Here is a 57671-nt window from a genome sequence, read left to right as displayed (position 1 = left end):
ACTCGTCGGTGATGCCGAGCGGGTAGCCGAAGTACCACGCGAGCCGGGTCACTTCGTACGGGATGGTGGACAGCACGCAGACCAGCACGGCCTTGCGTCCCCACCGCGCGGCGGCCTCCGCCGTGGTCCACGCCGCCGCCCGTCCGCCGCGGCCGCAGTGCACGCACAGCCCACGGGTACGCCGCTGGTAGGCGAGGGTCGCCGCGGTCCACAGCAGGCCGCCGACGAACAGGATGATCAGGTTGTTCCGGTGCCAGAAGAGGATCGAGCCGATGCCGCCGTCCTGGCCCGGCACTCCGGTGAAGGCGAACACCAGCCAGAGGGGGGCGAAGATGGCCAGGGCCAGCATCGTGTAGTCCCCGAGGACCAGGGTGAACGCGATGGCCTGGGTCCAGCCGATCACCAGCAGCAGGCGGCGGGCGCCCCTGGTGGTCCCCCGCTGCCGTGCCATGAGCACACCGGCGACCACACCGATCAGGCCGACCGCGGCGATCACCGGAGCGACCACGGCGGCCGGGCTCGGCTCGAGGAGGGACCCGGACGAGTGGTCCTCGGCGACGTGCGCGAACGGGTAACCGGCCCCGCCCAGGGCCCAGTACAGCCCGGCCGCGCCGTAGAGCAGCGACCACACGGCCGCCGCGTACCCGGCCCAGTCCGGCCAGCCCGACCACCAGCGGCGCCTGGCCACGACGTCGGGCGACACCTGCCGCTTGCTCTCGACCTTCACCGAATGCGCCATCGCGCTGGTCCTCCTTCGCCCCGCCCCGAGGCGGTGGTTGTTGCCGTGAGTACAGGATTCCGGCGCACAGGTGTCGGGCACATCTACCGATCGGGAGAGATCGGTGGGCCGGAACCGTTTCGCCGGCCGCCCGTCCAGCGGCGTCCGGCGGCGTCCGACATGACGGCAGGGGCGGGGGGGGGGGCCCCCCCCCCCCCCCCCCCCCCCCCCCCCCGGGGGGGGGCCCGCCCCCCCCCCCCGCGGGGGGGGGCCCCCCCCCCCCCCCCCCCCCCCCCCCCCCCCCCCCTGCCGTCGGGTGTCAGCCCTCCAGTTCGCGCAGCTTCTCCCGGACCGCCCGGGCGACCTCGGCCACATGGCCGGTGCCGAGCAGCTGCCGGTGCTTGCAGCCGATCTCCCTGACCTCGACGCCGGCCGGCGCGGTCCTTCGTCCGCACCGTCCACCGGTACCGGCCGCCGTCCTTCAGCAGGCCTGCAGGAACCTGCCAACGGGGGGAGTCGATCCAGCCGGACGAGGTCACCTGGCCGGTACGCGGGCTGTCGCCGGTGCCGATCACGAACTCGTAGGCGGACGCGGCCGACTGTCCCGTGGCGGCCAGTTCGGGCCGGGGGTCGGCCAGGGTGGCGCCGTCGACGGGGCCGGCCGGAGCGGTCGCGGGCCCGCCGTCCAGGGCCGGCCCGGACGCCTCGCCGAATGCCCCGTCAGGCCAGGCCGGCTGGTCCGGGGCCCCCTCCGCGGCGGACAGCCACCCCACCCTGGTCGCATCACCGTGCGATCCGGATCCGGACGCCGCGGGGGCCTCGGCGCCGAGCAGCGCGAAGGACAGCGCCGCCGTCGCCGCGGTCGCCACCAGCGCTTTGAGTTTTCCGGCGTGAGCCATGCCAGGTCACCAACTCCGTACCATGGGATACGCGCCGCGCCCGCGGCGCTCAAGGTCCAACTGCCCCGATGCTGGCAGCGGTTGAACCACGGCCGAAGCCCACAGAGAATCTTTGAATAAGGCACCGGTGGCCGATCGGCGCGATCGGCCACTACGGTACCTACCGTGACGACCCGCATACTCCTCGCCGACGATCAGGAATCCGTACGCATGGGATTTCGCCTGATTCTGGACTCCCAGCCGGACATGGAGGTCATCGGCGAGGCCGCCGACGGCCTGCAGGCCCTTGAACTGGCGACCGAACTGAAGCCGGACGTGGTACTGGCCGATATCCGCATGCCGCGCATGGACGGCTTGGAGCTCACCCGGCGGCTCGCCGGGCCGCAGGCCGAGAATCCGGTGCGGGTTGTCGTCGTGACGACGTTCGGACTCGACGAATACGTCCACACCGCGCTGCGCAACGGAGCCTGCGGGTTTCTGCTCAAGCGCTCCGGCCCCACGCTGCTCGTCGAGGCGGTACGTGCCGCGATGGAGGGCGACACCCTGATCAGCCCCTCACTGACCGTCAGCCTGCTGCAACACCTCCAGGAAGCCAAGCCCGCGCCCACGCAGCCCGTCGACGTGCTGACGGAGCGGGAGCGGGAGATCGCCCTGCTGGTCGCCAAGGGCCTGACCAACGCGGAGATCGGGGCCGAGCTGTTCATCTCGGCCGGCACCGCCAAGACCCACATCGCCAACGTCCAGCGCAAGCTGGACGCCCGCAACCGGGTCGGCATCGCCGCCTGGGTGTGGGACAGCGGCCTGGCGCACTGAGCGGTACCCGCGGAGCGGCCCGGCGCCGGGCCGGTGCACACGGCCCGGCGCCGGTCGACTCACACCGTACAGACGCCCTTCATACTGTCGATGAGGGCCAGCACGGCCCAGGCGGACGGCAGGATCATGCGCCCCTCCCGGGTGAGTCTCGCCCCCGTCGAATCACGGGTGAAGAGCTGGGTGCCCAGCGTCTGCTCCAGGCACTTGATCTGGTAGCTGATGGCAGGCTGCGAATATCCCAGTGCTTTCGCGGCCTGATCCATCCGGCCGATTTCAGCAACAGACACAAAGGCACGGAACTCACGCTCGTGCATCTATCCCCCTGTCGATCGACGGATCACAAGCGTCTCCACCGGCTCCCCGCGTACTACCGCCAGATCCCAGTGAATTCGACTCCATATCAGCTCACTTGAAGTAACGGGGCAATGGCTGATGCAGGAAGCTGCAACTCTCCTGCCCGCCTGCCCGCCTGCCCGCCGCACGGCCAGGCCGTCAGCACGTCGAACCGGGCTCCCCGGCGGGCCCGCCCCGATCGGGCGCGGGCCCGACCCACTTCGAACTCTTGGAAACACGCCTGCGCCCAACGGCGTGCACCCCTAACGTCCGAGAAAAGCGCAACTGCCGGAGCCGAAGGCACGGAGGACGGACATGACAGGCACCCGGGCACTCTCCAAGTACTGGATGCTCACCAATGACTTCACCCAGAACCCCTTCCCGGTCCTTGAGTACGTACGGCGCGAGAGCCCGGTGCGCGAACTCTCCATGCCCGGTGGCGGACGGGCCTGGGTGGTGACCCGCTACGAGGACGCCAAGGCCGCGCTCGCCGACCCCCGGCTGAGCCGCGACATCCATGTCCACTACCGGCTGATGTCCGAACGGACCGGCCGCACCCTGACGCCGCCGCCCGAGGAGGCGAACCACCTCGCCAATCTGGAGCCGCCGCGCCACACCCCGCTGCGCCGGGCGATCAGCTTCGCCTTCACCCCGCGCCGGGCGGAGGCCCTGCGCCCGCGCGTCGAGGAGATCGCCGACGACCTGCTCACCCGCCTGGCCGGGCAGCCCCGCCCCGATCTGATCGCCGGGTACGCCGACCCGCTGCCCGTCATCACCATCGCCGAGCTGATGGGCGTACCGGCCGACGCCTGGCCGGACTTCCTGCGCTGGTCGACCGCGCTACGCACCCACTCCCCCACCGAGAGCTCCGGGGTTCTGGACAGCAGCATCCAGGAACTGTCCGGCTACATGGCCGAGTTGATCGCACGCAAGGAGCGGGAGCCGGGCGAGGATCTGCTCTCCGCACTGATCCACGCCGACGAGGAGCGCCGGCTGACCAGCACCGAGATCCTCTCCACCGGCTTCGCGCTGATGACGGGCGGCAACGACACCACCGCCAGCCTGGTCGGCGGGGTGATCGCAGCGCTGCTCACTCATCCGGCGGAGCGGGCCGCGCTGCTGGCGGAGCCCGGCCGCTGGAGCAAGTCGATGGACGAGCTGATCCGTTACGTCAGCCCCATCAGCAATGCCCTGCAGCGGGTCACCACCGAACCGGTCGAGCTGGGCGGGGTGAGCATCCCGGCGGGTGAGGTCGTCATCATCAGCGTGCTGTCGACCAATCGCGACCCGCACCAATTCCCGGACGACCCCGACCGGTTGGACCTGGACCGGCACAAGCCGGCCCACCTCAGCTTCGGCTTCGGCATCCACTACTGCTCGGGCGCCCATCTGGCGAAGGTCATCACCGAGATCGGCGCCCGACGGCTCTTCGACCGGTTCCCCGATGTCACCCTGGCCGTGGACCCGTCACAGCTGCGCTACCAGCTCAGCCCGGTGGTCCGGCCGCTGGAGGCACTGCCCGTCCGGCTCTGAGCCCACCCGGTCAGGTGGGCCGGCGCATCGCCGTGTACAGCGCCCTCAGCATGAGGATCGCACTCACCACCAGCACGTGGTAGCCGAGCAGCGGGAACAGCTCCAGCTGCCCGGTCACCCGTGGCCCCTTGCCGGTGCCGAACACCACCAGCATCACGCCCATCAGCCCGGTGCAGGCGGCCAGCAGGGTGACCGTGACCTGGTGGATCAGCCCGGAGACGAAGCGCCGCTCCCGCTCGTCGGCGAGGACCCGCACCCGCACCCCGAGTCGTCCCTCCTCCAGGGAGGCGCTGATGCGCTCGGCCCTCCGGGGCAGCCGACGCAGCATCGGCAGGACGGCGAGGAACTCCTGCACGGCGCTCTGCGCCAGGGAGGCGTAGCCGGACGGCCCGCCCCTGCCCGTGGGCCGCCCGCTCCCGGAGCGCGCGGCACCGAAGGTGAACCGGTCGGTGAGCCTGCCGACGGCGAACGCCCGGGCCTCGTCGAGCAGATTGAAGTCGGGCTCCAGCTGGGTGAGCGTGCCCTCGATGGTGGCCAGGGCCCGGAAGCACGCGGCGACTTCGGGCGGCACGGCGAGCCCGAAGCGGGTGAGCATGCGAAACAGCGCGGTGAACATGTGGGTGTCCGCCTGCGCGCCCGCTCCCAGGTGGCGGGCCATGAAGCGCCCCAGCTCCTTCTCCAGCAGCAGGGCGTCGGGTATCAGGTCGTCGTCGGTGGTGGCCCTGGTGCCCAGCAGGCTGAGCAGGGCGTCGTGCAGCCCGGCCGGGTCGCCGCGGTCGACGGCCACCAGCAGTTCGTGGATGGAGAGCCGAACGGACGGGTCGATGCGGCCCACCGAGCCGAAGTCGATCATGCCGATCCGCCCGTCGTCGAGCAGCAGCAGGTTGCCCGGGTGAGGGTCGGCATGGAAGACGCCGACCTCCAGGATCTGATGGAGGACGGCGGTCAGGATGGTCCTGGCCAGTGCGCGGCGGTCCAGGCCCGCCGAGTCGGCGACGGGACCGGCCCGGTCGAACGTGACGCCCTCCAGCCACTCCTGCACCAGGACCCGGGCCGAGGTGTACTCGTAGTACACCTGCGGGATCCGCACCGGCGCGTCGGGTTCGAGTCCCCCGCTGGCGCCCGCGACCGCCCCCGAGTTCCGGGCCTCGATCCGGAAGTCCAGCTCCTCGCGCAACGATTCGGCGAATCCGTCGCCCAGTTCGCGCAGGCCCAGGGCCTGCGCGGAGCGCGCCCTGGTCTGCAGGCCACGGGAGATGGCGAGAATGATGTCGAGGTCGCGCTCGACCGCCTCACGGATCCCCGGACGCTGGACCTTGACGATGACGGTGGGACCGCCGATCAGCCGAGCCCGGTGCACCTGGGCGATGGAGGCGGCGGCGAGCGGCTTGTGCTCGATCCACTCGAAGACCTCCGCGAGCGGCTTGCCCAGCTCCTCCTGGAGGACGACCTCGATCTCCGGCCAGGACTCGGGTGGCACGTCGCTCTGCAGCCGGCTCAGCTCGTCGATGAAGTGCGGCGCCAGCAGATCGCGACGGGTGGACAGGACCTGGCCGAACTTGATGAGCGCCCCGCCGCACTCCTCCAGGGCCAGCCGTAGTGACCTGGCGGACTGCTCCCCGAATTCACCGGGCTGCAGCGCCCGGTCCCAGCCGGCGCGGCCGCGCAGCATCCGGCTCAGGCCGTGCCGCATGAAGATCCGGCTGATCTGCGAGTAGCGGCGTGCCCGGCCCAGCCGCCGGCCCATGCCGCGCAGCGCCTGCAGGGGCCGCGCCCAACTCCCGTACGGGACGAAGACCTCGGCGAACACCAGACAGGCCATCGCGGCGAACAGGGACAGCGCGATCTGAAGGGTGCTGAGCGCACCGAGGTTGTCCTTGTTGTGCACCGCCCGCCCGAAGGCCGTCAGTGTGCTCAGTCCCACCAGCCCGGCAGCCAGGGCGCGAAGCGGACCGACGCTGACGCCGAGCAGCCGACGCGAGGCCACCGACACCCCGAAGACGACGATCCCGAGGGTGACCGCGACCGCCAGCACGATGAAGAGTGCGAGGGACATGTCGTCGATCCCACCGGCAGCCAGAACGGCCATGAGGTGCTCCCTTGCTAGGTCGCCCGCCACCCTAGGCCGCGGCCCCCGACCCGGCTCAGATCCCTGGCAGCTTCATGCAACCCCGCACCTCCGGCGCGCCACCATCCTGCCAGCGGCCCCGGTCCCTGACGGAACGGCAGGAAGGCCGTTCCCGCCGTCCGGCGGAAACGGCCTTCCCTTCCGGGAGACAGACGAGGACACCCTGGTACGGCTGCTCACCCGGCTGTGGCTGCGTGCGATCGGCGTCGACCTCGACACTGTCGAGCAGGCCGGGCGCGGTCGGCGCGGCGGTCGGCGCCCTCCGGACTCCGTTGACAGGGACGCCGACTCGATGCCTGACTGTAGTAGCGTGCGCGCGATGGTTACATTCGGGAGTCGAATTGTTACGCTGCGAAGCTGTCTGCAAGCGTTACGGCGCAGGCCGGTGGATCCTCAGCGATGTGGACATGAAGGTCTCCGCCGGCGACGTGGTCGCGGTGGTCGGCGCCAACGGTTCCGGGAAGTCAACTCTGCTGAAGATCCTGGCCGGGCTGTCGCAGCCCACGTCCGGTACGGTCTCGGCCCGACCGCCGGCCATCGGGTACGTACCGGACCGTTTCACGGCGCACGAACGCGTCTCGGCGATCTCCTACCTCACCCACATGGGACGCATCCGAGGCATGTCGACCTCCGCCGCCCGCGCCCGGGGAGGCGACCTGCTGGAGCGGCTGGCCCTCGTCGGCGGTCCGACCGCGTCGCTGCACACGCTCTCCAAGGGCAACGCGCAGAAGGTCGCACTGGCCCAGGCCCTGCTCGTCCGGCCCGACCTGCTCGTCCTCGACGAGCCCTGGTCGGGCCTGGACGCCTCGGCCCACGGCGTCCTGGGCGAGTTCATCGACGAGGCGGCCGCCCACGGCGGCGCGGTGGTCTTCACCGACCATCGCGAGGCGATCACCGGGACGCACGCCAACGGCGCCTACGCCATCACGGACGGCAGGGTCACCTGGCGGGGCGCCACACAGCCCGGGGGCCCCGCCCCGATGGTGGAGCTGGTCCTGACCCCGCCGGCCACCGGCACCGTTCCGGCCGAGCTGGACTGGTGCGCGCTCCCGGGCGTGGTGGACGCCGCCCGCCGGGGCCGGGACATCGCCCTGCGGGTGGCCCGGGAGCACTCGGACACCGTACTGATGACGGCACTGCAGCACCTCTGGTCGGTGGACGCGGTGACCAGGGCCGCGCACGACCACGGTTCCCGGACCGACGACGACGCCAGGAGTGTCGCCCGATGATCTCCCTGGTCCGCTACATGTGCACGGTTCTGCTGCTCTCCCAGCGCTACCTCGCGCCGCTGCTCCTGTTCGTCGGCCTGGCCGCCGTGCTGACCAGCAGCGACACCGGTCCGCTCGCCGCCACCTACTCCGCGGTGGCCGCCTCCATGCTGCTGTGCTCCACCTGGCTCACCATGGCGCTGATCGGCCTGGAGGACCCGCCGCACCGCTCGATCGTGGTCGTCAGCGCGGGCGGCCACCTGAGGGTCCTGCTCGGATCGGTCGCGACCGCCGCCGCCTGGTGCCTGCTGCTGACGGTGGCCGGCCTGGGGCTGCCACTGCTGTTCGGGACGCACACCGTCGGCCCCGCCGACCTGGCCCTCGGTACGGAGGCCCAGCTCGTCAGCGCCTTCTCCGGCATGGCCGTCGGGCTGGTCTGCTCCCGGCTGGTGTTCCGGCGGCAGGGCTACGCGCTCGTCGTCGCCCTGGTGCTCCTGCTGGCCGTCATGCTCGGCAAGGGCGTGTCCCCGGTCAACGTCATGCTGACCGACCTCCAGCACACGTCGAACTCAGCGGACGTCCTGGGTTCCACGAGCGTCCTGGTCGCCGCCGCCGCGCTGCTGCTCGCGGTGGGAACGGCCGTCACGCACGCGATCACCGCCAGGAAGAGCTGAGCCGACCGCTGAGGGGACGTCCCGCACCGGGCACGGTTCGGAGCGGAGCAGCACGGCCGTGCGGATCATTCGGATTCGCTGCGCGGGGAGGGCCGGACAACCGGCCCTTCCCGCTCGGCGCCTTCGCCGTGCCCGTGCGGTCAGCGCAGCCGGTCGTCGACCAGCCGGGCGAGGCGGCGGACGCCCTCGTCGACCTGCTCGGGAGTCAGCAGGCTGACCGAGAGGCGGAGCTGATGGGCTGCCTCGGGTGCGTCGTGGAAGTGGTGCATCGGGGTCCAGAGCACCCCGTAGTCCCGGGCCGAGAGCTCCAGCAGCTCGTCATCCGCCCGGAACGGCACGGTCACCACCAGGAAGAAGCCGCCACTCGGGGTGTTCCAGTGCACCCCGGAGCCCGCCGGGAAGGCCTCGGCCAGGCCGGCCAGCAGGCGGGCGAGATTGTCCCGGTAGAGGGCGATCTCGCGCTCGTTGGCCTTGAGCAGGCTCCCGTCGTGCTCCAGCAGCTTGCCGGCGATCACCGCCTGGGCGATCGGCGGGGTGTTCACCGTCAGCATGCTCTTGATCTTGGCGAGCTCGTCCGCGAACAGTGAGACGGCTCCGGACGGCCCGCTGACCAGCTGATCGGCGAGCACGAAGCCGACCCGGGCGCCGGGCAGGCCCGTCTTGGCGTAGGAGCCGAGGTAGACCACACGGCGGCGGGTGTCCAGTGCCTTCAGCGTGGGCGGTCGGTCGGCCCCGGCCGAGAACAGCCCGTACGGGTTGTCCTCCAACAGCAGCAGGTCCTCCCGCTCGGCCAGTTCCAGCAGCGCGTGCCGGGTGGCCAGGTCCAGGCTGAGGCCCGACGGGTTGGAGTGGTCGGCCAGCAGGTAGCAGGCGCGCGGGCGCAGGCCCTCGGCGCGGGCCTGGCGGACGGTCACGGCGAGGTCGTCCAGGTCCAGGCCGTCCGGGCCGCTGCGTACGGTACGCACCGGCAGGTCCGCCAGCCTGGCCGCGCCGGTCAGGCCGACGTACGTGGGGGCGACGGCGAGCACCACGTCCCGGTCGTCGGTGCGCAGCGCGCGCAGCACCAGGAACATCGCCTCCTGGCAGCCGACGGTGACGACCAGCGCCTCGGGGTCGGCCTCGATGCCCTCGTCGACCGCCAGGTTGCGGGCGACCAGGTCGTGGATGATCCCCTTGGTCCGGCCGTACTGGTAGAACGCCCGCCGGGCCTGCGCCGGGCTGAGCCCCAGCTCGTCCGTCAGGTGGCTCTCGAAGCGGCGCAGGTAGCGGTGCACCTCCTCGATGTCGAAGAACTCCTCGTACGGCCGCCCGGCCGCCAGTGAGAGGGCGTCCGGGTAGCGCCCGGCCACCTCGTTGAGGAAGTTCATCGACTCCAGGGCCGGGTCGGCGAGCGAGGAGTGCAGGTGGGCCAGCTCCAGCTGGCCCGGCGTGGACGGCGTGGTGTCGGTCATGAGTGCTCCCGAGGGCATGGGCGCGGCCGGGTGACGGTGCGCAGGGTCCGGGCGTCGGCGGGCGAGGCGCAGCCGGCGAGGCCGAGGGCGTCGTCGAGTTCCGCCGCGAGCAGGCCGAGCACCTGCTCCGCGCCGCTCTCGCCGTCCGCCGCGAGGCCCCAGATGAGCGGGCGGCCGACCAGGACGCCGTCCGCTCCCCGGGCGAGCGAGCGAAGGACGTCGAGGCCGCTGCGGATGCCGCCGTCGAGCAGCACCTGGCAGGTGTCGCCGACCGCTTCCCGGGCTTCTCCGAGCAGGTGGACGGCCGGGACGGCCCCGTCGAGCTGGCGTCCGCCGTGGTTGGAGACCACCACCGCGTCCACACCCAGCCCCGCGGCCAGCGCGGCGTCCTCGGGCGCGAGGATGCCCTTGAGGATGATCGGCAGCCGGGTGGTGCCCCGCAGCTCGGCGACGTCGTCCCAGGTGAGGTCGGGTGCGAAGGCCAGCGCGGTGTGGGCGGCCACGGCGGAGCGGCCGGTGCCGGCGTGGTGGGCGGCGGAGCCGGCCGCCTCGGTGAGGTTGGCGGCGGTGACCTCGGCGGGCAGGGCGAAGCCGTTGCGGATGTCCCGCAGCCGGCGGCCCATCCAGGGCACGTCGACGGTGAGCATCAGCGCGGTGCAGCCCGCCTCCTCGGCGCGCCGGATCAGGTCCAGGCGCTGGGCGCGGTCCTTCAACCAGTAGAGCTGGAACCAGGTTTCGGCGCCGGTCGCGGTGATCTGCTCGATCGGGAAGCTGCTCAGGGTGGCGGCGGTGAACGGCACGCCGGCCCGTCTGGCGGCCCGCGCGGCCGCCAACTCGCCCTCGGGGTGGGCGAGTCGGTGGTAAGCGACGGGAGCGACGGCGACCGGCATCGCGGCCGGGGCGCCGACCAGCTCGCAGCCGCTGGAGCGGGCGGACACGTCCCGGAGCATCCGGGGCACCAGGTAGATCTCGTCCAGCGCGGCGCGGTTGGCGGCGAGCGTGGTCTCGGCGCCGCTGCCGCCCGCCACGAAGTCCCAGACCTCGGGCGGCAGTACGGCGGCGGCCCGGCGTTCGACGTCGGCGAGGCTGAGCGGCACGGGTCGGGTCACCGCTCGCTGCCGTCCCGCTTGAGCCGTTCCGCCTCGACCGCCTCGTAGAGCGCCTTGATGTTGGAGCTGCCGAAGGTCTCGGCGCCGATCCGCTCGATGACCTCGAAGAAGAGGGTCTTCCGCTCGTGCGCCGAGCGGGTGAAGATCTGGAACAGCTGGCCGCCGTGGTCCTCGTCGATCAGCAGGCTCAGCTCGCGCAGTTCGTCCACCGTGTGGGTCTTCGGGGTGACCCGCTGCGCGAGGGCGTCGTAGTAGGCGCCGGGGGTGGCGAGGAACTGCACACCGCGGTCGGCGAGCACGCGCACCGAGGCGACCGCGTCCGCCGTGCTGAAGGCCACGTGCTGGACGCCGGCGCCGCCGTGCTTCTTCAGGAAGGAGTCGATCTGGCCGGGGTCCGCGCTGGTGTCCGGCTCGATGACGGTGAACGTCACCTCACGCGAGATGCTCTGCACCACCTTGGAGTTCATGGCCTGGGTGCCGACGGCGATCCGCTCGGCGAAGGTCTGCTCGAAGCCGAGCACGCTGCGGTAGTACGCGACGGTCTGGTCCAGCTCGTCCGCGGGGACGACCACCGCGAAGTGGTCGACCTCCAGCAGTCGGGGCAGGTCGGCGCTCTCGTCCGGCTGCCGCTCGACCGGGCTGAAGCCGATCGGAAGGCGGGCGGGGTCGGCGGGGTCGCGCTGGACGAAGGTGTGCACGATGTCGCCGAACCCGGCGATGGTCGCCGTCACGGCGGGGTGCTCGCCCGGGTGCTCCTGCGGCGCGGCGACCGGGCGGCCGCCACGGCGCACGGCCTCGGCGAACGCCTCGGCGGCGTCCGTGGTGCGCAGGGCGATGTTGGCTATGCCGTCGCCGTGGGCGAGCACGAAGGCGGTCGCCGGGTGGTCGTCGACGGTCGCCTCGGTGAGCACCAGGGTGATCCGGCCCTGGACCAGCGCGAGGCTTCGGAAGCCCTCCGCCGGGGAGCCGGCGGCGCCGACCACGGTGAAGCCGTACCGGTTCCGGAAGTCGGCGGCCGCCGCCTCGACATCGGACACGTGCAACTCTACGTGATCGATGCCGAGATCGGCCGGGAAGGGGGCGGTTGGCATGGCAGACATGCGGGGAGGTCCTCTGCTCGATCGATGACCCGTCAGTGAACGCGACAGTAGTCGGCCGGGCTGAACCTCCTTACGGGCCGCCAACTCGGCGCGACGATGGACAACTTCCGACTCAGTCAAGGGAGTTGGAGACTCTTCGGCACACAGGCAAGTGGAGTCAACTCCTCCGGTTTCGTCAACGTTTCCCTGATCTTCATACCTGGTACGCCTCCGCACGATCTCTGCCCGCGCATCGACGGCTAGATTGATCACCACCACGAAGAGTGACTGAGCCTCCCGCCCCCGCGGCACGCCGTCCTCCGTGGTCGCGCAGGCGAGGCCGATGCATCGGCGGACCGCCGCGCCGCACCAACAACGCCGACGAACCGGAGCACTGAAGACATGTCGGACTCCCAGGCCGCCACCTGGCCGCTGCTTGCCGGACAGTCGGGCATCTGGTTCGCCCAGCAGCTCGACCTGACCAGCCCGGCCTACCAGGTCTCCGAGTGCGTCGAGATCCACGGCACCGTCGACCCGGTCCGCTTCGAGGCCGCGATCCGTCAGGTGCTCCGCGAGTGCGAGGCCTTCCGGCTGCGCTTCACCACCGTCGACGGCGAGACCCGGCAGGCCGTGAGCCCCGCCGACTCCGTGCGGCTCCGGTTCGAGGACGTCAGCGAGGCGGCCGATCCCTGGGGGGCGGCCACGGCCTGGATGCGGGCGGACCTGGCCCAGCCACTCGACCCCACCCGGGGCCCCGGCGTCGTCCAGGTGCTGTTCCGGGCCGCACCGGACCGCTGGTTCTGGTACCAGCGCGCCCACCACGCCCTGGTCGACGGCTTCTCCGGTCCGCTGATCGCCGCCCGGACGGCCGAGGTCTACACCGCCCTGACCGAGGGGCGCGAGCCGGACCCGGCAGGTGCGCTGCCGCCGTTCCGCCACCTGGTCGAGGAGGAGAGCGCCTACCGCGCCTCCGACCGACACGGGACCGACCGCCGGTACTGGCTGGAGCGGCTCGCCGACCGCCCCGAGCCGACCACCCTGGCCGGACGTACCGAGCCCGCCTCCCCGGCCCACCTGCGGCACGAGCTCCAGCTCACCGCCGAGCACGCCGACCTGCTGCGCGCGGCCGCCCGCCGGCTCGGCGTGAGCTGGTCGGTGCTGGTGCTGTCCGCCGCCGCGCTCTACACCGGGCGGTTGACCGGCGTCGACGAGGTCGTCCTCGGCCTGCCGGTGACCAGCCGGGTCGGCCCGTACGCCCGAGCCGTCCCCGGCATGCTGACCAACGTGCTGCCGCTGCGTCTGCCGGCCCGCCCCGAGCTGACGCTCAAGGAGCTGGTGCGCCGCACCAGCGCGAGCGCCCGTGCGGGGCTGCGCCACCAGCGCTACCGCTACGAGGACCTGCGCCGCGAGCTGGGCCTGGTCGGCGGCGCGGGCCAGCTGGTCGGCGCGACGGTCAACATCATGTCGTTCGACTACGACCTCTCCTTCGGCGGCCACCGGGCCACCTTCCACAACCTCAGCAACGGCCCGGTCGAGGACCTCGCCTTCGTGGTCTACGACCGTCAGGCCGGCCACGGCATGCGGCTGGTCGTGGACGCCAACCCGGCGGTCTACGGTGCGGACGAACTGGCCGGCCACGCCGAGCGCTTCCTGCGGCTGCTCGACACCCTGGCGGCGTACGACCCCGACCTCCCTGTCGCTCTGGTCGACCTGGCCGACCCCGCCGAGCGCGGGGAGCTGATCGCCGCCGGGACGGGCACCACGACCCCGGTCGCCCACACCACGCTGACCGAGGCGTTCCAGGCCCGCGCGGCCCGCACGCCCGAGGCCACCGCGCTGGTCTGCCGGGGCGTGGCCGTCTCGTACGCCGAGCTGGACGAGCGGGCCAACCGGCTCGCCCACCTCCTGATCGGACGGGGTGTCGGTGCCGAGGACGTGGTCGCGCTGGCCCTGCCGCGTTCCGTCGAGATGGTCGTCGCCCTGCTCGCCGTACTCAAGTCCGGCGCGGCGTACCTGCCGGTCGACCCGGCCTGGCCCGCCGAACGGATCGGCTACATGCTGGCCGACGCCCGCCCGGTCCTGGCCCTGGCCGTCCGGGAGACCGTGGCGGTGCTGAACGACGGCGTCACGGTGCTCGCGCTCGACGCGCCGGAGTCCGGCGCGGACGCGGCCGGGTACCCGGTCACCGCCCCCTCGGACACGGAGCGGCTCCGCCCGCTGCGGCCCGAGCACCCGGCGTACATCGTGTACACCTCCGGCTCGACCGGGCGCCCCAAGGGCGTGGTGGGCGTGCACGGCGCCGAGGTCAACCACCTCGCCGCGATCGCCCGGCGCCACCCCCACCTGCCCGGCCGCCCGGCCCTGGCCAAGAGCTCGATGAGCTTCGTCGACGGCTCCAGCGAGGTGCTCGGCTCGCTGCTGCACGGCGAGGGCATGATCCTGGCCGACGGCGAGCAGGCGAAGGACCCGGCCGCGCTCACCCGTCTCATCGCCGAGCACGGTGTCGGCCGCATCATCGTCGTGCCGAGCCTGCTCGCGGCGATGCTCGACGTCGCCGACCCCGCCACCCTCGCCTCCTGTGCGCTGTGGGTGACCACCGGCGAGAGCCTTCCGCCCCACCTCGCCACGCGCTTCGCCGAGCTGCTGCCCGCCGCGCGGCTGGTCAACTTCTACGGCTCGTCCGAGATCTGCGGCGACTCGGTCTCCGGCGACTGCGGCCCGGACCGGCAGCCGATCGGCCTGCCCTTCGACAACACCAGCGCGTACGTCCTGGACGGCGCGCTGCGCCCCGTCCCGGCCGGCTCGACCGGTGAGCTCTACGTCGGCGGGGCGGCGCTGTCCCGTGGCTACCTGCGCCGGGCCGGGCTGACGGCCGAGCGGTTCGTCGCCGACCCCAACGGCCCGGCGGGCAGCCGGATGTACCGCACCGGCGACCTGGCCCGGTGGGACGCGCGCGGCGAGATCGAGCTCCTCGGCCGGGCCGACGCGCAGGTCAAGGTACGTGGCAACCGGGTCGAGCTCGGCGAGGTGGAGGCGGCACTGCTGCGCCACCCGGCGGTGCGCCGGGCGACCGTCCTGGTGCGGGAGGACCGCCCGGGCGATCAGCAGCTGGTGGGGTACGCGGTGCTCGCCGAGGGCGAGGCCGCCGAGCCGGAGGAGCTGCGCCGGCACGTCGCGCTCTCACTGCCGGACTACATGGTGCCCGGCGCGGTCGTGCCGCTGGCGGCCATTCCGCTGACCCCGAGTGGCAAGGTCGACCGAATCGCGCTGCCCGCACCCGAGTTCGCGGCCTCGGCAGCCGGGCGCGGCCCGCGTGACGAGCGCGAGGAACTGCTCTGCGCGGCTTTCGCCCAGACCCTCGGCCTGCCCGCGGTGGGCATCGACGACGACTTCTTCGAGCTCGGCGGCCACTCCCTGCTCGCCACCCGCCTGGTCAGCCGCATCCGCGCCGCACTCGGGGTCGAGCCGACGATCCGCGACCTCTTCGAGGCCCCCACCGTCGCCGCCCTCGCCGAACGCCTGAACGCCACCGTCGCCGCCCGCCCGGCGCTCACCGCCACCGAGCGGCCCGAGACCGTCCCGCTCTCCCCCGCCCAGCACCGGCTCTGGTTCCTCCACCAGCTCCAGACCTCCGGCAGCGCCTACCACCTCCCCCTGGCCGTCCGCCTCACCGGCACCCTCGACACCACCGCGCTCGACGCCGCCCTGGGCGACGTGGTGGCCCGGCACGAAGCACTCCGAACGGTGTTCGGCGAGGGCCCCGACGGGCAGCCCTGCCAACGCGTCCTGACCGACGCCCGGGTGACGCTGACCATCGCGGACACCACCGAGGCGGAACTTGCCGAGGCCCTGGCGGCCGAGGCCGCCCGCCCCTTCGACCTCACCGCCCGACCGCCGCTGCGCGCCCACCTGTTCACCCTCGGCGACGACGAGCACGTGCTGCTGCTCACCGTCCACCACATCGCCGCCGACGGCTGGTCCATGGCCCCCCTCGCCGACGACCTCACCACCGCCTACACCGCCCGCCTCGGCGGCGCGGCACCGCAGTGGACCCAACTCCCCGTCCAGTACGCCGACTACACCCTCTGGCAGCGCGACCTCCTCGGCGACGACACCGACCCCGACAGCCTCGCCGCCCGCCAGATCACCTACTGGCGCGACGCGCTGGCCGGGCTTCCGGAGGAACTGGAGCTCCCCACCGACCGGCCCCGCCCCCTCGCCTCCGGCTACCGGGGCGACACCCTGCCGCTGACCATCCCCGCCGAACTGCACGTCAGCCTCGACGAGTTGGCCCGCGCGCACGGGGTGACGCCGTTCATGGCCCTCCAGGCGAGCCTGGCCGCCCTGCTCTCCCGGCACGGCGCGGGAACCGACATCCCGCTCGGCACCCCGGTGGCCGGCCGCACCGACCAGGCCCTCGACAGCCTCGTCGGCTTCTTCGTCAACACCCTCGTCCTGCGCACCGACCTCTCCGGAGACCCCACCTTCGCCGAACTCCTGGCCCGGGTACGGGAGGCCGACCTCGCCGCCTTCGCCCACCAGGACATCCCCTTCGAGCACCTGGTGGACGCCCTCAACCCCACCCGCTCGCTGGCCCGGCATCCGCTGTTCCAGGTGATGCTCACCCTGCAGAACAACACCCGGGCCGCCCTCGAACTCCCCGGTGTCCAGACCCGGATGGAGTCCGTCGACGGCGGGGCGGCCAAGTTCGATCTCGCCTTCAGCCTCAGTGAACTGACGGCGGACGACGGACAGTTCGGCGGATTCACGGGCACCGTCGAGTACGCCACCGACCTGTTCGACGCCTCGACGGTCCAGGCCGTGATCCAGCGCTGGGTGCGACTGCTGGCGGCCGCCGTCGCCGAACCCGACCTGCCGATGGGCCAGTTGGAGATCCTGGACCCGGCCGAGCGCGAACGCATCCTGACCGGGTGGAACGACACCGCCGCCGAGGTGCCCACCGACCGCACCCTGCCCGAGCTGTTCGAGGCCCAGGTCCGCCGGACTCCGGACGCGACCGCCCTGGTCTTCGAGGGCGCCGAACTCTCGTACGCCGAGCTCGACGCCCGCGCCAACCGCCTGGCCCGCCTGCTGACCGGCCACGGGGCCGGCCCCGAGCGGACGGTCGCGCTGGTGCTGGAACGCTCGGTCGAGATGGTGGTCGCACTGCTCGCCGCCACCAAGGCGGGCGCCGCCTACCTGCCGGTGGACCCGGAGTACCCAGCCGACCGGATCGCCCACATGCTCTCCGACGCCGAGCCCGCGCTGGTCCTCGCCACCGCCGCCACGGCCGAGGCGGTGACGGCACCCGCCGTCCTGCTGGACTCGCCCTCGGTGTCGGCCGAGCTGGCCGAACTCGACGACGCCGACCTGACGGACGCCGACCGGCTCCGGCCGCTGCGTCCGGCCAACCCGGCGTACGTCATCTACACCTCCGGCTCCACCGGCCGCCCGAAGGGCGTCGCCGTCCCGCACCAGGGCATCGTCAACCGCCTGGCCTGGATGCAGCACGAGTACCTGATCGGCGCCGACGACCGGGTGCTGCAGAAGACCCCGTTCGGCTTCGACGTCTCCGTCTGGGAGTTCTTCTGGCCCCTGCTGGAAGGCGCCACCCTGGTGGTCGCCAAGCCCGGCGGGCACAAGGACCCGGCGTACCTGGCCGAGCTGATCCAGCGCGAGCGGATCACCGTCGCCCACTTCGTGCCGTCCATGCTGCAGGCCTTCGTGCAGGAGCCCGCGGCGGCGGGCTGCACCGGGCTGCGCGCGGTGCTCTGCTCCGGCGAGGCCCTGCCCGCCGACCTGCGCGACCGCTTCTTCGCCGCGCTCGACGTCCCACTGCACAACCTCTACGGACCCACCGAGGCCTCCGTGGACGTCACCGCGTGGGCCTGCCGGGAGGCCGCCGACCACGCGAGCGTGCCGATCGGCCGCCCGGTGTGGAACACCGAGGTGTACGTGCTGGACACGTCGCTCCGGCCCGTCCCGCCCGGCGTGCCCGGCGAGCTGTACCTCGCCGGTGTCCAGCTGGCGCGCGGCTACCTGGGCCGCCCCGGCCTGACCGCCGAACGCTTCGTCGCCAACCCCTACGGCGCCGCCGGATCGCGGATGTACCGCACCGGCGACGTGGTCCGCTGGACCGCCGACGGAGCCCTGGTCTACCTCGGCCGCACCGACGACCAGGTCAAGCTGCGCGGCCTGCGCATCGAACTCGGCGAGATCGAGGCCGCGCTCACCTCCCACCACGCGGTGGCCCACGCCGCCGTGATCGTCCGCGAGGACCGTCCCGGGGACAAGAGGCTCGTGGGCTACCTCGTGCCCGCGGACGAGGTCGACCTCGCCGAGGTCCGCAAGCACCTCGGTACCACGCTGCCCGACTACATGGTCCCGGCTGCCCTGCTGGTGCTCGACGCCCTGCCGGTGACGCCCAACGGCAAGCTCGACCGGCGTGCGCTCCCCGCGCCCGAGTACTCCGCCGCCACGTCCGGTCGCGCGCCGCGCACCGCCCGTGAGGCGCAACTCGCGGCGATCTTCGCCGAGTTGCTCGGCGTGGAGACCGTGGGAATCGACGACAGCTTCTTCGAACTGGGCGGCCACTCGCTGCTCGCCACCCGGCTGGTCAGCCGGGTCCGGGCGGCACTCGGGGTGGAACTGGCGATCCGCGACCTGTTCGAGGCGCAGACGGTGGCCGCCCTGGCCGAGCGGGTCGACCGCGCCCGAACCGCCCGCCGGGCCCTGGTGCGGGCGGAGCGGCCGGAGGTGGTCCCGGTGTCCTCCGCGCAGCGTCGGCTCTGGTTCCTGAACCGGCTGGAGACGGAGAGCTCGGCGTACCACATGCCGCTGGCCGTCCGCCTGTCGGGCGAGTTGGACCGGGCCGCGCTGACCGCCGCGCTCGCCGACCTGACCGCACGGCACGAGACGCTGCGGACGGTCTTCGCCGAGGGACCGGACGGCCTGCCGCATCAGCGCGTCCTGGCCGAGGTCCGTCCCGCGCCGGCCCTGTTCGACGTCACCGAGGACTCGCTGACCGGCGCCCTCGCCGCCGAAGCGGCCCGCCCGTTCGACCTGGCCGCGGAACCCCCGCTGCGCGCGGCCCTGTTCACGCTCGCCGACGACGACCACGTGCTGCTGCTGACTCTGCACCACATATCCGGCGATGGCTGGTCGCTGGTGCCGCTGGCGCGTGACCTCGCCACCGCCTACACCGCCCGGCTCGGCGACGCCGCTCCGCAGTGGCAGCCGCTTCCGGTGCAGTACGCCGACTACGCGCTCTGGCAGCAGGAGCTGCTGGGCGACGAGAGCGCTCCGACGAGCCTGCTGACCGGGCAGGTCGCCTACTGGCGCGACGCGCTCGCCGGACTGCCCGAGGAACTGGTCCTGCCCACCGACCGGCCCAGGCCGCCGGTCGCCGGCCACCGGGGCGCGGCCGTCGAGCTGGAGATCCCGGCCGACGTGCACCTCAGGCTCGCCGAACTCGCGCACGAGCACGGCGCGACGCTGTTCATGGCCCTGCAGGCCGGCCTCGCCGCCTTCCTGACCCGCCTCGGCGCGGGCGAGGACATCCCCCTCGGCACCCCGATCGCAGGCCGCACCGACGAGGCCCTCGACGACCTGATCGGCTTCTTCGTCAACAGCCTCGTCCTGCGCACCGACACCTCCGGCAACCCGAGCTTCGCCGAACTCCTCGACCGGGTCCGGGAGACCGACCTGGCCGCGTTCGCGCACCAGGACGTGCCGTTCGAGCAGCTGGTGGACGCCCTCAACCCCACCCGCTCCCTCGCCCGCCACCCCCTGTTCCAGACCATGCTGGCGCTGCAGAACAACACCGAGGCCTCGCTCGACCTGCCGGGTCTGAGCAGCCGTGTGCAGCCGGTCGAGGTGGACACGGCCAAGTTCGACCTCTTCTTCAACCTGTCGGAGCGCACCGGCGCCGACGGCACTCCGGCCGGGATCACCGGCATCCTGGAGTACGCCACCGACCTGTTCGACCGCACCTCCGTCGACGCCCTGATCGCCGGCTGGGTCCGGCTGCTCGCCGGCCTGACGCAGGCCCCGACCCGGCCGATCGGCTCGGTCGAGCTGCTGGAGCGGGAGGAGCGCGACCGGATCCTCACCGAGTGGAACGCGACCGGACTCCCGCTCCCGGACGCCCTGCTGCCGGAACTGTTCGAGGCCCAGGCCGCCCGCACGCCGCAGGCCGTCGCACTGGCCTGCGCGGACGAGGAGCTCACCTACGACGAACTCGACTCCCGGGCCAACCGACTCGCCCGGCTGCTGGTCCGGCGCGGCGCGGGGCCGGAGCGCCGGGTGGCGCTCGCGCTGCCGCGCTCGGCGGAGCTGGTCGTCGCGCTGCTCGCGGTGCTCAAGTCCGGCGCGGCGTACGTGCCGATAGACCCGGAGTACCCCGCCGACCGGATCGCGTACGTACTCGCCGACGCCGGGCCGGAGCTGGTGCTCGCCACCGCCGAGACCGCCGGGCGGCTGCCGGCGGGCACCGCCCGGCCGGTGGTCCTGCTGGACGCCGCCGAGACCGCCGAGACCCTGGCCGGGCTCCGGGACGGCGACCTCACCGACGACGAGCGGACCGCGCCGCTGCGCCCGGAGCACCCCGCGTACGTGATCTACACCTCCGGCTCGACCGGGCGCCCCAAGGGCGTCGTGCTGCCGCACGCCGCTCTGGCCAACTTCGTCGCCGACATGGGCCGCCGCTTCCCGCTCACCGAGCGGGACTGCTGGGTCGCGGTGACCACGATCGCCTTCGACATCGCCGCCCTGGAGCTCTACCTGCCGCTGACCAGCGGCGCCCGGGTGGAGCTCGCACCCCGGCACACCGTGATCGACCCGGTCGCGCTCACCGCGCTGCTGGTCCGCTCCGGCGCCACGATCATGCAGGCCACCCCGTCGCTGTGGCGCGCTCTGGCCGAACGTGCGGACGCGGCGCAGGAGCTGCCGAACCTCCGGGTACTGGTCGGCGGCGAGGCGCTGCCCGGCCCGCTGGCCGCCACGCTGCGCGGCCTGGGCCCGGTCACCAACCTCTACGGACCGACCGAGACCACGATCTGGTCGACCGCCGCGCCGATCGGCGACGTGCCCGTCCCGCCGATCGGCCGGCCGATCGCCAACACCCGGGTGTTCGTCCTGGACGCCTGGCTGCGGCCGGTCCCCGTGGGTGTCGCCGGCGACCTGTACATCGCCGGTGACGGCCTCGCCCGGGGCTACCACGACCGCCCGGCGCTGACCGCCGAGCGTTTCGTCGCCGACCCGTACGGCCCCGCGGGTGCGCGGATGTACCGCACGGGCGACCTCGCCCGCTGGACCGCCGACGGCGAGCTGCTGTTCGCCGGCCGGGCCGACGCGCAGGTGAAGGTGCGCGGCCACCGCATCGAACTCGGCGAGATCGAGGCCGCGTTGCTGCGTCACCCCGGCGTCGCGCAGAGCGCCGTACTGGCCCGCGAGGACCAGCCGGGAGACGTCCGTCTGGTCGGGTACGTGGTACCCGCCGCCGGCGCGGCCGCGGAGCGCGACCGGACTCGCGAGACGGAGCAGGTCGGGGGCTGGGAGACGGTCTTCGAGGCCGAGTACCGGGACACCGCCGAGCAGCCGCTCGGCGAGGACTTCCGGTTGTGGAAGAGCAGTTACGACGGGAACCCGATCCCGCTGGAGCAGATGCGCGAATGGCGGGACACGACCGTCGAGCGGATTCTCGGGCTGCGGCCGCGCCGGGTGCTGGAGCTCGGCGTCGGCAGCGGGCTGCTGCTGGCGAAACTCGCGCCGCACTGCGAGGCGTACTGGGGTACGGACGTGTCCCCGAGCGTGATCGAGGCGCTCCGCGGCAAGACCGCCGGGCTACCGGAGCTGGCGCACAAGGTCGAGCTGGCGGCACGGCCCGCCCACGATCTCGACGGCCTGCCGACCGGCTGGTTCGACACCGTGGTGATCAACTCGGTCGCCCAGTACTTCCCCGGCGCCGACTACCTGATCGACGTCATCGGGCAGGCACTCGACCTGGTCGCACCGGGTGGCACCGTGTTCCTCGGCGACCTGCGCAACCTGCGGCTGCAGCACTGCTTCCAGACCGCGATCCGGCTCGGCGCCGGTCGGCCCGCCGACGCCGCGTCGCTCCGGCAGGAGGTCGAGCGCGGGCTGCTCGCCGAGGAGGAACTGCTCGTCGATCCCGCCCTGTTCAGCGCCCTGCCCGGCATGCTGCCGGAACTCGGCGACGCCGAGGTACTGATCCGCCGCGGCCGGCACCACAACGAACTCAGCCGGTACCGCTACGACGCGATACTGCGCCGGCGTCCGGCGGCTCGGCGCCAGCACGGCGACGGCCCGGCCGTGACCTGGCGCTGGGGTGTCGATGTGAGCGAACTCGACGGTCTGTCACGGCGGTTGGCGGAGCATCGGCCGGCCGGGCTGCGGCTGACCGGGGTGCCGAACGGCCGGCTGACGCACGACCTCGACGCGCTGCGGGCGCTGGAGGACGGCGGCAGCGCGGCAAAGACGCCGGCCGTCGGCCGGACCGCGACCGCGGACCTCGACCCCGAGGAGTTCCACGCGCTCGGTGAGCGGCTCGGCTACGGGGTGGCGATCACCTGGTCGAGCACCGAACCCGGCGCGCTGGACGTGCTCTTCACCGACCCGGAGCAGGCCCGGGTCGGGTCGGCCGTCGAGGAGGTCGAGCCCGGCCCGGTCGCGGCGATCGGGCGCTTCACCAACGTCCCGGCCGGCTCGCGCGACCTCGGCGCGCTGGCCAAGGAGCTCCGCGCGCACCTGGCCCAGCAGTTGCCCGAGTACATGGTCCCGAACGCGTTCGTCACGCTGAAGGCGATGCCGCTGACGCCGAACGGCAAGCTGGACCGCAAGGCGCTGCCCGCGCCGAGCACGTCGGCCTCGGCGGCCGGGCGTGGTCCGCGCGACGAGCGGGAGGAACTGCTCTGCGCGGCCTTCGCCGAGGTTCTCGGCCTGTCCTCGGTGGGCATCGACGACAACTTCTTCGAGCTCGGCGGCCACTCCCTGCTCGCGACCCGTCTGGTCAGCCGGGTGCGCACCGCACTCGGGGTCGAACCGGCCATCCGCGACCTGTTCGAGGCCCCCACCGTCGCCGCCCTCGCCGAGCGCCTCCACGCCACCGGTGTCGCCCGTCCGGCGCTCACCGCCATCGAGCGGCCCGAGACCGTCCTGCTCTCCCCCGCCCAGCACCGGCTCTGGTTCCTCCACCAGCTCCGCACCGTCGGCGCCGCCTACCACCTCCCGCTGGCGGTCCGGCTGTCCGGCTCGCTCGACGTGCCCGCGCTGGGTGCGGCCGTGGGCGATGTGGTGGCCCGGCACGAGGCACTGCGGACGGTGTTCGGCGAGGGCGCGGACGGCCTGCCGTACCAGCGCGTCCTGGCCGACGCCGACATCACGCTGACCGTCGCGGAGATCTCGGAGGCGGAGCTGGCCGGGGCGCTCGCGGCGGAGTCCGCCCGCCCCTTCGACCTCGCCGCCGAACCGCCGCTGCGCGCCCACCTGTTCACCCTCGGCGACGACGAGCACGTCCTGCTGCTGACCCTGCACCACATCGCCGGTGACGGATGGTCCATGGCCCCCCTGGCCCGGGACGTCTCCGCCGCCTACACCGCCCGCCTCGGCGGCGCGGCACCGCAGTGGCAGCCGCTCCCCGTCCAGTACGCCGACTACGCCCTCTGGCAGCGCGACCTCCTCGGCGACGACACCGACCCCGACAGCCTCGCCGCCCGCCAGATCACCTACTGGCGGGACGCACTGGCCGGGTTGCCGGAGGAACTGGAGCTCCCCACCGACCGGCCCCGCCCCCTCGCCTCCAGCCACCAGGGCGACACCGTGCCGCTGACCATCCCGGCCGAACTCCACGGCCGCTTGGAGGAGTTGGCCCGCACGAACGGGGTCACCCTCTTCATGACCCTCCAGGCCGCCCTGGCCACCCTGCTCTCCCGACTCGGCGCCGGCACCGACATCCCCCTCGGCACCCCCGTCGCAGGCCGCACCGACCAGGCACTCGACGAGCTCGTCGGCTTCTTCGTCAACACGCTCGTCCTGCGGACGGACCTGTCCGCAGACCCCACCTTCGCCGAACTCCTGCACCGGGTGCGGGAGGTCGACCTCGCCGCCTTCGCCCACCAGGACGTCCCCTTCGAGCACCTGGTGGACGCCCTCAACCCCACCCGCTCCCTCGCCCGCCACCCCCTGTTCCAGGTCATGCTCACCCTGCAGAACAACACCCGGCCCGCCCTGGACCTCCCGGGGGCACGGGGAGCCGTGGAGCCGATGGGGACCTCGGAGGTGAAGTTCGACCTCTCGGTACGGCTCACCGAGCACTACGCGGGCGGCTCGCCCGCCGGGGTGGACGGTGTGCTGGAGTTCGCCACCGACCTGTTCGACCGGGCAACGGCCGAGCTGGTCGCCGAGCGACTGCTGCGGCTGCTCGCGGCCGTCGTCGCCGCGCCCGAGAAGCCCATCGGCGAGGTCGAGATCCTGGCCACGGCCGAGCGCGAGCGCATCCTGACCGAGTGGAGCAGCGCCGACCCGGTCGAGCCGGTCGCCGGCACGCTGGTCGAGCTGTTCGAGGCCCAGGTGTCCCGGACTCCCGACGCGACCGCCCTGGTCTTCGAGGGCATCGAGCTCTCGTACGCCGAGCTCAACGCCCGCGCCAACCGCCTGGCACACCTGCTGATCGGCCGGGGCGCCGGCCCGGAGGGGATCGTCTCCCTCACGCTGCCGCGCTCGGCGGAGCTGGTGGTGGCACTGCTGGCCGTCGCCAAGTCCGGCGCCGCGTACCAGCCGATCGACCCGCAGTACCCGGCCGAGCGGATCGCGTACATGCTCTCCGACGCCGCGCCGGTGCTGCTGCTCACCGACCGGGCGACGGTCGAGGTCGTGCCGGCGGAGTCGGCCGTGCCGCGGCTGCTGCTGGACGCCGAGGAGACCCTCACGGCCCTCTCGGCGCTGCCCGGTACCGACCCGACCGACGTGGACCGCCTGGCGCCGCTCACGCCGAACCACCCGGTGTACGTGATCTACACCTCCGGCTCCACCGGCCGCCCCAAGGGCGTCGTGGTCGAACACCGCTCGCTGGCCAACTACCTGGGCTGGAGCGGCCCGTCGTACCCGGGTGCGCAGGGCACGGCGCTGGTCCACTCCCCGGTCTCCTTCGACCTCACGGTGGTGGGCCTGTACACCCCGCTGACCTCCGGTGGTGCCGTGCACCTGGCCGCCCTGGAGGACGACCCGGTCACCCGGCGGACCCTCGCGGCCCGGCCGACCACGTTCATGAAGTGCACCCCCAGCCACCTGCCGATGCTGGAGGACCTGCCGGCGGAGTACTCGCCGACCGGACAGATCGCGCTCGGCGGCGAGGCACTGACCGCCGAGGCGCTGGCCGCCTGGCGGGCACTGCACCCGGCGACCGAGGTGGTCCAGCACTACGGCCCGACCGAGGCCACCGTGCACTGCACCGAGAAGCGGATCGCCCCCGGCGCCGAACTGGCCTGCGGCCCGGTCCCGTTGGGCCGCCCGATCGCGGGCGCCCGGCTCCACGTGCTGGACGACCGGCTGCGACCGGTGCCGGCCGGTGTGCCCGGCGAGCTGTACATCGCGGGTGCCGGCCTGGCCCGGGGCTACCTCGGCCGGGCGGGGCTGAGCTCGGAGCGTTTCGTCGCCGACCCGTACGGCCCGGCGGGCAGCCGGATGTACCGCACCGGCGACGTGATGCGCTGGACCACGGACGGCGAGCTGGTCTTCCTGGGCCGTGCCGACGACCAGGTCAAGATCCGCGGCTTCCGGGTCGAACTCGGCGAGATCGAGGCCGCGTTGACCGGTAGGCCGGACGTCCGCCGGGCAGCCGTGGTGGTCCGCGAGGACCGGCCCGGCGACAAGCGGCTGGTCGGCTACCTCGTGCCGGTGGACGGTAGCGCCGTCGACCCGGTCGAGCTGCGCCGCGAGCTGGCGGCCGAACTGCCCGAGTACATGGTTCCGGCGGCGATCGTGGTGCTGGACGCGCTGCCCACCACCGGCAACGGCAAGCTCGACCGACGCGCTCTGCCGGCCCCCGACTGGGCCGCGACGGCGAGCGCGGGACGCGCGCCGCGCACCCCGCGCGAGGAGGTGCTGTGCGCGATCTTCGCCGAGGTGCTGGGCGTGTCCCAGGTCTCCGTGGACGACGACTTCTTCGAGCTCGGCGGCCACTCGCTGCTCGCCACCCGGCTGGCCGGCCGGGTCCGGGCGGCGCTCGGGGTGGAACTGGCCATCCGCGACCTGTTCGAGGCACCGACCGTGGCCGGTCTGGACGGGCGACTGGCGGCCGCCGAGGCGGCCCGCCCGGCGCTGCGGCCGGCCGAACGGCCCGGGATCGTCCCGGTGTCCTTCGCCCAGCGGCGGCTCTGGCTGCTGGAGCGGCTGGGCAGCGCGGGTGCGGCGTACCACCTGCCGATGGCGGTCCGGCTGTCCGGCTCGCTCGACGCGGCCGCGCTGGGTGCGGCCGTGGGCGACGTGGTGGCCCGGCACGAGGCACTGCGGACGGTGTTCGGCGAGGGCGCGGACGGCCTGCCGTACCAGCGCGTCCTGGCCGACGCCGACATCACGCTGACCGTCGCGGAGATCTCGGAGGCGGAGCTGGCCGGGGCGCTCGCGGCGGAGTCCGCCCGCCCCTTCGACCTCGCCGCCGAACCGCCGCTGCGCGCCCACCTGTTCACCCTCGGCGACGACGAGCACGTCCTGCTGCTGACCTTGCACCACATCGCCGGTGACGGCTGGTCCATGGCCCCCCTCGCCGACGACCTCACCACCGCCTACACCGCCCGCCTCGGCGGCGCGGCACCGCAGTGGCAGCCGCTCCCCGTCCAGTACGCCGACTACGCCCTCTGGCAGCGCGACCTCCTCGGCGACGACACCGACCCCGACAGCCTCGCCGCGCGGCAGATCGCCCACTGGCGCGACGCCCTCGCCGACCTGCCCGAAGAACTGGAACTGCCCACCGACCGGCCCCGCCCCCTCGCCTCCAGCCACCAGGGCGACACCGTGTCGCTGACCGTCCCCGCGCACCTGCACACCAGGCTGACCGAGCTGTCCCGCGCACACGGCGTCACCCTCTTCATGACCCTCCAGGCCGCCCTGGCCACCCTGCTCTCCCGACTCGGCGCCGGCACCGACATCCCCCTCGGCACCCCCGTCGCAGGCCGCACCGACCAGGCCCTGGACGAACTCGTCGGCTTCTTCGTCAACACGCTCGTTCTGCGGACGGATCTGTCCGCAGACCCCACCTTCGCCGAACTCCTGGCCCGGGTACGGGAGGCCGACCTCGCCGCCTTCGCCCACCAGGACATCCCCTTCGAGCACCTGGTGGACGCCCTCAACCCCACCCGCTCGCTGGCCCGCCACCCCCTGTTCCAGGTCATGCTGGCGCTGCGCAACAACGCCGAGGCGGAGCTGGCCCTGCCGGGCCTGGCGACCACCGTGCTGCCGACCGAGGGGCGCACCGCGAAGTTCGACCTCTCGCTGTTCGTCACCGAGCAGTTCGCCGAGGACGGCGCTCCTGCCGGTCTGCGCGGTGAACTCGAGTACGCCACCGACCTGTTCGACCGGGCGACGGCCGAGGTCATGGCCGACCGCTGGGTGCGGCTGCTGGCGGCCGTGGCCGCCGAGCCCGGACTGCCCGTCCGCCGGGTCGAGATCCTGGAGTCGGCCGAGCGCGAGCGCATTCTGACCGAGTGGAACGACACCGCCGCCGAAGCGCCGGCCGCCCACCTCCTGCCGGAGCTCTTCGAGGCCCAGGTGTCGCGGAGCGAGGATGCGACCGCCCTGGTCTTCGAGGGCACCGAGCTCTCGTACGCCGAACTCAACGCCCGCGCCAACCGCCTGGCACACCTGCTGATCGACCACGGGGCCGGCCCCGAGCGGACGGTCGCGCTGGTGCTGGAGCGGTCGGTCGAGATGGTGGTCTCGCTGCTCGCGGTGCTCAAGTCCGGTGCCGCCTACCTGCCGGTGGACCCGGAGTACCCGGCGGACCGGATCGGCTACGTGCTGACGGACGGCGCACCCGCGCTGGCCCTGGCGACCAGGGCCACCCGGGGCGTGCTCCCGGGGACGGCCGGGGTCCCGGTGCTGGTGCTCGACGAGCCGGACGCGATCGCACAGTTGGCGGCCCGCCCGGACAGCGACCCGGTGGACGCGGACCGGCTCCACCCCCTGCGCCCGGACAACCCGGCGTACGTCATCTACACCTCCGGCTCCACCGGCCGCCCGAAGGGCGTCGCCGTCCCACACCGGGGTGTGGTCAACCGCCTGACCTGGATGCAGACCGACCACGTCATGCGGCCGGACGACCGGGTGCTGCAGAAGACCCCGTTCGGCTTCGACGTCTCCGTCTGGGAGTTCTTCTGGCCGCTGCTGGAGGGCGGCACGCTGGTGCTGGCCAAGCCGGGCGGGCACAAGGACCCGGCGTACCTGGCCGAGCTGATCCAGCGCGAGCGGATCACCGTCGCGCACTTCGTGCCGTCCATGCTGCAGGCCTTCGTGCAGGAGCCCGCGGCGGCGGGCTGCACCGGGCTGCGCGGGGTGTTCTGCTCCGGCGAGGCCCTGCCGGCCGACCTGCGCGACCGCTTCTTCGCCGTGCTCGACGTCCCGCTGCACAACCTCTACGGCCCCACCGAGGCGTCGGTCGAGGTCACCGCCTGGCGCTGCGAGCCCGGCGCGCAGGGCGTCGCGGTGCCGATCGGCCGCCCGGTGGCGAACACCCGGGTGTACGTGCTGGACGCGCTGCTGCAGCCCGTCCCGCCCGGCGTGCCCGGCGAGCTGTACCTGGCCGGTGTCCAGCTGGCGCGCGGCTACCTGGGCCGCCCCGGCCTGAGCGCCGAGCGCTTCGTCGCCGACCCGTACGGTCCGGCGGGTGCGCGGATGTACCGCACCGGCGACGTGGTGCGCTGGACCGCCGACGGAGCCCTGGTGTTCGTCGGCCGGGCCGACGACCAGGTCAAGATCCGCGGCTTCCGGATCGAACTCGGCGAGATCGAGGCCGCGTTGACCGGCCACCCGGACATCGCGCACGCCGCCGTGGTCGTCCGCGAGGACCGCCCGGGCGACAAGCGGTTGGTCGGCTACCTGGTGCCCGTGGGCGGCGAGGCCGACCTCACCGGCGTCCGCAAGCACCTCGGCTCGATGCTGCCGGACTACATGGTCCCGGCCGCCCTGGTCCCGATGGACACCTTGCCCCTGACCGCGAGCGGCAAGCTGGACCGGCGGGCGCTGCCCGCGCCGGACTTCGGGGCCGCCGTCTCCGGGCGGGAGCCGCGCACCGAGCGGGAGCGGGTGCTCGCCGGGCTGTTCGCCGAACTGCTCGGCCTGGAGCGGGTCGGTGTGGACGACGGGTTCTTCGAGCTGGGCGGTGACTCGATCACCTCGATCCAGCTGGTGGCCCGCGCCCGCCAGGCCGGACTGGTCTTCACCGCCCGGGACGTCTTCACCTGCCAGAGCGTCGCCGAACTCGCCCTGGTCGCCCAGGGCGCGAAAGCGGCCGTCACCGAGGACGCCGACGCGGCCCTCGGCGAGCTGCCGGCCACCCCGATCATGCACTGGCTGCGCGAGCGCGGCGGCCCGGTGGACGGCTTCCACCAGGCGATGCTGCTCCAGGTCCCGGCCGGGCTCGACCCGGACCGGCTCACCGGAGCCCTGCAGACCCTGCTCGACCACCACGACGCCCTGCGCGCCCGCCTGGTGGCCACCGGCGACGACTGGTCGCTGCACGTGCCGCCACGCGGCACGACCCGGGCCACCGACCTGATCACCCGGGTCGACGCCGTGGGTCTCGGTGCCGAGGAGCTGCGAGCACTGTTCGAGCGGCAGGCCCGGGCAGCCCGGGACCGGCTCGCCCCGGCGGACGGCGTGATGGTGCAGCTGGTCTGGTTCGACGGCGGATCCGAGGCCCCCGGCCGGCTGCTGGTGATGGTCCACCACCTGGTGGTGGACGGCGTCTCCTGGCGCATCCTGCTGCCCGACCTCACCGCCGCCTACCAGGGCACCGAACTCCAGCCCACCGGCACCTCCCTGCGCACCTGGGCCACCGCCCTGGTCGCCGAGGCCGACCGCCGCACCACCGAACTCCCGCTCTGGCAGGGGATGCTGGAAGGCGCGGATCCGCTGCTCGGCACCCGCCGGCTGGACCACGCGCAGGACACCCGGCGCACCGTCGGCCACCTGGAGCTGGCCCTGCCGCCCGAGATCACCGAGCCGCTGCTGACCAGCGTCCCGGCGCTGTTCAACGCCGAGGTCAACGACGTCCTGCTGACCGGCCTCGCGCTGGCGGTCAACCGGTGGCGCGGCGACCGGCACGGCCTGCTGCTGGAACTGGAGGCGCACGGCCGCGAGGAGTTCGCCGACACCATCGACCTCTCCCGCACCGTCGGCTGGTTCACCAGCGCCTATCCCGTCCGGCTGGACCCCGGCGCCGCCGACTGGACGGACGTGGACACCGCCGGACCGGCCCTCGGCCGGGCCCTCAAGGCGGTGAAGGACCAGCTGCGGACCATCCCCGACCACGGCCTCGGCTACGGCCTGCTGCGCCACCTCAACCCGCGGACCGGACCGCGGCTGGCCGAACTGGCCACCCCCCAGCTCGGCTTCAACTACCTCGGACGCTTCGCGACCGAGCAGCGCAGCGAGCCCGCCGAGTGGGGACCGGCACCGGAGATGGGCGCGATGTTCGGCGGCGCCGACGAGCTGGCACCGCTGGCGCACACCGCCACCGTCAACGCCCGCACCGAGGACCGCGCCGACGGGCCGCACTTCGTGGCCACCTGGTCCTGGGCGACCGGCCTGCTCTCCGAACAACAGCTACGGCAGCTGTGCGAGTTGTGGTTCGAAGCCATGACCGCGCTGGCCCGGCACGCGGAGGGCGGCCAGACCGGGGGCTTGAGCACCTCGGATGTGCACCTGGTGGAGCTGAGCCAGGACGAGATCGACATGTTTGAAGACGAGTTCGCGGATTGGGACCTGTAAGACCATGGCCAACGCACGCATCCAGGACATCCTGCCGCTGTCGCGGCTTCAGGAAGGCCTGTTCTTCCACGCCCAGTTCGACGCCGAGGGCGTCGACGTGTACTCCTCGCAGCTGACGCTGCACCTGGACGGCCCGCTGGACGCGCAGGCCTTGCAGGCGGCCGGCCTGGCGCTGCTGGAGCGGCACCCGAACCTCAAGGCGGCATTCCGCCAGGCGGATTCGGGCAAGACCGTGCAGCTGATCCCGCGCCAGGTGCGGCTGCCCTGGCAGGAGGTCGACCTCGGCTCGCTGCCGGAGGACGAGCAGGCGGCCGAGGTGGAGCGGCTGGTCGAGCGGGACCGGGCGGCCCGGTTCGACCTGGCGAAGCCGCCGCTGCTGCGCTTCCTGCTGATCCGGCTGGCGGCCGAGCGGCACGTCCTGGTCCTCAACCACCACCACATCCTCTGGGACGGCTGGTCGAACGCCCTGCTGATGGCCGAGCTGTTCACGCTGTACCAGCGCGGCGGCGACGCGAGCGGGCTGCCCCGGGTGGCGCCGTACAAGAGCTACCTGGCCTGGGCGGCGGCGCAGGACCGGGACGCCGCGCGGGCGGCCTGGCAGGACGCGCTGGCGGAGCTGGAGGAGCCGGGCCTGCTCGCCCCGGCGGGCGAGGACCGGGCCCCGGTGCTGCCCGAGCGCCACCAGCTCGACCTGTCCGAGGAGTTGACGCAGGCGCTGAACGCCACGGCGCGGCGCCTGGGCGTCACGGTCAACACGGTGGTCCAGGCCGGGTGGGGGCTGCTCGTCTCGCACCTGACCGGCCGGGACGACGTGGTGTTCGGCGCGACGGTCTCCGGCCGTCCGCCGGAGCTGGCCGGGGTCGAGAAGATGGTCGGCCTGTTCATCAACACCCTGCCCGTGCGGGTGCGCCTGCGCCCGTCCGAGAGCATGGCGGCGCTGCTCACCCGGCTGCAGGGCGAGCAGTCCGCGCTGCTGACGCACCAGCACGTCGGTCTGGCGGAGGTGCAGCGCTGGGCCGGGCTCGGCGAACTCTTCGACACCAACGTGGTGTTCGAGAACTACCCGCTGGACGCCGAGTCGCTGTCGATGGCCGGCTCGGCGATCCGGGTGCGGGCGGCGGAGAGCCGGGAGGCGACGCACTACGCGCTGAACCTGGCGGTCGTGCCGGGCGCCAGGCTGAGCCTGCGGCTGGACCACCGCACCGATCTGTTCGACCGCCCGGCCGCCGCTCGGCTGCTGGACCAACTCGCCTCCCTGCTGGGCGGGTTCGCGGCCGACCCGGACCAGCCGGTGGGCCGGCTGGACGTCCTGGACACCGCCGCACGGGAGTCGGTGCTCACCGGCTGGAACGACACCGCGGCCGAGGTGCCGGGCGCGACCCCGGCGGAGCTGTTCGAGGCCCGGGCGGCGGCTCACCCCGAGGCGACGGCGCTGCTGTTCGACGGCGGCGAGCTGAGCTACGGCGAGCTGAACGCGCGGGCCAACGTGCTCGCCCGGCGGCTGGTGGCCCAGGGCGTGGGCGCGGAGTCCGGTGTGGCGCTGCTGATGCGCCGCTCGGCGGACCTGGTGGTGGCGATCCTGGCGGTGGTGAAGGCCGGCGGCTTCTACGTGCCGCTGGACGCGCGCTACCCGCTGGCGCACCGGCGCCTGATCGTCGGCGAGACGGCCGCCCGCGTCGTCCTCACCGACGCCGCGCTGGCCGGCGAGGCGGCGGAGCTGGACCTGCCGGTGCTGGTCGCCGCCGACCACCAGGACGGCGAGGACCACGGCGACCTGGACCTGCCCTCGGACGGCGACCGCCTGGCCTACGTGATGTACACCTCCGGCTCGACCGGCCGCCCGAAGGGCGTGGCCGCGACGCAGCAGGGCGTGGTGGCGCTGGCGACCGACCGCCGGTTCCGCTCGGGTGCCTACGGGAGGGTGCTGCTGCACGCGCCGTACTCCTTCGACGCCTCCACCGCCGAGCTGTGGGTGCCGCTGCTGGGCGGCGGGCAGCTGGTGGTCGCCCCGGACGGGGTGCTGTCGGCGCAGGAGATGGAGCGGCTGCTCGGCGAGTTCGCGGTGACCGGCGTGTTCGTCACCGCCGGACTGTTCGGGCTGATCGGCGAGGAGCGGCCGGAGTGCTTCCGGGGCGTGCGGGAGATCCTGACCGGCGGTGACGTCGTCTCGCCGACGGCCGTCGCCCGCGTGCTGGCGGTCTGCCCCGGGACCAGCGTGGTGATCGGCTACGGGCCGACCGAGGTCACCATGCTCGCCTCCACCCACACCGTGGCCGGGACCGAGCCGGGGGCGATGCCGATCGGCCGCCCGCTGGACAACACCCGGGTGTACGTACTGGATTCGGCCCTGCGACCGGTCCCGGTCGGGGTCGCGGGCGAGCTGTACGTCGCGGGCATCGGCACCGCGCGCGGCTACCTGGGCCGCCCGGCGCTGAGCGCCGAGCGCTTCGTCGCCGATCCGTACGGCCCGGCGGGCAGCCGGATGTACCGCACCGGCGACGTGGTCCGCTGGCAGCCGGACGGCACCCTAGCGTTCGTCGGCCGGGCGGACGAGCAGGTCAAGATCCGCGGGTTCCGGATCGAGCTGGGCGGGATCGAGAGCGTGCTGGCCGCCCACCCGGCCGTCGCCCGCGCGGTGGTGATCGTGCGCGAGGACCGTCCCGGTGATCGGCGCCTGGTCGGGTACGCCGTACCCGCCGAGCCGGTCGAGGCCGACACGCTGCGCGCCCACCTGGCGGCCACGCTGCCCGAGTACATGGTCCCGTCCGCGATCGTGCTGCTGGACACGCTGCCGCTGACCCCGAACGACAAGGTGGACCGCAAGGCCCTGCCCGCGCCCGACCACGCGCCGGCCGCCCCCGGCCGCGCCGCGCGCACCGCGCGCGAGGAGACCCTCGCCGGCCTGTTCGCCGAGGTCCTGGGCCGCGGGAGCGTCGGGATCGACGAGGGCTTCTTCGAGCTGGGCGGCGACTCGATCACCTCGATCCAGCTGGTCGCCCGCGCCCGCAAGGCCGGACTGGTGCTCAGCGCCAAGGACGTCTTCACCCGGCAGACCGTCGCCGAGCTGGCCGCCGTCGCGCGCAGCGAGCAGAGCGCCGTCGCGGAGGACGGCGACGCCGGTCTCGGCACCGTACCGGCCACCCCGATCATCCGTGCCCTCGCCGAGCGCGGCCCCGTCGCCGACGGGTTCCACCAGGCCATGCTCGTCCACACCCCGGCCGGTCTCGACCCGGACCGGCTCACCGCCGCCCTGCAGACCGTCCTGGACCACCATGACGCGCTGCGCGCCCGGCTGCAGGCCGCCGAGGAGGGCTGGTCGCTGCACGTCCCGCCGCGGGGCGAGGTCAAGGCGGCGAGCCTGCTCACGTGCGTCGACACCGCCGGAGCGGACGACGACCGGCTGCGCGCCACCGTCGCCGCCCAGGCGCGGGCGGCCCGCGCCCGGCTGGAGCCCCGCGCGGGGGTGATGCTCCAGGCCGTCTGGTTCGACGCCGGCTCCGAGGCCTCCGGCCGGCTGCTGGTGATGGTCCACCACCTGGTGGTGGACGGCGTCTCCTGGCGCATCCTGCTGCCCGACCTGGCCGCCGCCTACCAGGGCACCGCACTCCAGCCGACCGGCACCTCGCTGCGCACCTGGGCCACCGCCCTGGTCGCCGAGTCCGACCGCCGCACCACCGAACTCCCGTACTGGCAGTCCGTCCTGGCCGAGGGCGAGCCGCTCTTCGAGAGCCGGCCGGAGCACCGCGGCGGCCGGCTCGAACTCACCCTCCCGGCCGAGACCGCGGGGCCACTGCTCGGCGGCGTCCCGGCCGCGTTCCGGGCCGAGATCAACGACGTCCTGCTGACCGCCCTCGCCCTCGCCGTCAACAAGCAGCGCGGCGAGAGTGGCAGCGTCCTGATCGAGCTCGAAGGCCACGGCCGCGAGGAGTTCACCGAGAACGTCGACCTCTCCCGCACCGTCGGCTGGTTCACCAGCGCGTACCCCGTCCGCCTCGACCCGGCCGCGGACCAGGGCATCCGGGCCCTGAAGGCCGTCAAGGAGCAGCTGCGCGCCCTGCCCGACCGCGGTCTCGGCTACGGCCTGCTGCGCCACCTGAACCCCGGCACCGGCGCCGTCCTCGCCGAACTGCCCGCGCCCCAGCTGGCGTTCAACTACCTCGGCCGCATCGGCACGGGCGCCGCCACCGGCGAGGACTGGACGCCGGCCGCCGAACTCGCCGCCGACGCCACCGAGGCGACGGCTCCCGCGCACCCGCTCGGCGTCAACGCCTGGGCGCAGGACGGCACCCTCACCGCCGCCTGGACCTGGAGCGACGGCCACCTCACCGAGCAGCGGGTACGAGAGCTCGGCGAGCTGTGGTTCGAGGCCCTGGCCACCCTGGTCGACCTCGCACAGCACCCCGACGCCGCCGCGCCGACCCCCTCGGACGTGCCGCTGGCGAACGTCACCCAGGACGAGCTGGAGCGCCTCGCCGCTCGCGGCCCGCTCCTCGACGTCCTCCCGCTCGCACCACTGCAGGAGGGCCTGTACTTCCGGACCCTCTACGACGCCGACGGCATCGACGTCTACACCTCCCAGCTCGCGCTGACCCTGCACGGCCCGCTGGACGCCGGCGCGCTGCGCGCCGCCACCGAGGCGGCCCTCGACCGGCACCCCCATCTGCGCGCCGCCCTGCACCAGCTCGACGACGGCCGAGCCGTCCAGGCGGTCCACGCCGGCACCCGGCTGCCCTGGGCCGAGGTCGACCTCGCCGGCCTCTCCGACGAGGAGCGGGGCACCGCGCTGGAGCGCCTGCGGGCCGAGGACCGGGCCCGCCGCTTCGACCTCGCCCGGCCCCCGCTGCTGCGCGCCACCGTCGCCAAGCTGGCGCAGGACCAGCACGCGTTCGTGCTCACGAACCACCACATCCTGTGGGACGGCTGGTCGATCGGCGTCTTCGTCGGCGAGCTGTTCACCCTGTACCGCGAGGGCACCGACGCCGCCCTGCCCCGGGTCGCCCCCTTCCGCGACTACCTGGCCTGGGCCGCCGCCCAGGACCGCGAAGGCGCCCGGACGACCTGGCAGCACGCGCTGGCCGGGCTGGAGGAGGCGACCCTGCTCGCCCCCACCGACCACGGCCGACAGGCCGTGCTGCCCGAGAAGCTGCGGACCGTGCTCCCGGAGGAGCTCACCGACGCCCTCGCCGCCACCGCCCGCCGCCTCGGCGTCACCCTGAACACCCTGGTCCAGGCCGCCTGGGGCCTGACGCTGGCCCACCTCACCGGCCGCGAGGACATCGTCTTCGGCGCCGTGGTGTCCGGCCGTCCGCCGGAGCTGCCGGGCGTGGAGCGGATGGTCGGCCTGCTCATCAACACCCTCCCGGTCCGGCTGCGGCTCGACCCCGCCGAGCCGCTCGCCCGGCTGGCCACCCGCCTGCGGGAGGAGCAGACCGCCCTGCTCGCCCACCAGCACGTCGGCCTCGCCGACATCCAGCGCTGGACCGGCAGCGGTGAACTCTTCGACACCGCCCTGGCGTTCGAGAACTACCCGCTCGACGCCGAGACCCTCGCCGCCGCCACCCACGAGCTGCGGATCACCGCGGCCGCCGTCCAGGACGCCACCCACTACCCGCTGACCCTGGTCGCCGTCCCGGGTGCCCGGCTCGACCTGCGCCTCGCCTACCGGCCCGACCTGTTCGACCGCGCCGAGGCCGAGCGGATCGCCGCCCGGTTCCGGCGCGCCCTGGAGGCCTTCGCCGCCGACGCCGACCTGCCGACGGCCCGCCTCGACCTGCTCGGCGAGGACGAGCGGGCCGAGCTGATCCGCCCGGCGGACCTCAGCGTCCCGGCGCCGTCCGCCACCCTGCCCGAGCTGTTCCAGCGCGCCGCCGCCCGCTCCCCGGAGTCGGTCGCGCTGGTCTGCGAGGACACCCGGCTCACGTACCGGGAGCTCAACGCCCGCGCCAACCGCCTGGCGCACCGGCTGCTCGCCCACGGCGCCGGCCCGGAGCGGACGGTCGCCCTCGCGCTGCCGCGCTCCGCCGACCTCGTGGTCGCGCTGCTGGCCGTGCTCAAGTCCGGCGCGGCGTACCTGCCGGTCGACCCGGAGTCCCCCGTCGACCGGATCGCGTACATCCTCGCCGACGCCGCACCGACCCTGGTGATCACCCACCGCGAGGTCGCCGAACGCCTGCCCGAGGACTGCGCCGTCCCCCGGCTGCTGCTCGATCAGGCCGACGTCGCCACGGAGTTGGCGGACCGACCGGACACCGACCCCACCGACGCCGACCGGCCGCTGCCGCTGCTGCCCGCCCACCCGGCCTACATCATCTACACCTCCGGCTCCACCGGCCGCCCCAAGGGCGTGGTGATCCCGCACGCGAACGTGGTGCGCCTGTTCGGCTCCACCGAGCACTGGTTCGGGTTCGACGACCAGGACGTCTGGGCGCTGTTCCACTCCTACGCCTTCGACTTCTCGGTCTGGGAGATCTGGGGCCCGCTGCTGCACGGCGGCCGCCTGGTCGTCGTCCCCTACCTGGTGAGCCGCTCGCCCTCCGACGTGCTGGACCTGCTGCTGCGCGAACGCGTGACGGTGCTCAACCAGACACCGTCCGCCTTCTACCAGTTGCTGCAGGCCGAGGAGGACCGCGACACCGGCGCCGTCGCCGCGCTGCGCACGGTGGTCTTCGGCGGCGAGGCGCTCGACCTGGGCCGCCTCGCGGGCTGGTACCGCAGCCACCCGGCCGACGGCCCGCGCCTGGTCAACATGTACGGCATCACCGAGACCACGGTGCACGTCACCCACCGTCCGCTCGACGCCCGGACGGTGACCGGCGCCTCCGGCAGCCTGATCGGCGAGGCGATCCCGGACCTCGGCCTGTACGTCCTGGACGCCGCCCTGCGCCCGGTGCCGCCGGGCGTGGCGGGTGAACTGTACGTCTGCGGCGCGGGTCTGGCGCGCGGCTACGCGGGCCGCCCCGGGCTCACCTCGGAGCGGTTCGTCGCCGACCCGTACGGCCCGCCCGGCACCCGGATGTACCGGACCGGCGACGTGGTCCGCCGCCGGGCGGACGGCGAGCTGGAGTACCTCGGCCGGTCCGACGACCAGGTCAAGATCCGCGGCTTCCGGATCGAACTCGGCGAGATCGAGGCGGCGTTGCTCCGCCTCCCGGGGGTGCGTTCGGCCGCCGTGGTCGTCCGCGAGGACCACCCGGGCGACCAGCGCCTGGCCGGCTACGTCGTCCCCGCGCAGGGTGCGGCCGTCGACCCGGCCGCGCTGCGCGAGCAGCTCGCCGAGGAGCTGCCCGGCTACATGGTCCCGTCCGCCGTGCTGGCGCTGGACGCGCTGCCGCTGACGGGCAACGGCAAGCTGGACCGCCGCGCCCTGCCCGCGCCCGCCCAGGACACCGGCACCCCGGGCGGCCGCGCACCGCGCACCGAGCTGGAGCGGCGGCTCTGCGGCATCTTCGCCGAGCTGCTGGGGCGGGAAGAGGTCGACGTCGACAGCGACTTCTTCACCCTCGGCGGGCACTCTCTGCTGGCCGTCCGGCTGGCCAGCCGGGTCCGTGCCGTACTGGGCGCGGAGCTGCCGATCCGGACGGTCTTCGAGGCGCCCACCGTGGCCGCCCTCGCCGAGCACCTCGGCGCGGGTGCCGCCCCGGGGACTACCCGGCCCGCCGTCCGGCCGATGGCCCGGCCCGACCGGCTGCCGCTGTCCTTCTCCCAGCAGCGCCTGTGGTTCCTCGGCAACCTGGAGGGCCCGAGCGCGACCTACAGCATCCCGCTGGCGGTGCGCCTGTCGGGCGAGCTGGACCGCGAGGCGCTGCGCCTGGCGCTCGGCGACGTCCTCGCCCGCCACGAGGCGCTGCGCACGGTCTTCCCGCAGGGCGCGGACGGCACCCCGTGTCAGCTGGTCCTCGCCCCGCACACCGAGCTGACGGTCGTCGAGGCCGACGAGGACGCGCTGCCCGGCCTGCTCGCCGAGGCGGCCGGCCAGGGCTTCGACCTCGCCCGCGACCTCCCACTGCGCGCGACGCTGTTCGCGCTCGCCGAGCGCGAACACACACTGCTCCTGACGCTGCATCACATCGCCGGTGACGGCTGGTCGATGGGCCCGCTGGCAGCCGATCTGTCGACGGCGTACGCGGCCCGCCGCGACGGCGCCGAGCCCGACTGGGACCCGCTGCCGGTGCAGTACGCCGACTACGCGCTCTGGCAGCGCGAGCTGCTCGGCGAACAGGGCGACCCGGACAGCCTGCTGAACCGCCAGCTCACCTACTGGGCCGAGACGCTGGCCGGCGCCCCCGAGGAGCTGGCGCTCCCGACCGACCGGCCGCGCCCGGCCGTGGCGGGCTACCGGGGCGAGACCCTGGCCTTCGGCACCGACGGCGAGCTGCACCGCGCCCTGGCCGCCATCGCGGCCGAGCACCAGGCGACCCTGTTCATGGTCGTCCGGGCCGCCTTCGCCGTTCTGCTCTCGAAGCTCGGCGCGGGCACCGACATCCCGCTCGGCACCCCGGTCGCCGGCCGGACCGACGAGGCGCTGGACGAGCTGGTCGGCTTCTTCGTCAACACCCTGGTCCTGCGGACCGATCTGTCCGGCGATCCGACCTTCGCCGAGCTGGTCGACCGGGTGCGCGAGGCGGACCTGGCGGCGTACGCGCACCAGGACGTGCCGTTCGAGCACCTGGTCGAGGTGGTCAACCCGACCCGTTCGATGGGCCGCCACCCGCTGGTCCAGACGATGTTCGCCTGGCAGAACACCGCCCAGCCGAGGCTGGACCTGCCGGGGCTCAAGGCCGCGGCGGTCACCACCGGAGCCGTCGCCGCCCGGTTCGACCTCTCGGTCAGCCTCGGCGAGGCGACCGGCCCGGACGGTGCGCCCGCCGGAATCGAGGGCAGCATCGAGTACGCCACCGACCTGTTCGACCGGGCCACGGTGGAGCTGCTCGCCGAGCGCTTCCGTCGCCTGCTCTCGGCGGTCGCCGCGGCGCCGGACACCCGGCTCGGCGGACTCGACCTGCTCGACCAGGAGGAGCGCGAGCGGATCCTCGACACCTGGAACGCCACCGCCGCCGTCGCCGAACCGGCCACCCTGCCCGAGCTGTTCCAGGCCCAGGCCGCCCGCACCCCCCGGGCGACCGCCCTGGTCGCGGGTGAAGTGTCCCTCTCGTACCAGGAGTTGAACGAACGGGCGAACCAGCTGGCCCGCCATCTGGTCAGCCTGGGCATCGGCCCGGAGAGCCGGGTCGCCGTCGCACTGCCGCGCTCCGAGCGGTTCGCCGTCGCCTTCCTCGCCATCGCCAAGGCGGGCGGGGCCTACCTGCCGGTCGACCCGGAGTACCCGGCGGAGCGGATCGGCTACCTGCTCCGGGACGCCCGGCCCGCGCTGCTCCTGACCGACAGCCGGACCGTCCTGCCCGAGCACACCGTCACCACGCTGCTGCTCGACACACCCGAACTGGACCGGCGGCTGCGGACCTCGGCGAACACGGATCCGGCGGACGCCGAGCGCACCGCGCCGCTGCTGCCCGCCCACCCCGCCTACGTCATCTACACCTCCGGCTCCACCGGCCGCCCCAAGGGCGTGGTGGTCCCGCACCACGGCTTGGCGAGCCTCGCGGGCGCGCAGATCGAGCGGTTCGCCGTCCGCCCGGACAGCCGGGTGCTGCAGTTCGCCTCGACCAGCTTCGACGCGGCGGTCTCCGAACTGGCGATGGCCCTGCTCTCCGGTGCCACCGCCGTGCTCGCCCCGGCCGAGCGGCTGGCCCCCGGCGCGCCGCTCACCGAGCTGGTCGCCGAGCAACGGATCACCCACGTCACCCTGCCCCCGGCGGCGCTGGCGGTGCTCGCACCGGACGCCCTGCCGACCGTGACCACCCTGGTCACGGCGGGCGAGGCCTGCCCGCCCGCCCTGGTCGAGCGGTGGTCGGCCGGGCGGCGCATGATCAACGCGTACGGTCCGACCGAGGCCACCGTGTGCGCCACCATGAGCGACCCGCTCTCCGGCGCCGCGACCCCGCCGATCGGCCGCCCGATCCACGGCACCCGCGTGTACGTGCTGGACGGCGCGCTGCGGCCGGTCCCGGCCGGTGTGCCCGGCGAGTTGTACGTGGCGGGCGCGGGTCTGGCACGCGGCTACCTGGGCCGGCCCGCGCTGACCGCCGAGCGGTTCGTGGCGAACCCGTTCGGGGCGCCCGGCTCCCGGCTCTACCGCACCGGCGACCTGGTGCGCTGGACGGCGGACGGGCAGCTCGACTACCTGGGCCGCACCGACGACCAGGTGAAGCTGCGCGGCTTCCGGATCGAGCTCGGCGAGCTGGAGGCGGCGCTGCTGCGCCACCCGGCCGTGCGCCAGGCGGCGGCCGTGGTGCGCGAGGACCGCGTGGGCGACAAGCGCCTGGTCGGTTACGTCGTCCCGGTCGACGCCGAGGGCGGCGGTGCCCTGCCGAGCGCCCTGCGCACGGAGTTGCAGGAGCAGCTGCCGCACTACCTGGTGCCGTCCGCCGTGGTCGTCCTCGACGCCCTGCCGGTGACGCCGAACGGCAAGCTGGACCGGCGGGCGCTGCCCGCGCCGGACTTCGCGGCCGCCGCCTCCGGACGGGAGCCGCGCACCGAGCGGGAGCGGGTGCTCGCCGGGCTGTTCGCCGAACTGCTCGGCCTGGAGCGGGTCGGTGTGGACGACGGGTTCTTCGAGCTGGGCGGTGACTCGATCACCTCGATCCAGCTGGTGGCCCGCGCCCGCCAGGCCGGACTGGTCTTCACCGCCCGGGACGTCTTCACCTGCCAGAGCGTCGCCGAACTCGCCCTGGTCGCCCAGGGCGCGGAAGCGGCCGTCACCGAGGACGCCGACGCGGCCCTCGGCGAGCTGCCGGCCACCCCGATCATGCACTGGCTGCGCGAACTCGGCGGCGGTTCGGACGGGTTCCAGCAGGCGATGCTGCTCCAGGTCCCGGCCGAACTCGACCCGGACCGGCTCACCGGCGCCCTGCAGACCCTGCTCGACCACCACGACGCCCTGCGCGCCCGCCTGGTGGCCACCGGCGACGACTGGTCGCTGCACGTGCCGCCACGCGGCACGGCCCGCGCCTCCAACCTGATCACCTGGGTCGACGCGACCGGCGTCCCTGAGGCGGAGCTTCGCGAACTGGTCGCCCGGGAGGCGCTCGCGGCACAGCACCGCCTGCGGCCGACCGAGGGCGTGCTGGTGCAACTCGTCTGGTTCGACGGCGGATCCGAGGCCCCCGGCCGGCTGCTGGTGATGATCCACCACCTGGTGGTGGACGGCGTCTCCTGGCGCATCCTGCTGCCCGACCTCACCACCGCCTACCAGGGCGGCACCCTCCAGCCCACCGGCACCTCCCTGCGCACCTGGGCCACCGCCCTGGTCGCCGAGGCCGACCGCCGCACCACCGAACTTCCCTACTGGCAGGCCGTCCTGGACGGCGGCGACCAGCTCGTCGGCAGCCGCCCGCTCGACCCGGAGCGGGACACCGTGGCAACCGGCGGCCGGGTCGAGCTGACCCTGCCGCCCGAGATCGCCGAGCCGCTGCTCTCCTCCGTCCCGGCGCTGTTCCACGCCGAGGTCAACGACGTGCTGCTGACCGGCCTCGCGCTCGCCGTCGAGCGCTGGCGGGGCGCCGGCGGCGGCCTGCTGGTGGAGCTGGAGGGCCACGGCCGCGAGGAGTTCGCCGACACCATCGACCTCTCCCGCACCGTCGGCTGGTTCACCGGCATCCACCCCGTCCGGCTCTCCCCCGAGGCGGCCGGCGACTGGGCCGGACCGCGCCTCGGCCGGGCCCTGAAGGCGGTCAAGGAGCAGCTTCGCGCCGTGCCGGACCACGGGCTCGGCTACGGCCTGCTGCGCCACCTCAACCCGCGGACCGGACCGCGGCTGGCCGAACTGGCCACCCCCCAGCTCGGGTTCAACTACCTCGGCCGCTTCGACGCCGGCCGGGCGCAGGCGGGGGCGCAGGCGGCGGCCGACTGGTCGGCCGTTCCGGTCGGCACCCCGTACGGCGGCCTGGATGCCCGCACCCCGCTGGCCCAGGCGCTGAGTGTCAACGCCAGGACGGAGGACCGGGCCGAGGGCCCGAGCCTCGTCGCCGTCTGGTCCTTCGCCACCGGCGTGCTCGCCGAGGCGAAGGTCCGGGAGCTGGGCGAGCTGTGGTTCGCGGCGCTGCGTGCCCTGGTCGCCCACGCGGTGGAGCCCGGCGCGGGTGGGCTCAGCCCGTCCGACGTCCCGCTGACCGGGCTCACCCAGGAGGAGCTGGACGGTCTCGCCGCCGAGCCGCTGGCCGACGTCCTGCCGCCGGCTCCGCTTCAGGAGGGCCTGTACTTCCACTCCCGGTACGACGCCGAGGGCGTGGACGTCTACACCGCGCAGCTCGCGCTGGACCTGTCCGGCCCGCTCGACGCGGACCGGCTGCGGGCCGCCGCCGTGGCCCTGCTGGAACGCCACCCGCACCTGCGGGCGGGCTTCCGGCAGTCGGCCTCGGGTCGCCTGTTCCAGGTGATCCCGCAGGAGGTGCGCCTCCCGTGGACCGAGGCCGACCTGTCCGGGCTGAGCGCCGAGGCGCAGCGCGCGGAGCTCGCCCGGCTGCGGGCGGCGGACCAGGGCCGCCGCTTCGACCTGGCCGAGCCGCCGCTGCTGCGGCTGGCCCTGGCCCGGCTGGCCGAGGACCACCACGTCCTCGTCCTGACGAACCATCACATCCTGTGGGACGGCTGGTCGATCGGCGTGCTGATCGGCGAGCTGCTGGAGCTGTACCGGCAGGGCGGCGGCAGCCTGCCGAAGGCCACCCCGATGCGCGACTACCTCGCCTGGCTGGGCTCCCAGGACCGGGACGCCGCCCGTCAGGCGTGGGAGTCCTCGCTGGCCGGACTGGCGGAAGCCTCCCTGCTCGCGTCGGCAGCGACCGCCGACCGGGCCACCGAGCCGCCGGTGCGACTGCTGGAGCGGCTCCCCGAGGAGCTCACCGAGCAGCTGGGCGCCACCGCCCGCCGCCTGGGCGTCACGGTCAACACGCTGGTCCAGGCGGCCTGGGGCATCACCCTGGCCCACCTGACCGGCCGGCAGGACGTGGTCTTCGGCGCGGTGGTCTCCGGCCGTCCGCCGGAGCTGCCGGGTGTCGAGCGGATGGCCGGTCTGCTGATCAACACCCTCCCCGTGCGGGTCGCACTCGCCCCGGCCGAGCCGCTGGCCGGGCTGCTCGCCCGGCTGCAGGCCGAGCAGTCGGCGCTGCTGGCACACCAGCACGTCGGCCTGGCCGAGCTGAAGCGCTGGACGGGCCTGGGGGAACTCTTCGACACCACCTACGTGTTCGAGAACTATCCGGTGGACACCGCCGCGCTGTCGGCGCCCGGCACCGGGCTGCGGATCACCGGCGCGGACGGCCAGGACGCCACCCACTACCCGGTGACCGTCGCCGCGCTGCCGGGCCCGAGCCTCGGTCTGCGGGTGGACTACCGGCCCGAGCTGGTCGACCACGCTACCGCCGAGCGGATCACGGCCGGGCTGCGCCGGGTGCTGACCGCCGTCGTCGCGGACGCCGACCTCCCGGTCGGACGACTGCCGTTGCTCGACGAGGCGACCGGCCACCGGGTGCTCACCGAGTGGAACGCCACCGCCGACGCCACCGCCGACGCGCCGACCGGCACCCTGCCCGGCCTGTTCGAGGCCCAGGCCGCCCGCACACCGCAGGCAGCCGCCCTGGTCGACGGCGAACTCTCGCTGTCGTACCGCGAATTGAACGACCGGGCCAACCGCCTGGCCCACCGCCTGGTGGCGCTCGGGGTCGGCCGGGAGGACGCCGTGGCGCTGCTGATGGAGCGCTCGGCGGATCTGGTCGTGGCGATCCTCGCGGTGCTCAAGGCGGGCGGCTGCTACGTACCGCTGGACGCCCGCTACCCGTACGCGCACCGCAGGCTGATCCTGGCCGACACCGGCGCCCGGGCGGTGGTCACCGACCGCGCACTGCTGGCCGAGGCCGACATGCTGGGCCTGCCGACCGTCCTGCTCGACGAGGAGCCGGCCGACCCGGACGCCACCGATCTCGAACTGGCCATCGCACCAGACCAGTTGGCGTACGTGATGTACACCTCCGGCTCCACCGGCCGCCCCAAGGGCGTGGCGGTCACCCACCGCGACGTCGCCGAGCTGGCCGCCGACCGGCGCTGGCAGGACGGGGCGCACCGGCGGGTGCTGCTGCACTCCTCGCACGCCTTCGACGCGACCACCTACGAGCTGTGGGTGCCGCTGCTCACGGGCGCCACCGTGGTCGTGGCCCCGGCCGGGGCGCTGACCCCGCAGGAGTACCGGCGGGTGCTGGCCGAGCACCGGGTGACCGCGCTGTGGGCGACGGCCGGTCTGTTCGCACTGATCGCCGAGGAGTGCCCGGAGGCGTTCCGGCCGGTCCGGGCGGTGCTCGCGGGCGGCGACGTCGTGTCCCCCGCCGCCGTCGCCCGGGTGCTGGCGGCCTGCCCGGACACCCGGGTGGTGATCGGCTACGGCCCGACCGAGACCACCACCTTCGCCACCTGCGCCGACCTCGACCAGAGCCGGGTCGGCACCGAGGCGCTGCCGATCGGCCGCCCGCTGGCGGGCACCCGGGTGCTGATCCTGGACGCGGCACTGCGCCCGGTCCCGCCGGGCGTGGTCGGCGAGCTGTACGTCGCGGGGGCCGGCCTGGCACGCGGCTACCTGGGCCGCCCCGCGCTGACCGCCGAGCGGTTCACCGCCGACCCGTACGGCCCGCCCGGCGCGCGGATGTACCGCACCGGCGACCTGGCCCGGTGGAGCCCGGACGGCGAGGTGCTGTTCGCCGGCCGTGCCGACCAGCAGGTCAAGCTGCGCGGCTTCCGGATCGAACCGGGCGAGGTGGAGGCCGCACTGACGGCCCACCCCGCGGTGGCCCTGGCCTGCGCCGTCGTCCGCGAGGACCGCCCGGGTGACCGGCGCCTGGTGGGCTACCTGGTGCCGGCCGACGGCGAGCGGCCCGACCTCGACGTCCTGCGCGAGCAGCTCGCCGAGGACCTGCCCGAGTACCTGGTGCCGAGCACGCTCGTCCGGCTCGACGCGCTGCCGCTGACGCCGAACGGCAAGGTGGACCGGCGCGCCCTCCCGGCCCCGGAGGCCGACCCGCGTCCCGCCGGGCGCGCGCCCGCCGACGCGACCGAGCTGCGGCTGTGCGCCCTGTTCGCCGAGGTGCTCGGCCTGCCCGAGGTCGGCGTCGAGGACGACTTCTTCGACCTCGGCGGCCACTCGCTGCTCGCCACCCGCCTGGTGGGCCGCCTCCGTGCCGCGCTCGGCCGAGAGGTGGGCATCCGCGACCTGTTCGAGGCGCCGACGGTGGCCGCGCTGGCCGAGCGCCTGGGCCGGGGGGACAGCGCCGACCCGTTCGAGGTCCTGCTGCCGCTGCGGCCGGACGGCGACGAGCCTCCGCTGTTCTGCGTGCACCCGGGCTTCGGCATCGGCTGGTCCTTCCGCGGTCTGGCCGAGCACCTTCCGGCCGGTCAGCCGCTCTACGCCCTGCAGGCACGCAGCCTGCGCGAGGCGGAGGGCCTGCCGGAGAGCGTGGAGGAGATGGCCGCCGAGTACGTCGAGCGGATCCGCTCGGTGCAGCCGTCCGGCCCCTACCGCCTGCTCGGCTGGTCCTTCGGCGGGGCGGTGGCCCACGCGGTGGCGACGCTGCTGCAGGAGTCCGGCGAGGACATCGAGTTGCTGGCCGTGCTCGACTGCTATCCGGGCACGGCCGTGGCCCGCCCGGACACCGGCGAGCTGCGCCAGGAGCTGCTGTCCACGCTGCTGCGCACCCTCGGTGTGCCCGTCCCGGACGGGGTGCTGACACCGGACCGAGCGGCCGCGCTGGCGGACGCACCGGCCCTGCTGAGCGGGCGTGAGATCGAGGCGATCGTCGACACCTTCGTCCGGAACACGGTTCTGCTGGACAAGTTCACCCCGAAGACGCTCTCCGGCGATCTCCTGTTCTTCACAGCCGATCATGGTCGGTCCGAGACCGCGCCCACCGCCGAGGTGTGGCGGGGTCACTGCACCGGACGAGTGGTCGACACGGCCGTCGCGTGCACCCACCACGACATGACCCGTCCGTCCGCCCTGGCCACCATCGGCCGGCTGGTGACCGCCGCCCTGCGGCGCGACTGACCACTTCTCAGAGAGGAAACACACCCATGGCGAACCCCTTCGAGGACGCGGACGGCACCTACCTGGTGCTGGTCAACGACGAGAACCAGCACTCCCTGTGGCCGGCCTTCGCCGAGGTCCCGGCCGGCTGGACCACCGTCCACGGTCCCGACACCCGGCAGGCCTGCCTCGACCACGTCGAGGCCAACTGGACCGACATGCGTCCCGCGAGCCTGATCCGGGCGATGGCCGAGGCCGGCTGACCTCCGGCCCATGCCGACGGGGAGGCCCGGGCCACCGAGCCCAGGCCTCCCCCGGCCCCGACACCCTTCCGCCCGACCCCCTGCCACCCGACCCACGGATGAGCCGCCCATGCCGCCCTTCCCCGCCGCCACCGCGCCCGCCGACACCTGGACGCGCACCCCGCTGCCGCGCCCGGCGGCCCGGCTGCGCCTGTTCTGCTTCCACCCCGCGGGGGCCGGCCCCTCCCTGTTCCGCGCCTGGCCCGCCGCCCTGCCCGAGGACGTCGAGCTGGTGGCCGTGCAGCTGCCGGGCCGCGAGACCCGGCTGGCCGAGCCCTGTCTGACCACCTACCAGGACGCCGTCACCCGGCTCCACGCCGCCCTGAAGCCCCGACTCGACCTCCCGTACGTCCTGTTCGGGCACAGCATGGGCGCCCTGCTCGCCTACGGCGTCGCCCGCGCGGCCCTTCGCCACGGCGACCACCCGCCCGCGCGACTGCTGGTCAGCGGCGCGGCAGGGCCCGGCTCCGGCCCCACGAAGCCGGGTCGGACGCGCTGGTCCGACGAGGAACTCGTCGCCAGCCTGCGGGAGATGGGCGGGACGCCCGAGGCCGTGCTCGCCGACCGCGAGCTGCTCGGGCTCGTCCTGCCCACCCTGCGGGCCGACTACGCCGTCTGCGACTCCTTCGACGAAACGGCCGGCCCCGCCGGAACGCCGCTCACCTGCCCGGTCACCGTGTTCGGCGGGCTCGACGACACCGTCACCCCGGCGGAGCTCCGCCGCTGGGCCGCCGTCACCACCGGGCCCACCTCGCTCCACACCTTCCCCGGCGGCCACTTCTTCCTCACCGAGGAGTCCGCCGCGAGCGTGCTGGCGACCATCTCGGCCGAGCTGTCCGGCTGACGTCCACCCTTCCCATCCCAAGGACCTCGATTGACCACGACGACCTCCGACGCCGGCCTCGCCACCGCGCTCGCCGACCTCCTCGTCGAACGCGGCTTCTCCCCGTTCTTCGGCACCCCGTGCGGGATCCTGGAGCCCTTCTACGAAGCCCTGGAGCAGAACGCGGGGCTGCTCACCGTGCCGCGCGAGGACGCGGCCATCGGCGTGGCCGCCGGGGCCGCGGCCGCGGGCCGGCTTCCCGTGGTGCTGATGCAGAACTCCGGGCTCGGCCAGTCCGTCAACGCCCTGGCCTCGCTCGTCGTGCCGTACCGCGTCCCGATGCTGCTGATCGTCAGCCTCCGGGGCGTCGACCCCGACCCGACGCCCGAGAACCTGGTGATGGGCCGCCTCACCGAGCCGCTCCTCGACGGGCTCGGCATCCCCGCGGCCCGGATCACCCCGGACCGCGCGGCCGACCAGGTCACCCGGGCCCACCGACTGGTCGCCGAACAGCAGCGGCCCGCCGCACTTCTCGTCACCCCTCAGCTCTTCGGATGGCAAGCATGAACAAGACCACGGCCATCCGCACGATCATCGCGGCCACCACCGACCAGCCGATCGTCTTCACCACCGGCTACTCCTGCCGGATCGCCAAGCACATCGCCGACCGGCCCAACCACTTCTACATGACCGGTTCGATGGGCCTCGCCGCCTCCATCGCCACCGGGATCGCCCTCACGACCGGCGCCACCGCCGTCGCCGTGGACGGTGACGGCAGCGTGCTGATGAACCCGACCTGCCTGGTCACCGCCGGCGCCGTCCCCGACCTCCCCCTCGTCCACCTCGTGCTCGACGACGGCGGCTACGCCTCCACCGGCGGCCAGCGCACACCCGCCGCGCGCACCGACCTGACGGCCTGGGCACGGGCCTGCGGCTACCCGTCCGCCACCTGCACCGACAATCCCGAGGAGCTCACCGAGCTGCTCAAGGCGGCCTTGGCCGGCTCCTCCCCGACGTTCCTCCAGTGCCTGCTCACCGAGCCGGACGACCGCGTCCCACCCCGGATCGATCTCGATCTCGCCGACCACCAAGCCCGCTTCACCCGGCACATCCGCTCCCTCGCACCGGCCGCGGTGGGCTGACGGACCACCCTCGACCGCCCTCCCCTTGCGAGGCCTCCGCGCAGGCTCGATCCTGAATGTGAGGCATGCCCACCGACCACACGGACCGACCGCAGACGGCTGCGGGGCTCGGCCGCCGCGGCCCGTGCAGGGAGCGGGTTCCAGATGAGGCTTGTCGTCGATCTCAACCGGTGCCAGGGGTTCGCGCAGTGCGTCTTCCTCGCCCCGGACGTCTTCGCCCTGCACGGCGACGAGGCGCTGCTGTTCTCCCCCCGCTTCGACGAGGCGCAGCGCGACCGGGTGGAGAAGGCCGCTGCCGCCTGCCCGGTCCAGGCCATCCTCGCCGACTACTCGGACGAGCCGACGAAGGGTGTGGAGCCCCATGTCGGCTGACACGGACGTCGAGGTTCTGCGGCGGGAGGGCCGCATCGTCGTCGTCGGTGCTTCGCTGGCCGGTCTGCGTGCGGCGGAGACCTTGCGGGAGGAGGGTTTCACCGGATCGTTGACGATGATCGGTGATGAGCCGTACGAGCCCTACGACCGGCCACCGCTGTCCAAACAGGCGCTGCTCGGGCGGGCACGGGCCGAGGACACCGCCCTGCCGCGGCGGCGCCGGATCGATGCCGAATGGCGTCTGGGCGTCGCCGCCGAGGGCTTGGACCGGAACGCCAAGCGGGTACGCCTGGCGAACGGGGACACTGTCGCCTACGACCGTCTGCTGATCACCACCGGGACCAGAGCGCGGCCCTGGTTCCACCCGGAACAGGCCGCTCTTGACGGGGTCTTCGCGCTGCGTACGCGCGACGACTCCGCGCGCCTGTACCGGAGGCTGACCGGGGGCGTGTCCCGGGTGCTGGTGATCGGCGCCGGTTTCACGGGCTCCGAAGTCGCCTCCGCCTGCCGGGAGTTGGGCCTCGACGTCACGGTCGCCGAACGCGGCCCCGCACCGCTGGTGGGCGCACTGGGCGGGGTGGTCGGCGAGGCCGCCGGCCGGCTGCAGCGCAGGAAGGGAGTCGATCTGCGCTGCGGCATCAGCGTCACCGCCCTGGAGGGCGACTACGTCGGACGGCTCAGGCGCGCCCATCTGTCCGACGGCTCGGCGATCGAGGTGGAGGTGGCGGTCGTCTCGCTCGGCGCCGTCCGGAACACCGACTGGCTCGCCGGCTCCGGGGTGGCCGCGGGCCCCCGGGGGATCGCGTGCGACGCCGGGTGCCGGGTCTTCGACGTCAACGGCATCGTCACCGACGACATCTACGCCGCCGGTGACGTCGCGCGCAGCCCGCACCCGCTGTTCGACTACCAGTTCCTGTCGCTGGAGCACTGGGGCAACGCGGTCGAACAGGCCGGGACCGCCGCCCACAACATGATCTGTGCGGGCCCCGAGCGCCGTCCCCACCTGTGGCTGCCGATGTTCTGGTCCTCCCAGTTCGGCGTGAACATCAAGTCCGTGGGTGTGCCCTCGCTGGGCGACCAGCTGCTCGTCGCCCAGGGGGCGCTCGCCGAGGACCGGTTCGTCGCGGTGTACGGCTACCGCGGCCGGGTCATCGCCGCGGCGTCCTTCGACGGAGCCAAGTGGCTGGGGTTCTACCAGCAGCAGATCGAGGCCGCCGCGCCGTTCCCGCCGGAGTACCGCGTGGTCGACCGCCGGACCGAAGCACCGCAGCCGGTCGACCCGGCGTTCCCCGACCCCCACCTGCCCACCCACGGGCCCACCGTCACGCTGACGGGCCATTCCCCGAGCGAGCGGCGTGTCGAGTTCGTTCCGCCGCATGCCTGACCAACGGCCCTGTGCCGCCCGGAGCCCTCAGGAGACACCATGACGCTCGGTAGCATCTCCGCGCAGATCGCCGACTACGCCAATCGAGCCGATCCGTACCCGCTCTACGCGGAACTGCGCAAGACACCGGTCCGGCGGGAGGACGACGGCACCTACCTGGTCAGCACCTACTACGAGGTGCGGAGCCTGGCCAACGACCCGCGGCTGAGCAACGACACGAGCAACCGTCCGGCCGGCTACGCCCGTATCGGGCAACCGGCGGCGGAGACCGGCCTGCCGCCCAGCTTCATCTTCACGGACCCGCCCGTACACGACCGGCTGCGCGACACCGTCAACCGGCCGTTCGGTCCTCCGCACAGCCCCAGGTTCCTCGACGGCCTGCGCGGAGAACTGGCCGGGGTCGTCACCGAGCTGCTCGACGCCTTCGACGGCAAGGACGAGGTCGACATCGTCGAGGACTTCTCCTACCCCCTCCCCGTCACGGCCATCTGCAAGGTCCTGGGCGTACCGCGCGAGGACGAACGGCGCTTCCACGACTGGGCCGACGCCCTGACGTCCGCACTCGATCCCCACCCCGGCGGCGACAACGGCCAGGGAAAGGCGCAGCGGGCACGCCAGGACATGGGCGCCTACCTGTCCGACCTGATCGAGACCAAACGCCGCCACCCCGGCCCCGGGATGCTCAGCGCGCTCGCCCCCGAAACCGGTCCCGGCGGCAGCATGACGCCGGCGGACCTGGAGGCCACCGCGGTGCTGCTCCTGGTCGCCGGCCACGAGACCACCGTCAACCTGATCACCAACACCACCCTCACGCTGCTGCGCCACCCGGACGTCCTCAAGCGGTTCCAGAAGGAGCCGGGCCTGGTCGTCCCGCTCATCGAGGAGGTGCTGCGGTACGAGCCCCCGGTCCAGTTCGTCACCTGGACCACCGCCCTGGCCGACATCGACATCGCCGGCACCACGATCCCCCAGGGCTCGCCGGTCTGGCTCATGCTGGCCGCGGCCAACCGCGACCCCAAGCGCTTCAAGGACCCCGACCGGTTCGATCCCGACCGCAAGGACAACCAGCACCTGGGCTTCTACACCGGCATCCACTACTGCTTCGGTGCGCCGCTCGCCCGTATCGAAGCACAGCTCGCTCTGCCCGAACTGTTCCGCCGGGTCAGATTCTCCCGGCTGCTGGAGGACCCGCCGCCCTACCGCACCAACGCCGTACTGCGCGGCCCGCGCCACCTTCCCGTGGCGATCGAGGGCCTGACGGCTTGACGCGGTGGAGCGGTTCGTCCTGCCGTGACCCCGACGCTGCCGGGGCCGACGACGAGGAGTGCCATGACTGCACCGGCGAGCACCGCCGCTGATGTCCTGGTGATCTTCGGCATCACCGGAGATCTGGCCAGGAAGATGACCTTCCGGTCCCTGTACCGCCTGGAGCGCCGCCGGTTGCTCCGGTGCCCGATCGTCGGCGTGGCCCGCCAGGAGTGGTCCGCCGCGACCCTACGGGAGCACGCCCGCCGCGCCATCGAGGACGCCGGCGAGACGATCGCCGAGGAGGTGTTCCAGCGGTTCGCGGAGCGCCTGTCGATGGTCTCCGGCGACTTCGGGGACCCGGGGACCTATGACCGCGTCGCCCGGGCGATCGAGGCCCGGCGGACTCCGGTCTTCTACCTGGAGATCCCGCCGTCGCTGTTCGGCCGCGTCGTCGAGGGCCTGGCCGGTGCCCACCTCACCGATCGGGCCCGGGTCGTCGTGGAGAAGCCGTTCGGCCACGACCTGGCGTCGGCCCGGGCGCTGAACGCCCAGCTGCGCAAGCTCCTGGAGGAGCGGCAGATCCTCCGCATCGACCACTTCCTCGGCAAGGAACCGTCGCTGGACATCCTGTTCCTCCGGTTCGCCAACTCCATCTGGGAGCCGCTGTGGAACCGCGACCGGATCCAGTGCGTGCAGATCACCATGGCCGAGGACTTCGGCGTGGCGGACCGGGGCAGCTTCTACGACCCGGTCGGGGCGCTGCGCGACGTCGTGCAGAACCACCTGCTCCAGCTCATCGGGCTGTTCGCCGCCGAGCCGCCGAGCACCTCCGCCGACGGACTGCGCGACAAGCGGGTGGAGGTGTTCCGGGCCATCCCGGCGGCGGACCCGAGGCACTACGTCCGCGGCCAGTACGACGGGTACCTGGACGTGCCGGGGGTGAGCCCGCACTCGCGGACCGAAACCTACGCCGCGCTGCGGCTGGAGATCGACAACTGGCGCTGGTCGGGCGTCCCGGTCTTCATCCGGGCCGGCAAGGCCCTCCCGGAGCGGGTCACCGAGATACGGGCCGTCTTCAGGCAGCCCCCCGGGCTCGGGTTCGCGCCGACGTTCGCGCCCGACCCGAACGAGCTCGTCCTGCGGATCGATCCCGACCCGGGTATCGACCTGATCGTGCAGGCCAAGCAGCCCGGCGCCCAGGCGACCCGGACGGTGGACCTGTCGCTGATCTTCTCCGAGGAGCTCGGAGAGGCACCGGAGCCGTACGAGCGGCTGCTCGGCGACGCCATGGAAGGGGATTCCAGCCTCTTCACCCGGGAGGACAGCGTCGAGGAGACATGGCGCATCGTCCAGCCGCTGCTGGACGACCCGCCCCCGGTGGAGCCGTACGAGCCGGGGTCCTGGGGGCCGGCCGGCGCGGACGAGCTGCTCGTCGGCCACCCGCGTTGGCGTGACCCCTGGCTCCACTCACGCTGATCCCCGCAGGAGCGTGCGCAGCGTGGTGAGGCAGGCGGCGATCGCGGGGTCGTGTGCCGTGTCGTGGCGAACGGCGATCTCGATCGTGCGGGCGAGGGTGCCGTCGGTCACCGGTCGCGCGATCAGCGCGGGCGGTAGGTCTGTGGCGGCCATGCGGGGAATCAGGGCGGTGTGGCCCGCGCTCCCGGCGAGAGCGATCATGGCGGAGAAGTCGGTGCAGATGTTCCTCACCTGGGGAGTGAACCCGGCTGACCGGCAGGCCTGGAGGACGGCGTCTCCGCACGCGGTCTGCGCCGGGGCCGTGGTCCACGGTGTGTCCGCGAGTTCCCGCAGGGCGATGGGAGAGCCGGCCGACAGGGCCGCGGGGTGGTCGCGGGGCAGGACGGCGACCAGGGGGTCGGTTCGCAGCGTCCAGGTTTCCACGCCCACGGGTGGGGACGTGGCCAGGTTGTCGTACCGGTAGACGAGGGCGAGGTCGGCACGGCGCTGGAGCAGCAGTCGTACGGCGGCCTCGGGCTCGGCCTCGGTGATGTGGAGCTGCACATCCGGACAGGTCTCTTCCAGTGCCCTGCCCAGCGGTGCGGCCACCGAGGCCAGGGCACTGGGGAAGCAGGCGAAACCGAGGGGGCCAGCGGGCTTCTCGGCCTCGGTGTGCAGCCGGATGCGGGCGCGCTCCAGAGCCGCGAGCACGTGCTCGGTGTCCCTGTTCAGCCGACGGCCCGCGGCCGTGAGGTGGATGGAACGGCCGGTGCGCTCCAGCAGGCGGGTTCCGGTCTCCTCTTCCAGCAGCCGCAGCTGCTGCGAGACGGCGGAGGGCGTGACGCCGTGGAGATCGGCCACGGCGGTCACCGTGCCGTGCACCTCCAGGTCACGGAGCAGAACGAGTCGTCGCACATCGAGCATCAGTCCATCTTAAAGACGAGTTGTAGGAGATGTAGCTGGACACGGGGGCACGTCCCCGGAGACCCTGGCTGCTCCAGCCCAGACCCCGAGCAGTGCCAGGAGAGTTCCGTGCGTGCCACCGTGATCCACGGCCCCAACGACATCCGGATCGAGGAGGTGCCGGATCCGGTCGTCCGGCACCCCACCGACGCGGTCGTGCGGGTGGTGAACGCCTGCATCTGCGGCAGCGACCTGTGGGCGTACCGCGGCGTGGCCACCCGGACGGCGGGCCAGCGGATCGGGCACGAGTTCCTCGGCATCGTGGAGGCGGTCGGCTCCGAGGTGCGGGACTTCCGCCCCGGCGACTTCGTGGTCGCCCCGTTCGTCTGGTCCGACGGTAGCTGCGACTTCTGCCGCGAGGGCCTGCACACCTCCTGCCCGCAGGGCGGCTTCTGGGGCGAGGTCGGCTCCGACGGCGGCCAGGGCGAGGCGGTGCGGGTGCCGTTCGCCGACGGCACCCTGGTGCAGCTGCCCAAGGAGACCGCCGGCGAGGAGAAGCTGCTGCCCGGTCTGCTCGCGCTGTCCGACGTGATGAGCACCGGCCACCACGCGGCCGTGACGGCCGGCGTGCGTCCGGGCGCCACCGTCGCGGTGGTGGGCGACGGCGCGGTCGGCCTGTGCGGCGTGCTCGCCGCCCGGCGGCTCGGCGCGGGCCGGATCATCGCGCTGGGCCGGCACGAGGCGCGCACCGCCATCGCCCGCGCCTTCGGCGCCACCGACGTGGTCGCCGAGCGCGGCGACGAGGCCGTCGAGGCGGTCAGGGAGCTGACCGGCGGCCAGGGCGCCCACGCGGTGCTGGAGGCCGTCGGCACCGAGGAGTCGATGCGGACGGCGATCTCGATCACCCGCGACGGCGGCGCGGTCGGCTACGTGGGCGTGCCGCACGGCGGCAGCGCCGGCATCGCCATCGGCCAGATGTTCGACCGGAACGTGTCGCTGCGCGGCGGTGTCGCCCCGGCCCGCGCCTACATCCCCGAGCTGCTGCCGGACGTCCTGTCCGGCGCGATCGACCCCGGCCTGGTCTTCGACCGCACCGTCGACCTCGACGGAGTCCCGGACGGCTACCGGGCGATGGACGACCGCACCGCGCTGAAGGTCCGCGTCGCCTTCTGACGTCCCGCCACACCCATGGCGCCCCGGGGCGGTGCCGCACACGAGGCACCGCCCCGGGCACCCGCTCCACCCTGGTCCTCCGTTCCGAGGAGAGTTGCATGAAGATCGTGATCGCCGGCGGCCATGGCCAGATCGCCCGGCGCCTGGGCCGGATGCTCGCGGCTCGCGGCGACAGCGTCATCGGAATCGTCCGCGACCCGGACCACAGTCGCGACCTGCTGGCGGACGGCACGCAGCCCGTGGTCCGTGACCTCGAGCGGGCGTCGCGCGAGGACGTCGCCGCGGTCGTGGCCGGGGCGGACGCCGTGGTCTTCGCCGCCGGGGCGGGGCCGGGCAGCGGGGCTGCCCGCAAGCACACCGTCGACCACCAGGCCGCCGTCCTCCTCGCCGAGGCGGCGCTGCGGGCCGGGGTGCGCCGGTACGTGATGGTCTCCACCCGCGGCGCGGGCAGTCCGCCCCCGGCACAGGCCGACGACGTGTGGGCGGCCTATGTGAACGCCAAGACCGCCGCGGACGAGCACCTCATGGCCCAGGACCTCGACTGGACCGTCCTGCGGCCCGCCGCCCTGACGAACGAGCCGGGCACCGGCACGGTCCGCCTCACCGCGGAGCGCAGCATCGGCGAGGTCACCCGCGACGACGTCGCCCGGGTCCTGGTCGCGCTGCTCGACACTCCTGCCACGGCAGGACTCGTCCTGGAACTCGCGGCCGGCGAACACCCGATTCCCGCGGCGGTGTCGCGCGCCGCGCAGGAGCGCACGGGCATGCCGCGGTAGCGGCAGCGGCAGCCCTGCGTCACACGAGTCGCCGACACACCCGAGGCCTTTGTAGGATCCCCATGGATTGGCGGCTCCGGGGGCGGAATCCGTCGCTGGCACACAGGGGAACGGGAGCCGTCATGGTGTCCGTGGGAGAGCGACTGAGCACTGCGCGCGTCCGGGCGTTCATCGGCCGGGACGAGCAACTCGAGCGCTTCGGGGAGGCTTTGACCGGTGATCCGCACGCGCCCTTCGCCTTCTACGTGTTCGGGCCGGGCGGCATCGGGAAGTCGACACTGCTGCGTCATCTGGCGGACCACGCCCGTGCGGCGGGCCGACCGCTCGTCGAACTCGACGGCCGCTTCGTCAGCCGGGACCCGGCCGATTTCGAGCGCGCGGCCGGCCCTTTCCTGACCGTTCCCGGCACGGTGTTGTTCGTGGACTCCTTCGAGCACTGCCAGTGGCTGGAGAGCTGGCTGTGGCACCGCTTCCTGCCCCGCGCCGCGGACGGCACCCTGGTCGTCCTGGCCGGCCGGCTCGCTCCGCAGCCGCAGTGGGCCGCCGACCCCGCCTGGTCCGAACTCCTGCACGTGACCGAACTGGACCCGTTCTCCGAGGAGCAGGCCCGCAGCCTGCTGGTCGCGGCACGGATCCGGCCCGAGCTGCGGGAGCGGGTGCTCCGCTTCGCCGGAGGCAAGCCGCTGGCGCTGTCCCTCGCGGCAGCCGCGGGATCGGCGGGCTGCGGCAGGGAGGAGATATGGGGCTCTTCTGCTCCATCTGTGGGTCGCTGAGGAGCGCCTGATGCAGTACACGCCGTCCCCTGTGCAGATCTTGAGGTGTCGAGACTCGTGATCTGGGGTGCAGGGAGAACGGCGTGCGGTTCACCACGGTATTGAACGCGTTGGTCGGATGCGCGCAGGCGGTTCCACAGGACGTCTGGTTCGAGGAGAGTCGCAGGTCATCGTGGTCGCAGTCCGGCCCAGGTCCCGGGCGCGTCGCAGCTGCGGGATCTGCGGCACCCGCTGCCCGAGGTTCGACGCCGGA

24 protein-coding genes (1 of these 24 running past the window's edge) are annotated in these 57671 nt (G+C 73.7%); 17 read left to right on the top strand and 7 right to left on the bottom strand.

Annotated features, from left to right (window positions below; translation table 11 throughout):
* Positions 1-739 carry the 5' portion of an NYN domain-containing protein gene (locus ACGF12_RS24615; RefSeq protein WP_393033941.1) on the bottom strand. 368 nt of this gene lie to the left of the window's left edge, so the window shows 739 of its 1107 coding nt (coding positions 1-739); the start codon lies at positions 737-739; its stop codon lies off the left edge, out of view.
* A gap of 1043 nt (positions 740-1782) precedes the next feature.
* Between ACGF12_RS24615 and ACGF12_RS24610 the strand changes: the two genes are divergently transcribed.
* Entirely contained in the window at positions 1783-2430 is a 648-nt protein-coding gene (locus ACGF12_RS24610) for a response regulator (protein ID WP_393033938.1), read from the top strand.
* A gap of 59 nt (positions 2431-2489) precedes the next feature.
* On the opposite strand, the gene ACGF12_RS24605 is transcribed toward ACGF12_RS24610, so the two are convergent.
* Positions 2490-2744, bottom strand: a complete 255-nt coding sequence (locus ACGF12_RS24605; RefSeq protein WP_393033935.1) for a LysR family transcriptional regulator — start codon at positions 2742-2744, stop codon at positions 2490-2492.
* 334 nt (positions 2745-3078) lie between these two features.
* Here ACGF12_RS24605 and ACGF12_RS24600 point away from each other — a divergent pair, with 334 nt between their 5' ends.
* On the top strand, positions 3079-4296 hold the full coding sequence (locus ACGF12_RS24600) for a cytochrome P450 (RefSeq protein ID WP_393033932.1): 1218 nt from the start codon (positions 3079-3081) through the stop codon (positions 4294-4296).
* A gap of 10 nt (positions 4297-4306) precedes the next feature.
* Here the strand turns inward: ACGF12_RS24600 and ACGF12_RS24595 are convergent, their stop codons facing one another.
* A complete protein-coding gene (locus ACGF12_RS24595; protein ID WP_393033929.1) occupies positions 4307-6385 on the bottom strand; it encodes an ABC1 kinase family protein in 2079 nt (692 codons plus the stop codon).
* Between the two features lie 440 nt (positions 6386-6825).
* Between ACGF12_RS24595 and ACGF12_RS24590 the strand changes: the two genes are divergently transcribed.
* Positions 6826-7653 (top strand): ATP-binding cassette domain-containing protein, encoded by an 828-nt coding sequence (locus tag ACGF12_RS24590; protein ID WP_393033926.1) that lies wholly within the window; start codon positions 6826-6828, stop codon positions 7651-7653.
* Positions 7650-8306, top strand: coding sequence for a hypothetical protein (locus tag ACGF12_RS24585; RefSeq protein WP_393033923.1), 657 nt, complete (start codon positions 7650-7652; stop codon positions 8304-8306). The genes ACGF12_RS24590 and ACGF12_RS24585 overlap by 4 nt, the downstream gene beginning before the upstream one ends.
* A 140-nt stretch (positions 8307-8446) precedes the next feature.
* On the opposite strand, the gene ACGF12_RS24580 is transcribed toward ACGF12_RS24585, so the two are convergent.
* Genes ACGF12_RS24580 through hppD form a run of 3 tightly spaced genes read right to left on the bottom strand, consistent with a single transcriptional unit; the run spans position 8447 to position 11966 of the window.
* On the bottom strand, positions 8447-9757 hold the full coding sequence (locus ACGF12_RS24580) for a PLP-dependent aminotransferase family protein (RefSeq protein ID WP_393033920.1): 1311 nt from the start codon (positions 9755-9757) through the stop codon (positions 8447-8449).
* Positions 9754-10866: an alpha-hydroxy acid oxidase gene (locus ACGF12_RS24575; RefSeq protein ID WP_393033917.1), complete on the bottom strand. Its 1113-nt coding sequence runs from the start codon at positions 10864-10866 to the stop codon at positions 9754-9756. The genes ACGF12_RS24580 and ACGF12_RS24575 overlap by 4 nt, the downstream gene beginning before the upstream one ends.
* Positions 10863-11966 (bottom strand): 4-hydroxyphenylpyruvate dioxygenase, encoded by a 1104-nt coding sequence (gene hppD, locus ACGF12_RS24570; protein ID WP_393033914.1) that lies wholly within the window; start codon positions 11964-11966, stop codon positions 10863-10865. The genes ACGF12_RS24575 and hppD overlap by 4 nt, the downstream gene beginning before the upstream one ends.
* Positions 11967-12347: 381 nt before the next feature.
* On the opposite strand from hppD, the gene ACGF12_RS24565 reads away from it, so the two are divergent.
* From ACGF12_RS24565 to zwf, 10 genes are all read left to right on the top strand, one after another.
* Positions 12348-30947, top strand: coding sequence for a non-ribosomal peptide synthase/polyketide synthase (locus ACGF12_RS24565; RefSeq protein ID WP_393033911.1), 18600 nt, complete (start codon positions 12348-12350; stop codon positions 30945-30947).
* Between the two features lie 4 nt (positions 30948-30951).
* The gene (locus ACGF12_RS24560; protein WP_393033908.1) at positions 30952-47088 is read left to right on the top strand and encodes an amino acid adenylation domain-containing protein; all 16137 of its coding nucleotides are present in this window, start codon (positions 30952-30954) and stop codon (positions 47086-47088) included.
* Positions 47089-47114: 26 nt separating this feature from the next.
* Entirely contained in the window at positions 47115-47330 is a 216-nt protein-coding gene (locus tag ACGF12_RS24555) for an MbtH family protein (RefSeq protein WP_393033905.1), read from the top strand.
* Positions 47331-47439: 109 nt separating this feature from the next.
* Positions 47440-48213 carry a thioesterase II family protein gene (locus ACGF12_RS24550; RefSeq protein ID WP_393033902.1) on the top strand — a complete coding sequence of 258 codons (774 nt, stop codon included), beginning with the start codon at positions 47440-47442 and terminating at the stop codon, positions 48211-48213.
* A gap of 30 nt (positions 48214-48243) precedes the next feature.
* A complete protein-coding gene (locus ACGF12_RS24545; protein WP_393033898.1) occupies positions 48244-48759 on the top strand; it encodes a thiamine pyrophosphate-binding protein in 516 nt (171 codons plus the stop codon).
* Positions 48756-49334 carry a thiamine pyrophosphate-dependent enzyme gene (locus ACGF12_RS24540; protein WP_393033895.1) on the top strand — a complete coding sequence of 193 codons (579 nt, stop codon included), beginning with the start codon at positions 48756-48758 and terminating at the stop codon, positions 49332-49334. The genes ACGF12_RS24545 and ACGF12_RS24540 overlap by 4 nt, the downstream gene beginning before the upstream one ends.
* Positions 49335-49478: 144 nt before the next feature.
* Positions 49479-49706, top strand: a complete 228-nt coding sequence (locus ACGF12_RS24535; RefSeq protein ID WP_393033892.1) for a ferredoxin — start codon at positions 49479-49481, stop codon at positions 49704-49706.
* Positions 49696-51090, top strand: a complete 1395-nt coding sequence (locus ACGF12_RS24530) for an NAD(P)/FAD-dependent oxidoreductase (RefSeq protein ID WP_393033889.1) — start codon at positions 49696-49698, stop codon at positions 51088-51090. The genes ACGF12_RS24535 and ACGF12_RS24530 overlap by 11 nt, the downstream gene beginning before the upstream one ends.
* 39 nt (positions 51091-51129) lie before the next feature.
* Positions 51130-52356, top strand: a complete 1227-nt coding sequence (locus ACGF12_RS24525; protein ID WP_393033886.1) for a cytochrome P450 — start codon at positions 51130-51132, stop codon at positions 52354-52356.
* Positions 52357-52419: 63 nt separating this feature from the next.
* Positions 52420-53814 (top strand): glucose-6-phosphate dehydrogenase, encoded by a 1395-nt coding sequence (gene zwf, locus ACGF12_RS24520; RefSeq protein ID WP_393033883.1) that lies wholly within the window; start codon positions 52420-52422, stop codon positions 53812-53814.
* Here the strand turns inward: zwf and ACGF12_RS24515 are convergent.
* Positions 53806-54717 carry a LysR family transcriptional regulator gene (locus tag ACGF12_RS24515; protein ID WP_393033880.1) on the bottom strand — a complete coding sequence of 304 codons (912 nt, stop codon included), beginning with the start codon at positions 54715-54717 and terminating at the stop codon, positions 53806-53808. The genes zwf and ACGF12_RS24515 overlap by 9 nt on opposite strands.
* A gap of 108 nt (positions 54718-54825) precedes the next feature.
* Here ACGF12_RS24515 and ACGF12_RS24510 point away from each other — a divergent pair, with 108 nt between their 5' ends.
* From ACGF12_RS24510 to ACGF12_RS24500, 3 genes are all read left to right on the top strand, one after another.
* Positions 54826-55869, top strand: a complete 1044-nt coding sequence (locus ACGF12_RS24510; RefSeq protein ID WP_393033877.1) for a zinc-dependent alcohol dehydrogenase family protein — start codon at positions 54826-54828, stop codon at positions 55867-55869.
* A gap of 98 nt (positions 55870-55967) precedes the next feature.
* Positions 55968-56645 (top strand): NAD(P)H-binding protein, encoded by a 678-nt coding sequence (locus ACGF12_RS24505; RefSeq protein WP_393033874.1) that lies wholly within the window; start codon positions 55968-55970, stop codon positions 56643-56645.
* 122 nt (positions 56646-56767) lie between these two features.
* A complete protein-coding gene (locus ACGF12_RS24500; protein WP_393033872.1) occupies positions 56768-57418 on the top strand; it encodes an AAA family ATPase in 651 nt (216 codons plus the stop codon).
* The last annotated feature ends 253 nt before the right edge of the window (positions 57419-57671 follow it).

Origin of the sequence: Kitasatospora sp. NPDC048296 (assembly GCF_043201815.1) — a bacterium.
In the GTDB taxonomy this organism is placed as follows: Bacteria; Actinomycetota; Actinomycetes; order Streptomycetales; family Streptomycetaceae; genus Kitasatospora.
Note: the sequence above shows the minus strand (reverse complement) of the source record. Positions and strands in the feature narration are given on the sequence as shown.

Coding starts and splice junctions, on each gene's coding strand:
- ACGF12_RS24605 (WP_393033935.1), bottom strand. CDS start 2,744: ATGCACGAGCGTGAGTTCCGTGCCTTTGTGTCTGTTGCTGAAATCGGC.
- ACGF12_RS24585 (WP_393033923.1), top strand. CDS start 7,650: ATGATCTCCCTGGTCCGCTACATGTGCACGGTTCTGCTGCTCTCCCAG.
- ACGF12_RS24555 (WP_393033905.1), top strand. CDS start 47,115: ATGGCGAACCCCTTCGAGGACGCGGACGGCACCTACCTGGTGCTGGTC.
- hppD (WP_393033914.1), bottom strand. CDS start 11,966: ATGTCTGCCATGCCAACCGCCCCCTTCCCGGCCGATCTCGGCATCGAT.
- ACGF12_RS24600 (WP_393033932.1), top strand. CDS start 3,079: ATGACAGGCACCCGGGCACTCTCCAAGTACTGGATGCTCACCAATGAC.
- ACGF12_RS24560 (WP_393033908.1), top strand. CDS start 30,952: ATGGCCAACGCACGCATCCAGGACATCCTGCCGCTGTCGCGGCTTCAG.
- ACGF12_RS24515 (WP_393033880.1), bottom strand. CDS start 54,717: ATGCTCGATGTGCGACGACTCGTTCTGCTCCGTGACCTGGAGGTGCAC.
- ACGF12_RS24530 (WP_393033889.1), top strand. CDS start 49,696: ATGTCGGCTGACACGGACGTCGAGGTTCTGCGGCGGGAGGGCCGCATC.
- ACGF12_RS24500 (WP_393033872.1), top strand. CDS start 56,768: ATGGTGTCCGTGGGAGAGCGACTGAGCACTGCGCGCGTCCGGGCGTTC.
- ACGF12_RS24565 (WP_393033911.1), top strand. CDS start 12,348: ATGTCGGACTCCCAGGCCGCCACCTGGCCGCTGCTTGCCGGACAGTCG.
- ACGF12_RS24505 (WP_393033874.1), top strand. CDS start 55,968: ATGAAGATCGTGATCGCCGGCGGCCATGGCCAGATCGCCCGGCGCCTG.
- ACGF12_RS24580 (WP_393033920.1), bottom strand. CDS start 9,757: ATGACCGACACCACGCCGTCCACGCCGGGCCAGCTGGAGCTGGCCCAC.
- ACGF12_RS24550 (WP_393033902.1), top strand. CDS start 47,440: ATGCCGCCCTTCCCCGCCGCCACCGCGCCCGCCGACACCTGGACGCGC.
- ACGF12_RS24595 (WP_393033929.1), bottom strand. CDS start 6,385: ATGGCCGTTCTGGCTGCCGGTGGGATCGACGACATGTCCCTCGCACTC.
- zwf (WP_393033883.1), top strand. CDS start 52,420: ATGACTGCACCGGCGAGCACCGCCGCTGATGTCCTGGTGATCTTCGGC.
- ACGF12_RS24535 (WP_393033892.1), top strand. CDS start 49,479: ATGAGGCTTGTCGTCGATCTCAACCGGTGCCAGGGGTTCGCGCAGTGC.
- ACGF12_RS24540 (WP_393033895.1), top strand. CDS start 48,756: ATGAACAAGACCACGGCCATCCGCACGATCATCGCGGCCACCACCGAC.
- ACGF12_RS24525 (WP_393033886.1), top strand. CDS start 51,130: ATGACGCTCGGTAGCATCTCCGCGCAGATCGCCGACTACGCCAATCGA.